The following is a 42,459-nucleotide window of genomic DNA, read 5'->3' as shown; positions in this document are numbered from 1 at the left end:
CTGCTCACGGTCCGACCGCGGGTCCACGCGGAAGCGGGGGAAAGAGGTGGCAACCCACTGCCTGGTTGTGTAGCGAGTTGTGCGGCCGTCAGGCATCCGCGTCTGTGTCTGCGTGTCCCATGTAAGGGTGGCAGTGCAGAAGTAGCGGACGGCGTCGGGAACGGAACCGGTCATGCTGCTTGCTCCTTTGTCATCGATGGCGTCAGCTTCCGAACCGGGGCTCGCTGCTGCACGGTGCTGAGCACCGCCTTACCGCAGCTCTGCGTACGGCGTCGGTGTGGCGGTCGGGTGGAATCGGTGTGGTCGGTAAGCCCCGCCAGCGCGGGTGGGGCAGGAGTCGCCCGGGACCAGGGGCAGGTCACCTGCGAGCTGGGCCTGCCGAATCTCGGAAGGGGTGAGCGGCACACCCCCGACGGCCGTGAACTCCCAAAGCCGGGGGGAGTGCTCACGCCAACCGTCAGGGTCGATCCGGTAGACGCGTCGGACTACTCCGTCCACGGCCACGATGGCGAACTCAGCCTGCGCCCGTACACCGGCGCCGATGGGCCAGACCCCTCGGTCGCTCGCGTACTGCTCGTACCCGCCGACCTCGCCGAAACTCCCTCGGGGATCGCTCTCGTCGTGCCGCACCCGATCGCGCCGTGAGATGACGACGGCAACTCGCTCGCCCTGGCGAACGGAGCCAAACCGCTTGCGCACGGCAGGGACGCCCACGCCGAGGGCCTGGGCGACGTCCTCCAGGTCGGTTCCGCGGTCGATGAGTCCGAGGGCGGTTTGGTCGGTGCGGTTGGAGAGGTGCCCGGCGGCGTGCTTGAGGACCCGTAGGTAGGCGAGGCGTTCGGGTTCGTCCGCGCTGCTGTCATCCTCCGGGTCGATCGGCCCGTCCACTCTCGGCCCGCCTACAACCCCGGCCAGTTCGCGTGCAAAGGCGGATGTCAGTTCGTCAATGGCCAGCTCAAGGCGCCCCTGTTCGCTCGCACCCAAGGGCGTGCGCGCTTCATCGTCAGACATGGGATAACCGTAGTGATCCCCTCACCTCTCTGGCAACGGGTTTACCCCGGTTATCCCCTCTGACCGAAGGGGCCGTCCTGCACCGCAGGCCAATCACCAGCCCGTCCGGCCTGTCAAGGGATTCCCGTTCCGGCCCGGATTGTCGGTCCCGCCCGACAGTCTGGGCCAGCGTGCTTTCGCGATCCGCAGACAGAGGGGTTCGGGTGCCACGGCAGGTGAGCGAGGCGGCCGCCGTCGCCATGATGCTGACAGCGAGTCTGCAACCGCTGGAGCCCCGGCCAGCCAGCGGGGCGAAGCGTGGCGATGCCACTGCCAGGCCTGCGGCAAGGAGGTGGCCCCGCACCTCAGCACGGTCCGGCCGGGGTCGCCTCACGCGGAGCGCAGTACACAGGATGCCGCTTCTGCGCAGCGGTCAAGCGCGGCCGCCGCCAGAGGGAGGGCACGGCCCAGAAGGCCGACGTGATCCTCGGCCACCTGTCGGTCGGCGATCCCTGGGCCAACGCCGGTCTCGATGTCCTGCTGCTCGGTGAGCTGCTGGCCCGGATCGGCGGCTCCGCGGTCGTGGCGACCGCACCGTCGTTCATGCGCGGCGGCCGGAGTCACCAGTCGCTGATGACCGCGCTGCACGCCGCCGGGTTCGTGCCGATGGCGGGGCACACCGTCGTGGCCGACGCCGCGCTTGTACCCGCGCTCTCCGGTCCGGCCGGCCAGGACCTGATCCGGCGCTACGAGGCGGAAGCGGCCCGCTGACCGTAGCGTGCGCAGCAGCAGTGAAACGGTCCGGCGCCCGAGGGGCCGGACCGTCGTCGTGGTGCGAGGGTCAGACCCCTGCGTTCTCCAGCTGGAGCTGCTCCTGGTCCTCCTGGATGGGGAGCGGGAAGAGGTCCTTGAGGTCGTTGTAGTAGCGCTCGACGCTGCGCAGGCTCACCGGCTGGTCGCCCTTGCCCCGCGCCCGGAGGTTGTAGGGGCTCTTGAAGAGGTGGCGGCGGAGTTCTTCGGGCCCTGGGTGGCGCCCGTGCTCAGCGACCAACACGGCGAAGCCGATGGCCCACTTCAAGGGGATGTTCTTGGCGAGCGCTTGGTCCGCCAGTGTGGGGTCGATGGTCGGCAGGTCGTCCTCGCCCGGGTCGGCAGCGGGGGCGGCCCCTTCGGTGCGGGTGGTCTCTGCAAGGACTGCAGAGGTCTCCTGCACCAGCCGCTCGGACTGTCCCGCACCCGCAAGAGCTGTGCGGGAATCGGGGGCGTTCGGCTGCTCGTACGTGACCATCAGGTCCGGTCCCGACTCGGCCCGCACCGCGTGCACCGGGGCCGGTGCCGGGCCCGCAAGGCCTTCCGCAAGTGCGCTGACCTGCAAAGACTCGGGATATGCCTGCGCAGGAACCGGGGTTTGCCGACCGAGGCTGCCCGCAACCGCAAAGGCCTCGGCGCCCGGTCCCGCACCCGCAACGGCCTGTCCCGCCGACTCCCGCAAAGCGGCTGGCCGACCGGACGGCGCGCCCGCAACACTCTCGGACTGTGCCCGCATCGGCTCCGTCCGTTCCCCGGCAGTGGTGGACGGTATCTCGCCGTCCGCTGAAGTCAGCTCCTTGCGCGGACCAGCGACCGTCGGCAGCTGGGCCGCGCTCTCCGGAGCCTGCGGCTTCGGCCGGCCGTCGGCGGCTGCGCGTGCGGCGAAGATCCGGTCCATCGGGCGGGTGGCGACGCCGGCGGCCGCGAGGCCGTCTTCGTAGGTGATCTCCATCGGCACACCCAGCTCAAGCAGATCCACCGGCAAGCGCGCGGCCGCAGGCAGCTTCTTGTTCGGACCAACCGGAGCGTCCTTCAACAGGGTGAGGTAGGTGAGGCGGGCCTGCTCCAGCCGGACCGCATCGTCCACGCTCCGGATCTCCCACAGCTGCATCCGGCGCCACATCGCCCAAGTCTGACGGGGAGCGAGCAGCCAGCGCATCAGCCGGATCTTCTCGATGGTCCGGTCCGAGCTGAGCTCCGCAAGCCGGGCGATCGCGTGCCGCGTCGCCTCAGAAATGATGATGAACAGCACCGGGATGACGGCGTGCATCCCCGTACCCAGCGGGTCGGGCCAGGACGCCGCTGCGTTGAAGGCGATGGTCGCCGCCGTCAGGGCCCAGGCGGTAGGGCGCAGCAGCGGGAAGGGGATGCGGAGCCAGGTGAGGACGAGGTCCAGCGCGAGGAGGACGAGGATGCCGACGTCCACGCCGATCGGGAAGGCGTAGGAAAACGTGCCCATCCCGACGCCGAAGGCCACGTGGCGGACGGCCAGGTACGAGCCGGCCAGGCCGATCAGGGCGACAAACGCGGCACCCAACGCGACGAGCAAAATCAGCGCCCGGTGGACCCTGGTCAGGACCGGTCGTGTCACAACTCTTCCCCTCTTGTCTTGCTTGGGTGCTCAAGGGGTGCAGTTTTTCATGCGGGTCGGACGTGGCGCACCGGGCAGACCTGGTCAGCCGCCTTGAAGCCCCAGAAAAACGCCCGCTGAGACGCGGGCTGGGACAGCCCCGTCCCAGCCCGGCTGCGGCGGTCCCGCACAGGTCGAAACAGACTGTTTCTCCACCACGCCACGATCCCGGCGAGTGTGACCACTCACCGTGACGAGGTTGGGATCCGCCCGCAGAATACGCGACACCTGAACATGCGGGCCTACCAGTCAACCGTCGCAGGTCAGGGGCCTACGGTGGGGATGGTCGGGCCGGTCAGATCTGCCGGTCCGGGTCGGAGAAGGTCAGGCCGCCGGCCGCAAGCGGACGCCGGGCCGGTGCTGGCGCGGCCGCGGTCTCGCCAGGCGGCTGGCGGAAGTCGGCGCCCTGCTCGACCGGCAGCAGCCGGCGCCCGCCGGACTGGGCAGGCACGGCGGCTTCGACGGCGGACTCGGAGAAGCGCAGGGAGAGCCTGCGACGGTCAGTCATGATCACCAGTCTCGCAGCTCGGACAGGCCGGTGGGCCACACCGCTATCACCGGTGCTAGCGATCGGGCCCTGGGGGCCGCAGCCAGGCTTGTTTCAGATCTCCAGAACAGAGTGGTCAAGCCGTAGCTACCTCGGGGCCCGAGCCGAGTAGCCGCCTCGCGGTCTGGCTCTACAGGTAGGGCCAGACCGCTATCACCAGTGCTAGTGCTTTGGCCCTGGCCAGCAGGGCCAGAACGAGGGCCGACTGCCTCACCTGGTGAAACATTCGGTTTGGCCCCACCTGCGGGGCCAAACCGCTATCACGGGTGGTAGTGCTTTGGCCCTGCTGGCAGGGCCAACGAAGACGGCCCGGGCGGTTGCCCGGGCCGTCGCAGGTCGTGCTGACTATGCGCTGATGCCGAGGTTGGCGAGCTGGCCTTCGTAGCGCTGCCGCAGTCGCTCGCCGAACCGCTCGGGGTCGAGGGAGTCGATCCGGGGCACCGAGGCCAGGCTGGCCCGCATCTTGCCGCCGGTCAGCAGCGGGTGAATCTGGTAGACACCCGGCTCCAGCAGCCAGGCCAGGCCCTTGTCCGCCAGTTGCTTCACGGACCGGTTGACGCTCGGCGCGCTCAGCCCCAGCAGGGTGCCCATCTCGGCCTGGGAGAGGCCGGCGCACCCCGTCTCCGGATCCTGGTAGGCCAGCAGCGTGTTCACCAGGCGGAAGCTGTTCGCGGTCAGCTCGACCAGGCTGAGGACGGCCAGCGCCTCACGGCTGATCGTCACGTACTCGGTGGTCGGGATCGGCGGGACGTACCGGGTGGTCGTCATCTGGAGTCCTCGGTCAGGGGCGCGGAGCGCCCGCCGGCTGCTGATACGTTGAGCATCCAATGTCAGGTTAGGCCCGCTCCGGTGCAACGGAGCGGGCCTCGCCGTCTCTCAGGCGCTCCGGACGGCCCGAACCTTCGGGGCCGCCGCCGGCATCTCGTTCTTCTCCGCCTTCGAGCCGAGCAGCACGACGTTCGCGGCCTTGGCCACCGACCGCTGCTCCTCGCGGCGCTCCTTGCGCCAGGCCGTGGCGTACTCCGGGCCCGGCATGAGGAACTCGGGCACCTCCGCGACCCAGATTTCCTGGGCCAGCTCCTGGTCGGCGCTGGACCCGGCGAAGGTGAGGAACGGGTTCAGCTGGTAGACCGAGCGGCGTGCGGTCCGCAGCCAGCCGATCTCGTTGAAGAACAGCAGCGACTCGCCCACGTAGGTCCGCGAGACGCCGGAGGCGGCGCTGATGTCGCGGTGGGTGGTCTTCACCATGCCCAGCGGCGCCCGGCGCGGGGCCTTTCCGCTCATCTGCTGGAATCCGACCAGGGTGCACCATGTCCGCATCCAGGTCTGCGGGATGTCCATCTGGGCGAGGGTGAGCATCATCAGCGGGGCGTCGGTCGTGTAGCCCTTGGTGGTGTCGGACTCCGCGAAGGTGCGGCCCGAGATCTTCTGCACCGAGTAGACGACGTTCCCCCGGCTGTCGAGCCGGGTTACCAGCTGCTCCCCGTAGCCCAGCTTGGGCTTGTCAGCCATCGGCGCTCTCCAGGTTCCTTGATCCAATGTCACCGGGACACTATCACCGGTGATAGTGCTTTGGCCCTACCCTTAGGGCCAAACCGTCTCGGCGAGTCGCCCGGCTGCGCCTGACGGTAGGCCCGGGAAGCTGTGGATAACGCCCGCCGGTTTGGCCTGGCCAGCAGGGCCAAAGTCGCGGGCGTTTGGCCCTGCTGGCCAGGGCCAAACAATGCCTGACGCAAAGTGGTCATTTTCGCAGGTCAGAGCACGTTTTTGGCCGGTTCTTGCGGGCGGGGCTCTCTCATACACCCGCTGCGCGGGAGAACCGGGCGCTCCCGTACCTGCGGGCCCTGCGGCACCTTGTGTCACAGCGGCTACTGCAAGGGTTCTGACCTGCAGGTTTGTTCCTGGGGTGGCCTCCGGCGGGCTGGCTGCCCGTGCCGCTGCCGCCGCCCGGGCCGGGCTCGGTTTGGCCCTGATGGCCGGGGCCGACGGGTGTCACTGCGCCAGTCATGGAAGTCCGGCTGCCGCCGGACCCGGGCCTTGACGGCCCTTTCCATGCCTACGAGTTCAGTGGCTGGTGCCCGTGCCCTGCCGCTGCTGGCGCTGCGGTCCTGTGGTGGGTGCGGGCTGCTGGGTGGTCCCGGCCAGCGCTCCCAGGTCGTGAAGGTGGGAAACAAGGTCTTCGTCAGGTGGGTGGTGACATCGGCAACCGCTTGGTGGTGGGCAGGCCGAAGTACTCGATGCAGGCCGGACCGGCAGGTGGCTCCGCCCAGCACGGGCGTCGGCCGCCTGCTCGATGGCAACTGCCCAGGTCCCGATACGGTCGCCGTGTTGAAGGGGCCACCACGGTCGTTGGTACAGCGACGACGAACGAAGCCGGCGCACCAGCCCAGCACGACCATCAGCCACTGGAACTCATGGGCGCGGAAAGGGCCCCCTGGGGCCCGGTTGCGGCGGCAGCCGCAATTCCGTGACCGGCGCAGGAGGGCCAGCCACCTTCAGGTCTTCAGGCTCGCGGCGGTGACCGGCCCGGGCGGCGGCAGCGGCACGGACCGGCGCCCCCGGAGGCGGATGCTGCGGGAGGGCAGGTGGTGCACCGGTACAGAGAGGAGCGGCAGTGCCTGACTGGTGAGTGTTCTGGGTTCGCCCCGGTTGGCTGGCCCCGTCGAAGTCGGCCGAGAGCATCTGGTCGGAGTCGGGGATGAGGCTCGGGGACGCGGTGTTCGTCGGGCCAGACCACCGGATCGATCCGTTACTGTGCCGGTTCGGTCAGTCCTCGCGGTTTCGCGGGTTCGAGCCGGAAACCCGGCGAAACTACGCCACGGACATCTGCCTGCTGCTGAACTTCCTGTCTGCCCGGGGACGGCACTGGACGCAGGCAGGGGAGCGGGATCTGGCGGACTTCCGAGGTTGGCGGTTGAGCGCGTCCGAGAATCCGTCCCGGGTGGGGACATCGAAGTGGAACCGGGAGCTGGCGGCGTTCACCGCGCTGTACGCCTGGGCCCGGCGGGAGCGGTACGTGTCGATGAGCCCAGTGACGATGCGCCAGGTCACCGACGTGTACGGCGTTGCGCGGGAGGTCTCGAGCGGGCTGGTTAAACCGGCGGCGTCGGAGATGCACTGGCTGACGCCGCGCGCACCTGGCGATTGTGGACGGATATCGGTCTGCGCGGCCGCACTGCGAACGGCACCGTGGAGCCGGGGTGGGTGGGACGGCTGGAGGACCGCAACACCGCGTTCGTCGAGCTGGTGCTCTCCTCTGGTCTGCGGCGTCAGGAGGGCGGGTCGCTGCTGACAGTCGAGTTGCCGGTGGCGCGCCTGGCCGGCAGCCGGTACTACCGGGGGCGTGTCGCGGGGGCGGTGACCCGGTCGAAGGCCTCGCGCACCTATTACGCCTCGGCGAAGGCGGTGCGCGACATCGAGTCGTACGTGGAGTCCTCGTGGGCCTGGGCGGTACGCAAGGCGCAGGCGAAGGGCCGCTACGAACGGCTCACCGACGTACGGCTGGTCACCGAGGTCACCCGCGGGCCCAGGCGGAAGGTCCGTTGGAGGGACCAGTACGGGGTCGTCTTCGAGCGGGGGCTGGACACCCTGGCCTGGTGGGAGCGGATGTGGCTGTTCACCGAGGGGCCCGACGGTCCGGAGCCGCTGTGGCTGTGGCTGAACGAGGCCGGCCTGCCCTTTCACCCGCACTCCTGGGAGGCCGTCTTCCGGACCGCGAACCAGCGCTGTCGATTGATCCTGGAGCCGCCTGTGCACCGACGGGTGGATCCGCACCGGATCTATGCCCCGTTCGCCACCGTGCACAGCGCCCGGCACAGCATGGCGCTGATCATGCTGGTGGTGCTGAACTCGCTGCTGGACCGGCGCTTCGGGCTCAGCCCGCGCGAGCGCCGTGACTTCGCCCTGCTGTATGGCGACCCGTGGCACCTGGTCCAGGGCCTGCTCGGCCATGCCACCCGCCAGGTCACCATCGACACCTACCTGGCGCCGGTGCGCAACCTGCGCCTGGAGTCGCTGCTGGCCGAAGCGGAAGTTATCCACACCAGGGAAGGACGTGCAGCATGAACTGGGCAGCTGCTCCGTCGGCGGGCATCAGGCTGGCTGTAGACGGCCCATCCGACCCTGGTCGCCCTCCGCGGCGGACTCCCTGCAGCTGCTCGTCGCCTCCCTCAGGTCCGCCAGGGATGGGATGCCTGCCATGAGGGCGTCGACGCACGTTGCCTTAGCCGTCAGTTCCGGGCCTCTCGGCGTCCTGGTCCGCTTCCGAGGGGCTGGACGGCTTGTCGGACCCATGCCCGAAGTGCTGCCTCAGCGGCTCGTGGCACTCGTGGACGATGACGCCGGTCTCCTGGTCAACTACAAGCTCATCATATTGGTCAGCGTCGTGGTCGATGCGACGGTATTTGTCCATCCATCGCCCTGAACTTCGTGCTGGCTCGTCCCCCTGCCGAAGATCCAGAAAGGGCTTCTTACGCCCAGGCCGCTTCCCTGTCGCCACTACGAACTCGCGCAAACCGGCATCTGCGGAAGCATCGACCTCATAGAGTCGGCCCGCTTTCGCCCCGCACGCCGGGCAAGGGGTTCCAGCCGCTGCGGCCGCTGCAGCCGCAGGGTCGGGGAAGACGTACTCGCATTCGCGACAGCTCGCCGCCACCACAGTCGCGTCAGCCATGGTTGCCTCCAGAATTCAACACCCCCCTACGAGCCTAGTCAGGGCCGCCACAGGGTCTGAAAGATCTCAACATGCTGACTTGACAGGGAAGCCCAGTGTCACGCCGTCTTCGGCGTGACCGGTGCGGCGACGGGCCGACGGCGGGGCCGGCCACGGCCCTGGCGACGGAGCACGCCGCGCCCAGCCACCCGCACGGCCGCAGTCCGCATTGGTTCGCAGTTGCCGCCCGGTCCCGGCCTGGTCGGCAGGGCAGGCGGCGGGCGTTGCGGAGGTGGGGAAGAGCGAAGGGGCGGGGATGGACTCATGGTCCATCTTGGGGGACACCAGGATCACCAAAATGAACCATGAGTCCATCCCCGCTGGGCAGTGCAACCTGCCTTCAAGTACATGTGACGTGATCCCAGGGTCACGTCACATGTACTTGAAGCTCATCAGTGCCTGGGACTACGGCGCAGCATCGCGGGGTCCAGATCGAGCGGGAACGGGTCGGTGAGCTGGGTGGTCTCGTCGGCCTGGACGAGCCGGTCGACGTAGACGCCGTCCTCCAGGTGGCCGAGGTGGAGGCGGGGGGCCGCATGGTTGACGGTAGCGGTCGCGGCTACGGGGCGGTGCCGGCACTCGTCTCGTTCGCGGGTTGGACGTCGTCTTCGTCGGCCTGGTGGGGGATGTAGCCGCGGTCGCCCGGGTCGGTGAAGGCCGAGATCGTGGGGTGGAAGGCGACGGTGATCGTGGCGGTGGGGCCGTTGCGGTGCTTGGCGACGATGAGGTCGGCTTCGCCGGGCCGGTTGTCGGGTGCGTAGGCGTCGTCGCGGTGGAGGAGGACGACCAGGTCCGCGTCGTCCTCGAGGGTGCCGGAGTCGCGCAGGTCGTAGATGTGGGGCCGCTTGTCGGCGCGCTGCTCGGGCGCGCGGTTGAGCTGGGAGAGGGCGATGACGGGGAGCTGCAGTTCCTTGGCGAGGAGCTTGAGGCGGCGGCTGACCTCGTTGACGTCCTCGTAGCGGCTGCCGTACTTGTGCCTGCCGTGGTCGAGGAGCTGGACGTAGTCGACGACGATGAGCTTGATGCCGTGCTGGGCCTTGAGGCGCTGGCTCTTGGAGCGGATCTCGGCGAGGGTGAGGTTCGGAGCGTCGTCGATGAGCAGCGGGGCGGAGGTGATCTCGGGCATGCGGGTGGCGGCGCGGGTCCAGTCCCGGTCGGTCATGTTGCCCGAGCGCATGTGGTGCAGCGGGACGCGGCTCTCGGCGGAGAGCAGGCGCATGCCGATCTCGTTGCGGCCCATCTCGAGGCTGTAGATCACTGCGGGTAGGCCGTTGCGGAAGGAGCAGGCTCGCAGGATGGTCAGCGCGAGGGTGCTCTTGCCGTGGGCGGGCCGGCTGCCCAGGACGATCAGCTGCCCGGGGTGCAGGCCGTTGGTCAGCGCGTCCAGGTCCGAGAGGCCGGTGGGCACGCCGGCCGGGGCGCCGATGTACGAGCCGATGCCCTCGACCTCGTCGAGGACGCCTTCCATGACGTCGGCCATCGGGCGCGCCTCGACCCAGCTCGGGCTGTGGCCGGTGGTCACGGCGTGCACCTCGGCCTGGATCGCGTCGACCAGGTCGGTAGTGGGGGCGTCGGTGTAGGCGAGGCGGTCGATGCGCGTTGCCGTCTCGATCAGCCGGCGGCGCAGCGCCTTGTCCTCAACCAGGGTGGCGAGGGTCTCGGCTTCGGCGGTGCTGCGGACCATGTTGACGAGCTTGTGCAGGTAGTCCCGGCCGCCAGCCCTCGCGAGCAGGCCCTGCTCGGTCAGCTTTGCGGCGACCTTGATCGGGTCGGTGGACTCTCCGGCCGCGTAGAGCTCCAACACCGCGTTGTAGATGAGCTCGTGGCCTACCCGGTAGAAGCTGGCCGGGTACAGGATCTCGACGACGTCGGCCACCGCGTCCTTGGAGCGCATCGTCGTGCCGAGGAGCAGCTGCTCGGCACGCAGGTCGTGGGGCACCTCGAAGGCCGGACCGCCGTCCGGGTCCTGCTCGCTCACGCGCGTCCACCTCTCTGCTGATCGCCTGGTGTGGCCCGGGCCGGGGCCGGCGAACGGGTCGTCGCGGCCACCCTGTCGCACCGCCGCACGGCTGTCCCGGCTTTCCCCGAACGAGCGAGGCCGGCTGCGGCTCACGCCGCTCCGGTCTGCGGCGGGGCCGGGCGGGCGGTGCGCAGCGGGATCGCCCCGGCCCGGGTGGCGCGGGCGACGGCGAGAGCGGCACGGTGGCGTTCGCGCTGCTGGCGGACGTGGTCGTCGGCAGCGGTGGCCGGGGTGTCCTCGATCGCGCGGCGGTGGGCCTCCTCGGGCTCGCGCAGCCGGTTGTAGTGCTGACGCAGGATCGCTTCCCGTTCGGCGGCGGCCTCGTCGAGCGCCGCCTGGCGGGCGGCGGCGTCCTCGCACATCCGGCGGCGCAGCTCCTGGTAGGCGTGGTGGTCGGCCAGCGGGGGCCGGGCCGGCTGCGCGGCGGCCCGATCGTCACGGCGGGCAGGTCGGTCGTCGGGGTCCTGGTCGTGCTGCACCACGGGGGCGGGGCCGACGCGGACGTCGATGGCCCGGACGGTGCCGGGGCGCAGCTGCTCGAGGTCGGCAAGGATGCGGCGGGTCTGGTAGCGGAGTTGGGCGGCCCAGGCCGAGGAGTCGGCGACCACGCGCAGCCGGCGGGTGGTCGGGTCGTAGCCGGCGAGGTGCCAGTGGGCGGCCGCCTCGGGGCCGACGATCGAGGGCCAGCGGTCGCGCAGGCCTCCGCCAGCGGTGCCGAGGGTCCAGCCGTGGGCGGCGACCAGGGCGAGGAACACGTCCGCGATCGGCTCGGGTTCGCGCGCGCCGCGCCGCGGCGCGGCCGTGGTCTGCCGGGTGGTGCGCTGGGCGGGGACGTCCCCGTTGATACGGGCGGCCTGACGGGCGGCGCGCAGCGCGGTGCGGGCCAGGTCGGCACCGGTGGTCACGGTCATCAGCGGCTCCCGACGAGTCCGCGCTCACGACGGCGGGCAGCCAGCTGCTCGCGGAAGGCGATGCCCTCAGAGCGGTCCACGGTCATCCAGGCCGGGACCGTGACCAGAGGCAGCTCGGCGCCGTCGATTGCCCGGGGGACTTCGGGCCGGGCGGGCTGGTCCAGCACCGGCACGCACAGGCCGCACGGCAGCTCGATCCGCACGTGCCGGTCGCAGTAGGCCGGGCGCTGTTCCTCGGCCTGGTCGGCGTGGCCGAGGGTGTCCGCCGGCATCGGTGCCGGTGCGGTGCCGGACTCGGCGCGGGCCTGCTCTCGCTCGGCCTGGCGGCGCATCGCGTGCCGGTGCTGGGCACCCTCGACGTGGTACGCGCAGGTCTGGCACTCGCCGCCGAGCTCAACGTCCGTGCCGGACTCGCAGCTGGGCAGGTGGCAGCCGCGCCGGACCAGGCCGCGATTGCGCCCCGGGGCCGCGAGCCAGGCGTACGGGTCACGGATCTCGTCGCGCTCCAGGACGTACCGGCGCTCCAGCCGCTGGGCGACCCGCTCAACGTCGCCGCCCACCTCGCGGATCGCCTGACCGATCGCCCGGGCCACCTCCCGCTGCTGCCAGCGGTTCATCCGGTCCACCAGCTCCGGCACCAGGCGCAGAACCTGGTGAACCTCGGCGCTGACCGTCATCGGAGGCAACGCCCCGATCTTCGGTTTGGTCATGGTCGCGCTGGGGGTCTTCGGCAGTTCCGGCGAAGCCGCGATCCGGGCAGCCACGACGTTGGGCTGCCCGGCGACGGCGGGCACCAACTCGACCGCCGGGGTGGCCACGGCCTCGCATACGCGCGTGTCGCGCGGTACGGACGTTGCGGCTTCGCCGGACCCGACACCACGAACGGCGCGCAGGGGCTTGTTCAGGAGAGCTTGATCAAGAGAGCTTGATTGTGGAGCCGAAACGAGGGGGGAGGGTGGAGTCAGATCGAGGGGGGAGGGTGGAGCCGAAACGAGGGGGGTCTCGATCGGCTCCACCAGGGAGAACAGGTCGAGCTGCCCGACGCAGACAGCCGCCCCCTCGACCTCCTCAACGTCGGTCGGCTCCGCCAGCAGGCGGGCCTGCTGGGGCTGCGAGAACAGCGCCTCCTGCGTCACCACGCCGACCAGCGGGACGGGGTGCACGGTGTAGCGGAACGCCCCGCCGCTCTCCCCCTCCCGGCTCACCCAGCCCTCCGCCACCAGCTGCGCCGCGACCACGCGGGCGGTCTCAGTGCGCAGGCCGCAGAGCGCGGCGAGCTGCTTCGCCGAGGTCGTCGTCTCCAGGTGCTCCCGGTAGGCCAGGGCCGAGTACACCTTGAACCTGGTGCCGGACAGCACGTTCCGGGCGACCGCGGAGATCCAGACCGCGCGCACCTCCCGGCCGGCCTGCTCGACCCGGCGGGCGATCGTGCCGCCCTGGCGGTGCTCGCACTCCACCAGAACGCCCTCGACCCCGCGCAGCAGCGCGGCCACCGTCTTCTCGTGCAGACCGAGCCCGTGGGCGATCGTCGCATTCGACGCCCAGCAGTACCCGGCCTTGCTCCGGCAGTAGTCGCCCACCACGGTCACGGCCCGGATCTGATCCCCCGTGAACTGGGCGAGCCAGCCGACTGGGAAGCGGGTGCCGAACGCGGCCTCCCCGGCGTCGGCTTCGCCGGTACGCGAGGGCACCGGGGCCTCCGCCGGTCCGCCGGACCGCTGGCCGGGAACGACCGGCACGGCCGGAACCACCCGGTTCGGACCCGACCGTGTGACACTCGAAGCCTCACCCAGACGAGTGATGTGCGTCACATTGTCGACAGTGAGCGCGGCGGATCCGACAACCGGTCCGCCAACCGGTCCCTGGACAGAACCCAAGGCAGGAACGGGGGAGGAGAGATCGCCCCCCTCCCCGGGGACATCGCCCGAGCTCAAACCGGGGACACCACGCCCTTCGGTGACGACTCCGGGTGACTGGAAAGGGCTACTGACCTGCTGCAAAATGGCGTTGCTCCCTACAGCTACATGGGGACGCAGCGGCGCCCCCTCGGGGGTGTTCGTGAAAAGCGCCCCTCGTGGGTGTTGGTAAGACCCCCTCCGGGGGGTGCCGAACTGCCTCCTTTCGGGTCTCGCTCGCGTTCGTCTCGTGCGGGTCGGTCTTGGTGGTGGTGCGGGTGCAGCCGAGGCCCCTGCAAGGGCCCCGACTGCGGGTACTGCGGCCGGCCTTGGATGACCGGTGGTGGTGCTTGGTTCTGGCGAACCGGTAGTACGGCTGGTGGTCGGTTGGCGCCGATCCCCCAGCAAGCCCGCTCAACGGTTGGGAAGCCCGAGAGCAGGTGAAGCAGGAAGGCCGCGTTGATCCGGGGTGGAAAACCCGGGGGAGCGGCCAGCGGAGCTAGACCCCTGGAAAGGTCCGGCACCGCAGACGAGGGCTAGGTCACGGAACACCCCCGCCTCGGGGGCCGCCGTGGCCGGCCACACATACAGAGACGGCACCCCGCCGGAGCGAGACCCGAGAACCCTCGGTCGACTCCACGGCGGGGTGCCGCGCGTATGAGGGGGCGCCACTGCGGGTACCCTGCATCACGTCACCACCCCTTACGTGGCTGACCGGGACGGGCCCCTGGCCGGGCGCCGCTCCACTTGAACGCCGTCCGGACTCTCGGGTCCGGGCGGCGAAGTCGTTTTGGATCACTGTCGGCGCAAGCCTACCCCTGTGGACAACACTCGGAGTAACGGCATAGGCACCGTGTCGATCTGACGTTCCGACGAGCTGAATGTCCAACAAGTTCGCCCCCCTGCCTAGCTGGCGGTCTGGTCGTCAAACCCGTGGTCGGCGACAACGGCCTTGCGCTGGGCTACCCAGCCCGAGCCGCCGACTTCGGGGTTGAGAACCGTCCTGACGTGCTGAAATCCGTGTTCCAAGTAGTACTGGTGGAGCCGGCGGTTACTGGTCCAGGCGTCCAGGCGGAGCAGCTTGGCCCCGCGCCGTGCTGCGCGGTCGCCGGCCCAGTCCAGCAGCCGGGTGCCGAGCTTCTGGCCGGCGTACGCCCGGTCCACCGTGAGCTTGTGGATGTACATGGCGGCGACCTCGCGCTCGTCGGCCGTCCAGAGGAGCGGGTCGGTCTCGGTGTCGAGGGTGATGGTGGCCGCGAGTTCGGCCCCTGCGGACTCCCGGACGACGAACACGTCCCCGGCCTGGATGCTTCGAGCTATGTGGTCGCTGGGGAAGTCCGTGGACCACTGGTCGCTGCCGGCCTTGGCAAGCCAGGCTGCGGCGTCGGTCCGGAACCGGGCCAGCCGCGGCAGGTCGGCGAGTTCAGCGCGCGCGATGATCACTCTGCGACCGCCTCTTCGGTCTCGGGCTCGGTTTCCTTGGCGCGCCGATTCCGCTCGTAGACGATCACGTGGCGGTCCCCGGGCAGCAGACAGATGGTGACCTGGACCGGCTGCCCTTCGCAGTCGTGTCCAGTGCTGATCAGCTCGGCCATCGGGGTGCCGGGCGGGAGAGCAAGCCGCTCCAGTTCCGAGGCTCGCGGGAGCCGCGGGTAGATCTCATCGAGCGACTCCACCAGTTCATGGCCGAGCTCGGCCAGCACCTGATTGGTGCCGCGTTCGACGCTGCCCGGTGTCATCCACTCCGAGCCCTCGACGATTCGAAGGGGAACATACGAGTCGTCAGTGGCGAAGGGCACGCCGTCGACGAAGCTGGTCCGCCGTCGGTAGCCGACGGGCACGCCTTGGGCGAGCTGCAACCGCTGCCGCACTGCGTCGTCCGGCAGTTCCACACCCACTTCAATGGTCTGGGTACCATCGCGCCCCTCGTCCTGGAGCAGCTGGGTGTAGATGTCGACCGTCGGCGGCTTCCGCCGAAATTCCGACTGCGGCCGGTAGACCAGCGGGCGCCACTCGCGAACAGTGCGCCCCAACCTGCCTTTGCCCTCGTTGATCAGCCCCTCGTGTTGGAGCCGCTGCAGCGCGGTCCGAACGGTCTGACGGCTGACCTTGTGTTTGTCGGCGAGCTGGAGTTCACCGGGGACCTGGTCGCCAGCAGACAGCTCGTGCTGTTCGATCTGCCGCTTGAGGTCGTCGTAGACCCACTCCCAGCGTGCCCTGCTGTCGGCTGGCACCCGTCACTCCCTCATCGTGTCCGTTCTGTACGTACAGAAGATAGCGCGTTTTGGTCGCCCCGTCGCCCCCGAGCCCGCCGGCCGGGCGTGGCGGAGGCCGCGACGGAACGTGCCGACACGCGTACTGCGCGTCGCTGACCTGCGCGTTCGGCTATTTGTCAAGTCTGTACGTACAGAAGACTTGCGGCGCCAATCTTCTGTACGTACAGTTCAGACATAAGCCAACCGGCTCTGGTCGGGGCGGTCCTGTTGGACCGTCAGGCGTGCAGGCCCAATCGCTTCGGCAGTGATCAAGTCGAGCCCATCCGCTCCTAATCACTGCAGCTGCTGGGCTGAACATATGGCTCCACCACAGCGCTGCTGCGCTGTCTGTCCGCCAGGACGCCGGCCTTCGGGCCGGGCCTGGCGGGCGGAGAGAGCAGCACTCCGCTCCCCGGACTCTCCATCTCCCTGCCAGGAGGCCCAGATGCCCGCTCGCACCCGCACCAAGCGCCGCTCCGCTCTCCCCCCGCTCAAGCTCTCGACCCTGCTCCCCAGCCGCTACAACCTCCGCCCGGGCGAGGTGAATACCGTGGTCTGCCCCGACTGCCAGACATGGCAGCGGATCATGGGCGACAAGACGCGCACCATCCGCGACCACTACTCCACCGACCTGTCCGGCGCCGAGCTGGAAGCCGGCCAGCGGGACACCCGCTGCCCGTCCGCACGCCGGATCGTCGAGATCGACGTCAAGGTCGCGCACTGGGCGAAGCAGGTCGAAGAGGGGAGCACCCAGGTCGCCGCCCGTCGGCCGACCACGGTGTTGAAGAAGGTCAAGGCCCCGCAGCCTCCGGCTGTCCTCCACATCGCGCAGGGTCGCCCGGCCGAGCCCATCGTCTCCGCCAAGCGGGCCGCGCGGAAGCGAGCCAAGGGCTGGGAAGTCGTCCGCGTCGGCGTGCTCGTCACGGACGTCCTGCGGCAGCAGCCCCTGTACGGCGCGCGGGGCCCCCTCTTCTCGCTGCCCCTGCCCGATGGCGTGGCCACCGAGCCGCCCCGGAAGCACCGGAAGCGGAAGGGCCTCGCCGCCTGACCACCGCCAGCTGCACGAACCACCACGGCCGCCCACCCCCGACATGCGGGGTGGGCGGCCGTGGCTGCTCGTACAGCAGCCAGACACAGATGACGGCCCCGGGATTGCGCCCCGAGGCCGTCGCCGGTCGCACCACCCAACGACGAGAGGACTACGACCGTGGACACCATCATGGCACTCTCCAGCACCACCCCGGTGAGCAGCGGCACCATCGACGACCTGTACGCCCGATACTCCTGCCGCCTCCTCGCGGCCGCGGGCGAGCGCCTCGCCGCCATCGGCCCGGCCGCCGTCGAGCTGGACGAGGACGTCACCCAGGACGTGTGGACCCACGTCCTCGAGCACGGCCTGCCCGATGGACTCCGCGGCCTCGAGGCCCTGCTGGCGCTCCTCGACAACGCAGTGGCCCAGGTCCGCCGCCAGCGCGGCCGCGAGTACGCGGCTGGCATCGCACTTCCTGCCCGGCGCACCGCCGACCCGGTCGGCCTGGACGCCCTCGCCGACACCATCAACGCGGCTGCCGCTCGTCCGCTCCGCCCGGCCGCCACCAGCCAGGCGTTCGACGGCCTCCTCCGCGACCTCCCGATGGCCGGGTGACCGCGATGGACCCGATCCAGGCCGCCGCCGACCTCCAGCGCCAGATCGCCGCCCAACAGGCCGCCCTCGAGGCGCAGCGCGCCGCCGAGCGGCTGCTCGCCGAGCAGCTGCGCCAGCAGCAGACCGGAGGCCCCCAGTGACCTGTACCGATCTCGCCGCCTGCCGCGCGTACGCCAACGGCAACGGCGGCACCCCACCCGCGCCCCCGGCCCCGCCCGCCCCCACCCCCGGCGGTGGTGGCCGGTGAGCAGCCCCGAGGACCAGGCCTGGACCGGCCAGCAGATGGACGAGCTGCTGCGCCGGGCCCGCGAGATGCACGCCCGGGCGCAGGCCGCGAAGGCCGGCGGCCAGCAGCAGTAGTACCAGCTACGACACGAGAAGGGACCGCCCGTGAGGACGACCGAGGAGTACGACGCCTGGCAGGCCGGGCTGGAGCAGATGCACCGCGACTACGAGGAGGCCGACCAGGCCGAGTACGTGGCCTTCATGGACGAGCTCGACGCCCGCGACGTCGCGGCCTGGGCCGACCCGGTCCTGGAGCAGCCGGCCACCGGCGGTGCGCTCCTGGAGCAGCGGCACGTCCTGCACGAGGCCGCCCACCCCGACCAGGTCGAGGCGCTGCGGCGCCTTGCCGCCCTGGCCTGACCGTCGGTTGCTGTCGTTCGCCGCCGCGCCCACCCCCCTCGGAGGCCGGGCACGGCGGTGTTCGTCGGTGCCCGACCCACCGGCCGCGCCCTACCCCTGACGAAGGAGCAGCAGATGGCCTATGTGCCGCCCCCGTACATCGATCTGCACCCGCTGATGAGCCTGGAGAACCCGCTGCCGCCTGGCAACGAGGACCTTCAGACGCGGATCACCGTGCAGCTGGCGCAGGCTCGCCTGGCCGCTGCTGCGTTCACCACCGCCGAATACATCGACGACGCGCTGACCCGCGACGAGCTGTGGTCCCGCTTCATGGCGATGCGCGGCGAGGCCTGCGCCCTGGCCGCGATGCTCAATGAGGCGCTGCTGCTGATCCCCTACGAGCAGGTGCCCGGCGTGTGGTGCGTGAGTACTCAGTCCGTCGTCGAGTACCTCACGGTCCCCCGCTACCCCACCGTCCAGCGGGAGCTGCACTCCTGACCCGCCCGGTTGCTGTCGTTCGCCGCCGCGTCCCGCCCTGCCAGCACGGGGAGCGGGGTGCGGCGGTGTTCGACGGTGCCCGACGCACCGGCTTCACCACTTCAACGGAGGACACCATGTTCGTGATCAGCCTCGGCGATTTCGACAAGATCGCCCAGCAGCTTGAAGGCCGTCACCACCAGAACTACCAGGGCACCGCGAAGACCGAGTTCAACAACCTCGTCTTCACCTTCAAGCCGTTCACGGGTACCGAGAATGAACCGGTGATGCCGGCGGAGGCATGGCGGGACGAGTCCCTCACCCATGCCGCCCGCGAGGCCCTGGCCGCCGAGTACGAGGACGCCCGCAGGCTGTGGCTCGACGCCAGGTACGTCCGCGAGCTGAAGGCCGCGGTCGTCGGCGCCGATGAGCTGTGGACCGCCTACGCCCAGGCCCGCCAGGAGATGGACCGGCTCTTCGCCTCCCTGGACTCCACCGCCGACACCCACTGGCGCTCGACCGTCTTCCAGCTGGTCACCGCCCAGGAGAAGGCGCTGGCGGAGGCCGCGGCCTGGGACTGCAAGGCCCGGACCATCGTCGACGTCCACAACGCCCACAACTACAGCAACCTGTCCCAGCGCGAGGCCTGCGAGAAGGCCGGCGTTGACACCGCCTGGGAGTTCGGCGCCCGCAGCGACTACGACAGCTGGGGCCGCAACCCGCTCAACCGGGAGGTCTTCAACGCCGTCGAGCGCCAGCGCGAGCACCTGCGCCAGGTCGCGGACCTGACTGGCGACCACCAGGCCTGACCGCCGCGTCGGTCGGGGTCCGTGTTTCGGGCCCGGCGGCCTCTTCTTCGCCCCAGCGGCGGCCGGTTTCGGAAGCGCGTGATCGCGTTTCGGGAGCGCCGGCCGCCGTTTCGGACCCACCTGAACCGAGCCTTCCGGAGGCCCCTGTGACGATCACCGACATGCCGCCGACGGCGGCCCCGACCGGCCCGACGCGCCCCGCGCCAGGCCCCGTTTCGGCACCGCCCGCGCCGCTTTCGGGAGCGCCTGAGAGTGTTTCGCCCGCGCGCCGGGCGGTTTCGGAGACGGCCGAACCTGCTTCGCCCGCGCGCCCGACCGGGGCGCTGACCACTCCGCAGAAGCTGGCGGCCGGCGGGATCGTGGCGGCCGCGCTCGCCCTGGCCGGCATCGGCCTCTACCTGTCCTTCGGGCACGTCGCCGCGTTCGCCTTCGGGCGCCTGCACTTCTCCACCCTGGACCAGGGTCGGCTGTTCGCGGTCGGCGTCGACACCGGGATCATGGTGATGATCGCGGTCGACCTGCTGATGGCCTGGCTCAAGCGCCCCATCAACTGGATCCGCTACCCCGTGTGGCTGCTCACGGCCGCCACCGTCGTCCTCAACGCCGCCTCGGCCGCCCCGCAGGGCAGGCCCTGGCAGCTGCTCGACTACGTCGCCGCGTTCGCGCACGGCGTCGTCCCGGTGCTGTTCATCATGGTGGTCGAGGTCGGCCGCGACTCCATCGACCGCGTCGTGCGCCCCGACCAGGCGGAACGCGACTCCATCCCGCTCATCCGCTGGATCCTCGCACCCATCGCGACGTCCCGGATCTACCGGCGGATGCGGCTGTACGACGTGCACTCCTACCCGGAGATGGTCCGCCGTGACCAGGAGCTCATCGCCTACGAGCTGTGGCTCAAGCGCAAGTACGACGGTGACCTGTCCAAGGCCACTGAGGACGAGCAGCTGCCGATGACGATGGCCCCACACGGCTACACCGTCGCCAAGGCCCTCGCGATGCCGGACGAGCAGGACCAGGCCGCCGAGGCCCGCCAGGAGGAGGCCGAGCGCCGCCGCCTGGAGGCCGACACCCGCCGCAAGCAGGCCACGGCGAGGGCCGAGGCGGAGGCCCTGCGTGCGGCTGGCCAGGTGGAGACGGTCCGGGCCCAGGTGGAAGGGGAGACCGGGCAGGCCCGGGCGCAGGCCAAGGCTCAGGTCACGGCCGCCGAGCGGGCCGCCGCTCTGGAGGAGAAGGCGCTGGAGACCGCGGCGACGGCCGAGGCCCGCGCCCGCACCGCCACCGCCGAGCTCCTGGAGGCGCAGGAGCGCAAGGCGAAGGCCGAGACCGACCTCCAGGCGGCCGAGCTCGAACAGCAGGCTGCCGACAAGCGGCGGGCGATCGAGGAGGCCGACCGGGTCGCCGCGGCCGAGGCCGCAGCGATCGACACGCAGACCATCGCGATCGCCCGCAAGGCCGCTGCCGAAGCCGACGAGGCCGCCGCCGAAAAGGAGCTCGCCGCCGCCGAAACGCGGCTGGCCGCCGCCGAAAAGGACCGCCTCGCGGCCGAGGAGTGCGAGCGCGAGCAAGCCGCTCTCGCCAACGCCGAGCGGGCCAAGCTGGCCGCCGCCGAAGCCGAGAAGTCCGCTGCCGAAACGCGCCGGGCTGCTGCCGAAATCGAGAAGCGCGCGGTCGAAGCGGAGGACGCCGCCAAGTTGACGCCGCGCCAGCGGGCGGTGCGCAAGGTCGCCCGGATGCTCCTGCAGAGGGCCGACCCCGAAACGGGTCAGGTCCAGATCGCGGACCTGCCGCTGGCGGAGATCCATCAGGCGCTGGAGGTCTCCTCACCCGCCACGGCCTCCGAGTACCGCATCGAAGCCGCCGAGCTGCTCAACCAGGGCTACCGGCCCTGACCCGCACCGCCGAGCACCGGCCTCTCCGGTGGCCACCAGGACGCTCACATCGTCCTGGTGACCGCCGAAGGCGCCGAAGCGCCGAGCACCACCGTACCGAGCACGGCCCCAGTGAAGGAGCCCCCGATGAACACCCTCGAGTACCTGGTCGGCCTCGCGCTGGTCGTCCTGGTCGTCGTCCTGGCCGTGGCCACCCCGCTGTTGCTGGTTCACGCCCGCGAGCGCGACCACGGCCCCGATTGCTGGTGGTGCCACCCGCGGCTGCGCCGCTGACCGACCGCCCCACAACCCACCGAGATCCGGGCCTCTCGGCCGGTCGCCGGCGCGCCCCACCAGGGCGTCTTCGGCGGCTGGCGAAGGCGTCCGGCCCCGGCGCCGAGCACCACCGAACAGACAAAGGAGCACGCACCATGGCCGACCGCGATTCGGTCTACAACGACCCCGCCTACGACATCAGCAGCATCCCGTCGTGGAAGCAGACGCCGCCGCTGCACGGCGCCTACGCCCCCAACGCCCGCTTGTCCCCCCGCGCGAAGGCCGGTGTGGCCGTCGCGGGTGTCGTCCTGGTCGCCACCGGGATGGTCGCCTGGTCGCAGTACGCCTCCGCTGAGGCCGACGCCGAGGTCAAGAAGGCGCAGATCGCCCTCGACAGCTCCCGCCTGGAGCTGGAGAAGCAGAAGCAGGAGGCGTCGCTGGCGGCCGAGATGGCCAAGACCAGCGGCGTGGAATCCGACGCGCAGAAGGCGCGCCGTGAGGCGGTCCAGGCGTGCGTCGCCAAGGCCTCCGGCGCCTACGGGGCCGTCGCCGACTGCGCCAAGGCGTACCCGGCGGTCGACTCCCCGGGCATGGTCAACACCGCCCAGAAGGTGGCCACGAGCGAGGGCGACGACACCTCGAACTCCGGTGTCGGCCTGGCCGTCCTCGGGGTCGCCGGCGTCGCCGTGGCCGCTGGCTACCTGAAGAAGCACTTCGCCCGCAAGTAACCGTCCGTGACTCCCTCCCACTCCCTCCCATCCATGAAACAGGCCTTCCCCTCTCCCAAGTACCGGTCATGGGCGTGAAGGAGGCTTTCAGAGAGTGGGAGGGAGTGGGAGGGAGGCTACCGAGAGTAAGGACAATGTGATGGCGACTCCCGCTGCCGCGGCCGTTCCACCTCCGCCCGACCACCCGCCCACGGTGCCGTCCGCGCCCGCCCCGAGCACCCCCACCGACCCCGCGCCCCCGACTCCGGACCCCGGTCCCGCCGCCTCGGCGGCGCCCGCGGAACCGGCCCCGGCGTCCGGCGCGGGCGCCGCGCCGAGCGGTCTCGCCGACCTCCTCGCCCCGGTCCAGCCCGCCCGCTCCGTCCTCGGCACCACCGCCGACCTCGACCCCAAGGACGCCGCCGCCGACCCCGCCAGCGCCGAGACCGGCAAGACCACCGGGAAGAACGCCGCCGGAGCCGACAGCAAGGACGACGGCCGCGACGGCCCGATCGGCGCCCTGGTGCGCGCCCTCGCTCAGCGGCTGGGCCGCACCGGCACGGCCACCACCATCAAAAAGTCCCACGACGTCAAGGAGACCCGGGTCTCCGGGAGTTCGACCAACACCACCAACGCCAACAAGTCCGACCTGCTCGCCAAGAACGAGCACGCCGCCCAGCACCGCTCCCAGCGCGACGCCAAGACGGCCGACCTGAACAACAAGACCCACCAGCACCAGGGCAAGGACAACCGGGACGTCCGCAAGGCGGACAGCACGGACGCGAAGACCGCAGCCAGCAAGGCCTCCAAGGCCGACACCGCGTCGAAGACCGGCAAGGACAGCCGGGACAGCAACAGCAACGACACCAAGTCCGCCGACACCAAGGCCTCGAAGAACGACACCGCGTCGAAGACCGGCAAGGACAGCCGGGACAGCAACAGCAACGACACCAAGTCCGCCGACACCAAGAGCTCGAAGAACGACACCGCGTCGAAGACCGGCAAGGACGACAAGCACCACAGTGACGAGAAGACCTCCAAGGGGACGGACTCGAAGACGGCCGACCCCACGGCGCCGAAGGGCGGCAAGGACGACGGCGGGGCGAGGACGTCGAAGCCCGACGGCTCCGCCGGGGACGGCGGAGCCGCGAAGGACGACCCGGGCGGCGCGAAACCAGGAGGCGGGCCGAAGCCCGGCGACAACGGCCCGGCACCGGGCGGTGCCGCACCGGGGCGCGGCAGCACGCCGGGCGGCCCCGTGGGCCCCGGCGGAGCGCGGGACGCGAACCCCGCCGACGCGAAGGGTGCGGACACCAAGTTCAAGGGAGCGAAGGTCTCCGGCCTCGTGGGCGCCACGCCGGAGCCGGCCTCCCCGCAAACGCCGCCGGACCGCAAAGGCCCGGACGACAAGTTCCGCAAGCCCAAGACCGCACCGGCCGGGCCGGTGAAGCCCGGCGCGGCGGGACCGAAGCGTGCCTCGGCGGGCTGCGCGCCGGCGAAGGCCGACACGAAGACAACCCCTACCTCTGCGACCGGTCCCGCCACGTGGGACGGAAGGACGACGATGCACGACCCGAACAATGCCGCCGCCGGGATGGTCCCGGTCAGCGGATCGACCGCTGACCGGGCGAACAAGCCCCCCACAGCCCCGGCCACCGGGGCCGTCTCCGCACCCGGCCCGACCAGGATTCCCGCCCAGGCCGGCCCCACCGCACCGGCCCCGGCGGCCGAGGCGGAGCCCGCGCGGAACGTGGCGGTCCTCCAGGACGGGGTCACCTTCGTCGCCGACGGCGAGCAGCGCGGCATGACCCGCGGCGAGGTCCGCACCCTGCGCCAGTTCGAGCGCCGCATGGCCGCCAAGGGCCAGGTGCTGGCGAAGGTCGCCGAGGGCAGCAAGGACATCCGGGCCACGGCCGTCGACCAGGCGACCCGCGCGCAGCGCCTGGCCGAGGACGCCAAGCAGGTCAAGGGCGGCGACCGGCTGGTCGCCATGGCGCAGCGTCTGGCCGAGCGCGTCCAGTCGCTGCGGGCCAAGGCGGAGCAGACCGAGAAGGGCGCCGAGCGTGGCACGGAGGCCGTCAAGGTGCTGGCGTCGAACGCGGAGAAGCGGCACGGCGTGGTCTACAAGGCCGTCGTCGACTCGCCGCTCACCAGCCCCGCGGAACGCGAGTTCTACCAGGACAAGGAAGGGAGCTGACGGTGGCGAAGTCGCTGACCTACCGCGCGCTGCGCAGGGAGCTGAGGGCACTGGCCAAGGAAGTCCGGAAGGGGACCGAGGAGCACAAGAAGCTGGCGAGGGAGATCGAGGCGCAGGCGCGGGACACCGGCCGCATCGCCGAGCAGATCGCCGCCCTCAAGGTCGACACGGCCACGGTCTCCGAGACCCGCGAGGTGTCGCGGATCATGCGGGGCCTGTCGGTTACGGCCCTCGCCTACGCGACGGCCGCCGACGCGGCCTCCCGCGCCGCCGTTGCCGCCGACAACGAGGCCGCCCGCCTGCACAACGGCATCCAGGAAGCCGTCGACCGCTCGTCCGTCCCCATGGCCAACAGCAGCTGGTACACCCAGGAATAGGAGAGATGCCGTGACCACCGACCACGCCACCCCCGCCCCGGAGGCGGTGCGCAGCGCGTCTGTCGAGAAGGCCTTCGCCGTGGCGGAGGTGGCCGCCCCGGTGGTCACCGCCGCGGTGATGCCGCTGCTGCAGGCGCAGGCCGCCACCACCATGTGCACGTTCCTCGCCGCGCCGGTGCTGGTCGCCGGGGCGAACTACGCGGGTCTGATCGCCGACCGGACGCTGGAGGCGGTGCCGGGCGGCGACATCGTGCGGGCGCACCGCCGGCCGATGTTCGTCTCCGCCGTCGCCACGGCGACGGCGTCCGCGACCGCCACGGTCAGCGGTCTGCCCGGAATCGATGCCCTGGCCGCCGGATGGATGGAGCTGCCGTCCGTCTCCGGCCTGGTCTCCATCGCCTGGTGGGGCAGTATCGCCTTCGTCGGCTTCTCCCTGCGCCGGGTCCTGGGCGGCAGCCGCCGCCCGCGGCGCAAGGTGGCCCCGGCGCAGCAGAGCGCCGAGCCGGACCAGCCCTCGCCCGCCGTCCGGAAGGTGCTGCAGCTGTGGGAAGCCCACATCTCCGGCGAGTACGGCGTGCACACCGGCGAGGACCTCTACCTCACCGCCCTCGGGCCGGCCGGGTGGGAGGGCATCGTCCAGGCCCCGCCCGGGCGGCCGGTCAACGTCACCCGCGAGAGCGTCTCCGGCGTCTACCGCATCCCCGCCGCCTGGGTGCGCATCACCGACGGGCCCCACACCAGCTCCAAGTACATCCACGTCGACCTCGTCGCCCCGCCCGCCGAGCAGGCGCAGCGCGGCGAGCTGGAGGACCGGTGGCTGCGGCGCGTGGCGCGTAAGGGAGGCTGCGTGCCGGGCACGCACCTCGAAGGGCTGATCGACGACCCGGCCACCGGCGGTGTCGCGGCGTGGGTCGTCGCGGACGAGGACACCGACACCGTCACGGTCCCCGACATCCACCAGCTCGCCGGCGCGCTGCACACCACGCCCCTGCTCGTCTCCTTCGAGCCGACGCAGGACCCGCGCCGCGCCAAGTTCCGCAAGATGGAACGCTCGCCGTTGGAGGACGGCAGGCCCCTGCCCGGGCCGGAGGCGCTGCGCGCGAATCCCAACGGGTTCGTCTCGTTGGGCACCGGCATCTCGGGGCGCCCCTCCCGGATCCAGCTGTTCGACCTCAAGGGCGGCGCCCGGCACGTCCTGGTCGCCGGGGTCACCGGCTCCGGCAAGGGCGGCGTCCTCCAGCTGGTGTGCCTCTCGTACCACGTCAACAAGGTCGCGATCATCTACGCCGACCCCAAGGGCAGCTCGAACCCGGACGTGGAGGACATGGCGTCCTACGCCGGCTGCGGGCGCGAGAAGGCGATGGGCGCCCTGCGTCTGGCGTACGCGATCCTGCTGCACCGCGTCGCCCAGTCCCAGCGGCTGCGGATGAAGAACTTTGTCGCCACCGACGAGATGCCGTTCATCGCGTTGGTCCTGGATGAGTTCGCGCAGCTGCTCGGCGAGAACTCGCCCTTCCTGGCCGAGGCCGCGATGATCGTCGCCGCCGTCGCCGAGACAGGCCGCTCGCTTGGTATGTGCGTCGTGCTGTGCGGGCAGATCCTCAACCTCGACAAGATGGGCTCCGACACCAGCATCCGCGACAACGTCTTCTACGGCGGGGCGCTCATCCTGCTCAGGAGCGACGGGGCGCAGAAGAACCGCGTCGACCTCCCCGACAGCTTCGACGGCGTGGACCCGTCGAAGATCCCGGCGTTCTGGCAGAGCAGCAACGACTCGCTCATCTACGACCCGACGGTCCCCGAGGACGATCCGCGCAGGACGTTCGGCGTTGGCTACGTCGTCGGCCCGGACGAGCGTGCCGAGATGATGCGCGCCTGGATCCTCGAATCCGCCGCCGGTCTGTTCGACCCGGCGAACATCGCGATCCCGCACGACTTCCCGGGCTGGGACGACCGCGACCTGATCGCCGCCACCCCCGTTGACCCCACCGCACGCCCTGCCACCGGCACCGACGGCGAAGGCGACGGCACCGCCTGGGAGCCCGGCCCCGCGCCGACCGTCCTGACCAAGGAACCCACCGCGGAGGAGAAGATCCTTCGAATCCTCGACGACTACCGCGACCCCATGAACGAGGAGGTGGGTTTCCTGAGCCTGGACGCGATCGCTGAGATCACCGGAGTCGCCCGCAAGACCGTCCTGAACAGATGCTCCATGCTCGCCGGCAACGGCACGCTGGTACGCCGCAACGCCGGCGAATACGGCCTGCCGCTGCTCAAGAACACCGATCAGGGCAGCCTGCCGGAGCCCGCCGACAGCCTCTGACCCTGGCGGGCCGTCCCGCCCCACACCGCGTCCGCCCGCCCCGCCACTGCGGCCGGGCGGCGGACCGCTTCCCGCACCCAGTCACCCGGCCGTCCCGGCGGTCACCACCGAGAGGAACCCCGCATGACCACCCACCTGATCGTCGGCCCCACCGGCTCCGGCAAGTCCTACCGCCTCCAGCAGCTGATCGCCCAGGCCGCCAGCGAAGAGGCCACCACCACCTGGGCCATCCACTTCCACGACGAGCTGACCACCGCCGACCGCCACACCACCGATGCCGAGCAGATGCTCACCGACGCCCTCGCCATCGTTGACCAGCGCAACGCGGCCTTGCGCGACGCCCGCCAGCGCACCCACCAACCCACCGAGGCCGAGCCGCGCATCCGCCTGCTCATCGACGAGACCGAGCGCATCCTGCGCCGCGAGCCGCTCGCCGGGCAGCTGTACCGCCTGGTCACCACCGGCCGCCCCGCCGCCGTCGAGACCGTCATCGCCGTGAGCGACCTGCGCCTCAGCACGTGGCCGCTCGACCTGCGCGACCACTACCTCGCCGGCACCGTCACCCAGCTCCAGCGAGGACGTCGCACCGTACCCGGCCACCAGGCGCTGACCGACACCCAGAACTGACCGGTCGACCGGCCTCGCCCCCGGCAGCACTCCGCCCGCCCCGCCACCCAGGCCGGGGCGGGCGGGCCCGTATCAACTGGAAGGAAACAATCCCAGTGACCACCAACCGGTCCGACTCCGCGGCGCAGGCTCCCTGCCCGGACTGCCAGGTCGCCCCCGGCGACATCCACCAGGACGGCTGCGACATCGCGCTCTGCGCCCAAACCGGCCGCCAGCACCTGATGTGCGGCCACGACGAGGACGACGAACGCTGCCGCAGCACCTGGACCGGGCAGTGGCCCGGAACGGCCGAGTGCCGTGAGTGGGGCTGGTACGTGCGCGACATCCCCGGCCTGGGCCTGGTGCCCTGCCCCGCCGACGCCCCCGACGCCGAAGAGGACCTCAACCGCCTGATCACCGACGCCCGCTGGAACCCCGACACCCAGCGCTTCCAGCGCACCTGACCGGCCTACCAGCCTCGCCCCTGGCAGCACCCCGCCCGCCTCGCCACCCAAGCCGGGGCGGGCGGGCCGCTTTCCGGGGACGGGGCCGGCCGACCGGCCGACACCGCGATCCGCCTGGAGGACGTCGTGAGCATCACCGTCACCGCCGACCCGGCCAGCCCCGAGGAGATGGGCGCCGCCGCGGTCACTGCCATCTCGGAGGCTCTCAAGGCCGCCGCCCACCGCCGCCCGGTCGACCGCCAGGCGCCCTGGCGGATCACCGGCACCCCTTACAGCGCTGCCCGCCTCACCGTCGGCGACCTCACCGCCCGCATCACCGAGCTGCCCGACCACCTGATGGTCGTCTCCGGCATCCCGCAGTGGGACCGGCGTGCCGCCTGGCCGGTGCGCTCCACCACCTGGGACGGCGCCTTGGTCCTGCACACCACTGCGCCCGAACCCGACCCGAACGCACAGGCCCTCGACCTTCACCTGCCCGCCCCCACCGACGGCGACGGTGAAGTGCCGGGCCTGCAGCCCTCTGTTCCCCGCCGCACGGCCCTGGCCGGAGTGCTGACGGTCTGCGAGCTCGCCACCGTCCTGGCCGGTCTGCCCGACCACGCCCCGGTGATGGCCGTCGTCCCCGGCTGGGCCGGCACCGCCGAACTCGTCCTGGAAAGCGCCGACGACTACGGCGACTGCCTCCTGCTGGACACCGGCTACTCCAACTGCGAGTTCTCCGGCCCCGACGACGAGGACGACGACGAGGCCTGACCGGCCCCGCCTCCACCACCAGATCCGACACCAGCCCAGCCCCCTGAAAGGCGTCCGAACCGTGAAGCTGCGCCTGCCCGTCTCCGCCCTCGCCGACGCCGTCTCCTACACCGCCAAGGCCCTCCCGTCCCGCGCGCCGGTCCCCGTCATGCTCGGCATGCTCCTGGCCACCGGCGACGGCGGCCTGCGCCTGTCCGCCTGCGACGGCGAGGTCTACACGTCCGCCACCGTCTCCGCCGAGATCGCCGACGACGGCACCGCCCTGGTGCCCGGCCGGCTCCTGAACGACATCTGCTCCCGACTGCCCAAGACCGCCGACGTGGACCTCGAACTCGTCGACGGCGGCGCCCGCCTGGTCGTCGGCTGCGGCGCGGCCCGCTTCACCCTCCCGGTGCTCCCCGTCGACGAGTACCCGGCCACCGTCGCCCTGCCGGACGCGGTCGCCACCGTGCAGGCCGACGTCCTCGCCGAGGCCGTCGCCCAGGTCGCCGTCGCCGCCTCCGCCGACACTGCCCTGCCCGCGCTGACTGGCATCAAGGTGCGACTGGACGGCGACGCCCTGCACCTGGACGCCACCGACCGCTACCGCATGGCCCACAAGGAACTGACCGTCCGCCCGACCGTCCGCCCGACCGGCACTCTCCCGACGCCCGCGAAGCGCGGCAAGAAGAAGGACGGCGACGACCAGGCCGCGGCGCTGGTGCCCGCGAAGAACCTCGCTGAGGCCGCGAAGGCGCTGGAGGGCGAGCACACCCTCACGCTGCACTGGTCGGAGGGCCTGCTAGGGCTGTCCATCCCGGGCGGGCGCACCTACATGACCCGCCTGCTGGACGGCTACGAGTTCCCGAAGATGGGCGCCTTCTTCGACGGCGAGTGGCCGATGACCATCGCCGTCCCGGTCTCCGAGGCGGTCGCAGCGCTCCAGCGCGTCGCCCTGGTCGCCACCCGCAACACCCCCGTGCGCCTGGTCGTCGAGCCCGGCGGCGAGCAGCTGCGCATCGAGGCCGGCTCCGGCGACGACGCGCAGGCCAGCGACCGCATCCCCGTCCACACCGCCGGCACCGACACCGACGGCACCTGCGACGGCCTGGTCCTCGCCTTCAACCCGCAGTTCCTCGCCGACGGCCTCAAGGCGCTCGGAACGAGCGAGGCCGAGCTGCACGTCCGCCACCCGCACAAGCCCGCGTACCTGGCCGGCCGCCTCGGCGACGGCAACGACGCCACCTACCAGCACCTGGTCATGCCCGTGCGCCTGACCGGCTGACCCCGCACCACCCGGCTGACCCCGCACCACCCGGCCCGCCCCGCACCGCCGGGCGGCCCCGGCACCAACACCAGGACACCGATCCGAACGGGAGCAGCACCCCGTGAACCAGCACACCGAGCCCACCATGGTGCGCGGCGCGGCCGCCCGGCCGGGACCGCCCCAACAGCCGTCAGGAAGGGTTGAAATGACCGAGACCGTCGAGTCCATTCGCTACACCGCCGACGTGGTCGCCACCACCCCGGACGGCCGCGTCCTGCTGATCGAGCGGGGCTGGCCCCCGTACGAGGGCGCCTGGGCGCTGCCCGGCGGCCATGTCGACGCCGGCGAGACGAGCCGCCAGGCGGCAGCCCGGGAGCTGGCGGAGGAGACCGGCGTGCGGGTGGACGCCGCGGACCTGCTCCAGCTCGGCGCCTGGGACACCCCCGGCCGCGACCCCCGCGGCCGGTACGTCACCGTCGCCTACCTCGCCGTCGTCCCCGAAGACACCGCGACCACCGCCGGAGACGACGCCCGCACCGCCCGCTGGTGGCCGTCCGACCAGCTCCCGGAGCAGCTGGCGTTCGACCACGCCGCGATCCTCGCCACCGCCCTGCGCGGAGAACCGGCCCCCGGACCCGCCGCCGGGCGCTGACGCTGCCCACCACCGCGCCCGCCGCCGGGCGCTGACGCTGCCCACCACCGCGCCCGCCGCCCCCGCCACCCAGGCCGGGACGGCGGGCAGCGGTGGTGCGCGGCGCGGCCGTCCGGCCGGCACTGACCACCAGATCGGAGAACACGTTGAGCACGATCCCCACGGCGGACCAGCTCGCCGCCGCCACCTTCGAGATCACTACCTTCGGCACCCTCCACCAGGACCCGCCGCTCGGCGACGCCCTCACCGTCGATCTGACGACCGCTCTGAGGAACCCGCCGGAGGACCCCGCCGTGCGCGAGCAGATGATCCGCTCCACCGGCCTCGACCAGCACGTCCTCGACTACGTCCTGGCCACCCCCGGCGCCCGCGAGATCGCCGACCGCACGGTGCGCCGGGCCTTGGCCCAGCACGCCGCGCTGTCCGGCGAGACGGTCCGCATCCATGTCTATTGCCGCGGTGGCAGGCACCGCAGTGTCTCCTTGGGCCGGGAGGTCGGCCGGCTCCTCCAGGGCCTCGGCGCCGCCGTGACCGTGACGCACCGCCACGTCCACCTGCCCGTCGTGGAGACGAGCCGGTGACCGCGCCCACCGCGCAGAAGGCCGGTGGCGGGTGCGTGTTCTGCGCTATCGCCGCCGGCCTCGCGCCCGCCCAGGTCGTGGCCCGCTGGCCCGAGGCGCTCGCCATCGTCCCGCTGAACCCGGTCACCGACGGGCACCTGCTCGTCCTGCCGACCTGCCACGTCCCCGACGCCGCCTTCGACCCGGCCGTCACCGCCGTGACGATGCGCCGCGCCGCCGAGCTCGCCCAGGGCGCCGGCCCGGCGAACCTCATCACCAGCATCGGCCCCGAGGCGACCCAGTCCGTGGAGCACCTGCACATCCACCTGGTCCCCCGCCGGTCCTACGACGGCCTCCACCTTCCCTGGACCCTCCCCGCAGCCGTCGTCGCCGAGGCGCAGACCATCAGCGACGACCCCACCGGCGCCTGGACCTGACCCGCCTCCGGGCACTGACGCTGCCCACCACCGCGCCCGCCGCTCCGCCATCCAGGCCGGGACGGCGGGGGCGGTGGTGCGCGGCGCGGCCGTCCGGCCGGACCCCGACAGGAGGACCCCCGTGACCACCACGTCCACCCTGGCCGCCACCGCCTACGAGCCGTTCAACCAGCCCGGGAGAACCTTCCGCCAGGACAGCATCCTGGGCGAGGGCACCGACTGGGAGCTGGCCCGCCTCGCGCTCTCCGAGCGCAGCTTCGCCACCTACAAGGACGACCCGCGCGCCGACGAAGCCCAACGGATCGGCGAGCAGGTCACCGCCGAGGAAGCGCAGCGCGTCGACGCCTTCCTCGCGGCCGCCATCCAGGACACCGGCCACCTCGAGGCCGTCGCCGCCGCCGAGGAGCTCACCGGCGAGGACCGGGACTGGCTCATCGGCCAGCTGCGGCTGGCCTGGGACCGCCTGGACCGCCTGCACGACTGCCTCGACCGCTCCGGCAGCCTCCTGACCAACACCTACGCGGCGAGCAGCGTCGACTACGTCCGCTGGTCCCGCAAGCCGCAGGCCTTCTCGCCCCTGCTCGGTGGGCGCACCGGCCGCCCGACCACCGCCGGCTGACCAGAGACACGAACCCCAAGCAGGAAGAAGGAGAAGGATGAACAGCACCCTGTCCCCGGAGGAGCAGCTGGCGCTGGCCGTGGAGTTCCGCGTGCCGATCCCCCAGGGCCCGGTCGGCGGCTACGGCGAGATCGTCGTGCGCCGCGACGAGACCGGTACCGGCTGGGCGGTGACCGACGGCGCCCTGGTCGGCCTGCGGGCCTGGGCCGAAGGCGAGGACGGCGGCTGGCAGCCCGTCAGGGACATCGGCCGCGCCGCCGCCTACAAGCACACCCGGGAGCAGGCCCTGAGCCTGGCGCACCGGGTCGCCGAGTACGAGGCCATCAACCACCAGGTGCTGCTCGGTGTGATCGCCGACCCCCTCGGCCACGCCATCCGCACCCGGCAGTACACGATCACCTGCCCGCGCTGCCAGACACCCGGCGCCGAGGAGTACGGCGAGCCGGCCTGGAACAGCGACGACTACGCGGACTGCGCCCGCTGCCGCACCTGCGGTCTCGAATGGGCCCTCGACCCCGGGGCCGACGCCTCCTGCACCACCTGCGGCGGCAGCGGCATCCCGGGCGCCGGCCCCACCCGCACGCGCACCCCCAGCGGTTGGCAGTCCGTCCCGAACTGCGAGTGCCACGAGTCCGGGCTCTGACCCTGCCCACCACCGCGCCCCGCCCCCGGTGCCGGCCAGGCCCGGCGGCCGGGGCGCCGTGGTGAGCGGAGCCGGCGCCCGGCCGGACCCCGACAGGGAGGGAAGAAACCCCGATGGACACCACCACGCCGCTGACCGCGCTCGACCAGGCCCTCGACCGCGAACTGGCCGCCGTGAGCGCGGACATCGCGCGAACGGACAGCAAGGCATCGCTGCTGCTCGGCCTCACCGGCGTCCTCATCGCCGGCGTGGCCGCGCTCAGCAAGGCGCCCACGTCCGCGCTCGCCCTGGCCGCCGTCGGCATCGCCACCGCCGTCGCCTCCGCGCTGCTCTCGGTCCTGGTCGTCATGCCCAAGCTCGACCCGACCAGGTCCAACGGCTTCTCCCGCTGGGCCCGCTGCACCGACCCGGACGCACTTCGCGAGGCCCTGGCCGACGACGTCCGCCCCGCCCGCCTGCACGCCCTCAGCGTGCTGTGCGAGCGCAAGATGCGCCTCCTCCAGTGGGCGGCCCGCCTCGCGCTCGTCGCCGTCCTCACCGTCTCCGCTGCGGCACTCCTGTCCGCCGCCGTCTGACCACCCACCACCCCACCCCGGAGGCAACCCCCGTGACCACCACCCTCCCCACCGCCGAAGCCCGCACCCTCGACCCCGTCGAACCCGGCGACGTCGTCGTCATGATCGGCGCCAGCGCCTCGGGCAAGTCCACGGCGCTGCTCACCTTGCCAGCGCACCAGATCGTCAGCCTCGACCAGCTGCGCGCCGTCGCCTCCGAGCCCGGCGACCAGGCCGCGACGGCCGACGCCCTCCTCCTCCAGCACCAGATCCTGAGCATGCGGCTGCGCAGGGGGCTCACGACGTACATCGACAACGTGAGCTGCGAGAGTCACCACCGGCTCCAGCTGGTCGACCTCGCCCACGCCCACGGGCGCCGCACAGTCGCGGTCCTCACCGACGCCCCACTCGGCCTGTGCCTCGCACGGAACTCGGGCAGGCCCGACCACCAGCGGGTGCCGGAAGACGTCCTGCGCTACCAGCACCGCATGGCCCGCTCCGCCCGCGCCCTCCTTCTCCACGAAGGATTCGACGAGGTCCGCCACCACCGCACCGGGCACTGACGCTGCCCACCACCGCGCCCCGCTCACCCGGCCACCCAGGCCCGGCACGCGGGGCGCCGTGGTGAGCGGCGCGGCCGCCCGGCCGAACCCCGCCACACGCGCCCGGAGGACCGATGACCACCAACCCCGACCCCGCCGCCCCGCAGTACCGGGTGGACCTGTCCGACATCGAGGCCCTCGCCGCCCGATGGGCCGCCAGGCGCGACGGCCGCCCCATGCCGCCCCTGGACCAGGCCACCCGCCAGTCCCTCATCCGCGTCTACACCAGGGCCGCCGCCCTGGGCGCGGGCGCCAACCCGGCGGCCGCCCACGCAGCCCAGGAGCAGGCAGACCGGCTGCGCGCCGGACTGGACTGACCGTCGTCCCGGACGCTGACGCTGCCCACCGGACCCCCACCGCCACCCGGCCACCAGCCGGGCACGGGCCGGGTTCCGGTGAGCGGCGCGGCCGCCCGGCCGAGAACGAAGACTGCCTTGGAGAACACGTGATCATCGATCAGGCCCTCTGCACGACCCCGGCCCCGGCCCGCCTGACCGTCGCCGCCCTACGCGCCTCGGGCCGCACCGAGGGCGAGGTCCGGCTCGTCGGCACCATCACCCAGGCCCGCCAGCACACCAACCGGGCCGGCAACCAGTGGGCCACCCTCACGCTCACCGACACCACCGGGCAGATCGACCTCCGCGTCTTCCCGCGGACCTGGATGCCGCTGCGCGAGCGGCTCTTCGTCGAGGTCGGGCAGCCGGTTACGGCCACCGGCCGGATCAACGCCTCTGGCCGTGACCTGGTGGAGGTCTACTGCCACGACCTCAGCCCGGCCCCCGAGCAGGAGCTGACCGAGCCCACCGCCCCGGTGACCGTCCAGATGCTGATCGGCCGCCACGCCACGGCGCTGGCCGACCTGGCCGCGACCGACGAGCGCACCCCGCTCACCCTGGCGTCGTTCACCGCGCCGGTCCGCGACACCGCCCACCTTCTCCTGGACACCCGGCTCCACGAAACCGGCCGGCATCTCCTCGCGGCGGGCCAGTACCTGCGGGCCATCCCCGGGCATGACGGCGAGCGCCACCAGCTGCTCGAGTTCGCGGCCGCCCACCTCGCCCAGGCCCAGGACCTCGCCGACGACCCCACCACCCGCCCCTAACCCGCCGATTCACCGGGCATCGACGCTGCCCACCACCGCGCCCCGCCCACCGGCCACCCAGGTCCGGCGAGCGGGGCGCCGTGGTGAGCGGCGCTGGCCGGTACCCACCCGCTCCCCTGGAGGCACCTGATGACCGAGCAGACCACCCGCGCCCGCCTGCTGAGCACCGCCCTCGACACCGCCGACAACATCGCCATCGCCGCCGCCGCGGCCGCCGCCGGCCTCACCACCTACCGCACCCTCACCGGCCGCCCAGCCGAGACCCGCTTCACCCTCGCCGCGGCCGCCGCCGGCCTCGCCGCCTGCCTCGCCGACCAGACCACCACCGAGCTCCGCCGCCCGCTGCGCCACCGCCTCGGCGTCCCCGCCTACGGCTACGCCCCTGCCGCCGCTGCTCCCGCCCCGGCGCCGTCGAGGGAGCAGCTTGCCGCAGAGGTCGCCGCCGACGCCGCACACCGCGCGGCCACCGCAGCCCACCGCCTCGACCACAGCGGCGGCAGCCTGACCGAAGCCGCCAACTGGCTGGGCGCGGAGGACGGCACCGCGACGTGCGAGCTGCCCGGCGGCGCGCACCTGCTGTGCGTCCCCTCCCCCGCCGACCACGGGTACTGCAGCCGCTCCTACCTGTTCGTCCAGGGCGAGGAGAAGCCGCTCGAGGTCCGCAGCATCGGCGACCTGGTCGCGCTCCTGGACGGCCCGGCCACCGACACGGCGCAGCCCGCCGACAGCGAGGACGAGGATGGCGACCCGTGGACCACCCTCGGCCAAGGCCTCGCCATCGCCGAGCTGTGCCCCACCGCGGCCGCCGACGGCGAGGACCAGGCCGACGAGGACGACGACGTCGACCAGGAGGCCGAGGCCCACGCCGCCGGCCTGCTGTAGCAACCGCCCCGAGGCGGGCCGGCACTCCTCGAGGACCGACCCGCCGCCCACCGCACCTGACCGCTTGCCGCCAATCCGGCCCGGCCCGTACCCAAGCGGGCCGGGCCGACCCGTCGAAGGAGACACCGCAGATGACCACCACCCCCGCCCAGGCCGGCCGCCGCGGACTCTTCACCGCCGACCCCGACCAGCAGCTGCGCCCTGGCAACCCGGATAAGGCCTGGGAGCTGTGGCTCACCGGCCCCGGCACTCTGCTGGAGATGCCCGACCTCGTCACCGCGCTGATGGCCGCTGCCGAGCACAACGCCCTGGCCGCCGACCTGGACGACGGCTCCCCGATCCAGCCTGCCACCCACGCCCTGGTCCTCCACCACGGCGACGCTTGGCGCCGCGAGGGCGCGGCCCGCTCGGACGCCGGCATCGCCGTGTCCTCGCTTTGCTGGACCGCCCGCTGCTCGGTCTGCGGCGACCTGGTCGAGGACGAGTTCATCCCCCACCACGACACCCCCCCAGGCCGCCGCCGACGACGCCGTCGGCAGCCGCGAGTGGGGCGAGCTGCCCGACGACCGGCTCGTCTGCGACCGCACCGACGACGCCCACGACGACGCCCGCGCCCAGGCCCGCACCGAAGACACCCCCGAGCCGGACGACAACCAGCTCGCCCTCCTGTAGACCCCAGCCCACCCAGCGGAGGACCACATGCACCGACCTGTCATCGCCCCCCGCCCCGACAGCCCCGCCAGCCAGGCCGTCGGCTTCGACCTCGACGGCACCCTCACTGTCGATCAGGGCTGGCAGGGCGGCCGCATCGGCCTGCCCCAGCCCGGCGCCATCGAGGCGCTGCGCACCGTCGCGCAGCAGCGTGCCGTCTTCGTGTTCACGGCCCGGCCGAGTCGCTGGCTGCCTGAGATCGCGGACTGGGTCGCCTGGTACTCCGGCCTGCCGGCGTTTGTCGACCCTGACCCCGAGCGGGCCTATTACACCGCGGTCGGCGGCCCGATTCTGGTCACCAACACGAAGTTGGGTGCGGCCGCGTATGTTGACGACCGGGCCGTGCACCATGCCGGGGACTGGACCGACACCCTCGCCACCGTCAGCCGCGCGATCGGCCTGGACCGCGCAGGCGCTCTAGTCCCGGCCTGATCCCAGCGCAGCAAAGGGCCCGCCTTCCTCGGTTTGACGCCGAGAGAGGCGGGCCTTCTTGCGTTCTGGGCGAGGATGCGACTGCCCTCGGATCAGTCGACGATCTCCGCATCCACCGGCGCGGACGCGACTGCCGCCGCGGCCGTCTTCTTGGCGGCCGCCAGGCGCTTCGCGAAGCGCTGCAGTTCGGCGTCGAGGTCCTCCAGGTGTTGATGGGCTGCGGCCGGGTCGGCCTCCACTGCGGACTTCAGCGCGCGAGGAGCGATGAGCGAAGCCACGCGCTCCCGCAACACGGATGCCGACCGGCTCAGGTCACGCAGCTGTGCGACGCCCGGCTGCCCTCCGGTGTCGGGGTCAGAAATTTCTGACCTCTGTTCGTGGGGGGCGGGGTCAGAAATTTCTGACCCCGACTTCTGGCCGGGAATGGAAGGCGCCGTCAGCTCTTCGGCGAGTTCGACAAGCCTGGCGGCGGTTGGGCGCTTCTTGCCCTGTTCGGCCGCTTCGGCGATACCCAGTTCGACCACGGTGCGGGCCGTCTTCAGGTCGTGCGAGGAAATGACCGCCGCCACTGCCTTGCGGGCCGAGGCGCGGCTCAGGTGCTGGGAGAGTTCAGGCCCGAGCTCCGCGACAGCCCGCGTCCGGGCGGCGTCCTGCATCAGCTCGAAGACGTACTTCTCGTCGACGTCCAGGACTCCGCCAGCCCACACTGCGAAGTTCGTGTGGCCGGCGACCACGTGCAGTTCCCGGTGCTGCGCGATCTCCAGCAGGATGCCCTTGTTGAGTATCACGAAGTCCTCGGCGCGCCGCCCGAGGCCGTCGATCTCGACCAGTCGGTCGGTGACGTAGGCGAGCTGCTCCTCTGGAGTGCCCGTGATGTCCTCTGCGGTGAGCACCCGGCCGCCCGCGAATACGCTCGGCGAGTCCTGGGTGCCCACAATCGCAGGGAGCGCCGAGGGGGCGGTTTGCTGTGCCGCCTGCTGGAGCTTGGCCGGCACCGCCGGATCCACGGCGGAGTCCGGCGCCTTCTTCAGTCGGTTCGTGCCGGCTGCGATCAACTTGTTGCCCATCAGGGTGTCACTCCCGCCGCGGTGAGGATTCGGTCATAGGCATCCGCAAGGGACTGAGCCTCCTTGCCGGAGGTCGCGGTGATCGGCACGCAGGCGAATCGCGTCTGCTGGCGCACCGCGTGCCGGGGGATTGCAAGATCGTCGCGGTACAGCTCCCCATACGTTTCCGCCAGATACTCCCCTATGGCGTCCTTCAGGGTGCTCCGCCCGCCGGGGACGATAGAGGGGACGATGCCCACCACCTCAAGGTCCGGGTTCATGCCGAGATCCTTGACCAGCTTGATGGTCGCCAGGGCCTCCTTGGCGCCGATCCGTCCGTCCTCGTCAAGGGTCGCCGGGATGACAACCTTCTTTGCCGCTACGAGGGCCGAGGTGACGAGCTTGCCGCCCGCGCGTGGCGGCAGGTCGAGAATGCCGATCGATCCGGGCTTTATGGCCCCCTTCAGGGCGAGCCGCAGGCGGAACTCGAGCCCCACGGCCATGTTGTCCGTCTCGCGGTTCGCCAGGGCGCGCTCCGCCGCAATCACCTGGACTCCCGGCCATGCGTCGGACGCCGGGGCGAACGCCTCGGCCGCCAGCCCGGTCTCACCTTGCGGGTCGAGTGCGAGCAGGTCGTTCATCGTGAAGGCCGGCGCCTCCTCCTCGGAGATGCCCAGCTCGGCGGTGAATGTTCCCCGGGGATCAAGGTCCCCGGCGACAACGTCCAGCCCTCGCCTGCGGGCCGCAGCCGTCAGCCCGGCCGCCAGGGCGCTCTTGCCGACGCCGCCCTTCTCGCTGTAGACCGCGATCACTTCGCTCATGCCCGGCCCCTCTGACCGTCAAAAATCCGATACACGGAAGGCAGGCTATCCGGAGCAGCAGGCCGCAGAGGACGCGGCATGCGGGCCACGGCGACCGCGCAGGGCACCAACGCCTCGTGCCGACCTTCGCCGCCCGCCCCTGTTTATGCCCGGGGGACCGGGCGCCGGTCCGCCAGTCCCCGCCGCTCTCATGATGGCGTCGGTGCGTAGATCAAGCGCAGAGAGACATCTCAGGGTGTCTCATTGCGATACTCCTCATGTCTGCGTGCCGGCCCAAGGAAGCGGCGGCAGGAGCCTGGGATGCAAGGGCCAGAACCCGCTGCGGCCGTTCCAGCCCACCACCGCACCGTCTTCACGGAATGTGTGCCTGATCCCACGGCACCAGTCGCCGGCCCCAGAGCGGGTCTTCCCGTACCTGCTGCCCGACGGGGAGTTCGTCCCGTTCATCCGGCTCGCACAGCGGGGCCTGGAGCAGCAGACTGCCGTCCCCGCCGCGTAGGTGCTGTGACCTGACCGACCAACGGGCCCGGGGTAAGAAATTTCTTACCCTGGGCCTTGTTGTCAACGTTTGTGGCCCCGGCCGTACCTGGTTCAGCGCATGCGCGACCCGGCGATGGGGCTAAGCCGCGCGGCTGTGGGGCCTGTTCCGCTTCATGCAGGGGTCGGCATGTGGTTGAGTACCTGGCTGACTGCGAGGGCTGCCTCTCGGAGGTTGTCAGGCAAGTAGTTGAGCGCGTCCGGGTCTTCGGGGTTGTGGTAGAGCGCTGCGAGGGCTACCTCGAACCGATCACGGGCCAGGGAGCATTCCCCCGAAGCCGTGTCGCGGCCGGCCTCGCACCAGGTGCTGTCTTCGAGGTAGGGGTCAGGCGAGTCTACGAGCCCGGCGAACATCTCCCTGGCGGACTCGGTCATCAGGGCGGGCAGTGCGCTCTGCGGGGTCTGGAGGTATCGGGCGATCGCTGCGGAACTGAGACCCGTGCTCTGCATGTGGGCCGCGAGTACACCCAGCGCCAATCGCTGGTATTCGGTCGCATCGGACAGGGCGTAGCCGACCAGGCGGTACCACTCCATGATGGACGGGGCTTCGGAGCAGTCGCGGCTTGCTTCGAGAGCGCGGTGCAGGTGCTTCATCGTGTTGAGTGCGACGAAGTCCAAGAGGTTGGTCAGGGCATCAGGAACGGGGCGTCCGTTCGGCGAGGGGATCACGCCAGCGAACGCTATGTGCGCAGGCCGGGCGACTCGGGACGGCGCGGCGCGCGGTGGTCCGATCGAGCGGTTCCTCTCCGCTGGATTGACCCCAGGGAGCCGCCCGGTCGACGCGACACCGGATCCGTAGCTAGGGCCTTGCAGGGCCTGCCGAAGACCACCTTCGTGCTCCTGCCCGGACCTGCAGGCCGGGCAGGAGCACTCGCCGTCCACCGGCAAGAACTACGTCTCTTTCTATGTCGAGCTCGACGGCGAGAGCCGGCACGGCGCGTACTTCGAGCGCGGCCACTTGGTGTTGCGGGATGGTGACGCGGACGTCTGGGCAGATACGGCGGCCTGGTTCCTCGGCCTCCTGCCCGCTGATGCAAGAACGGTGGCCATGATCGAATCGGATCCGGACAGCCTGCGAACCATCCCGCCTGGCGCTGACGCCTCAGACCACCGCGAGCTCCCAGTCGCTCGTTCGACGTCGAGTAACCGCATACTCGAGGTCCATCCGTACGACACACGCCCGCACGACGCCGTCCCACGTTGTCCGTTCCGCGACCGTTTCGCGCCGCTGCCGGGCTGTCTGCTGTTCGTCCGCGCTGTCCCTGGGCCCGGTCTACAGCGGGCGCCGCTGATGTTCTGTCACCGCCCCAGCATTCCGGGGGCCCGGCCCGCGCCGTCGCCTCCGGCGGACCGCCTGCCCCGGCCGGGCCGGTTGTGGTAGGCAGGGCAGTCGAGCAGCGAGGAGGCCTTCATGACGACCACCACGGCCGAGGGGCCGCCCACCGGAGACGCCGCCCAGCTATGGCGGGTGGGCATCGACACGGTGTACGTCCCCCACACGACGTGGACCTACGACGACACCAACGAGCCCTGGGCGCTCCACGGCGAGCGGGTGTTCCCTGCGACTGCCGGAACCAGCGTCTGCTCGCGCACGGACGCTGGACGGACGAGCTGGAGCTGCTGTGCGGCGCCTGTGGGAGCCGGCACCGGCCGTGGACGGGCGACGCCGGCATCGACGCCATGCGGACAGTGATCAGGACGGCCGCCGCGTCCGAGGAGGAGCCGTCCCGCTCGGGCCTGGCCGACGACGTCGCCTCGCGCGCGCTGGCGGCGCTCAGCAGCGGGGCGTGGACTCCCACCCGGTGGGCCGACCACGACGCCGCCCGCCTCATCGTCCGCGACGCTGGCGCCGCCGACGGTCAGCTCACCGCCGAGGTCCTGCGCATCGCCGCCGGCTACGCGGGCCCCAACCGGCGCAGCCACACCCGGACCTGGGTCGACACGGTCGCGTACACCTACGCGGCGCTCCTCAGGCCCGCCACCGAGGCCGAGGCGGCCACCGCCGGGCCCGCTCTGCTCGACGTCGCGCGCGCCGTCAGCGCGTTCGAGCAGGAGTGGTTGCCGACTGAGCCAGCGGACAGGGAGGAGCTCCCTCCCCTTCCCCGGTGAGGGCGCGCCGGTCACCGTGCGCGAGAGCGCGTTCCTGGCCACCGGCTCGTTCCGGCTCCGGCTGGTCATCGTTGCGGGCGAACTGCTCGCCGACGTGGCCCTGCACACGGGCCCTGCCCGGCTGCAGGCTCGGCTGCTGCTGGAGCCGGACGGGCACCGATGGCCAGGGCTGCCGCGGCCGCGAGCGGTGGGATCCGTACAGGCCGCTGCTCGCTGACCCGAACCGGTCGACCTGCGTTACGGGATGCGCGATCAGGACGCAGAGCGCAGCCGCCTTCCCGGAGTGGCCTTCTCCACGGCCTTCTGGAGTTCGTCGCGGCTCATCGTCGAGCGGTGGGCGATGTCGAGGTCGGTGGCGCGCTGGTAGAGCTCGGCCTTGGTGAGTTGGGACAGCTGCCGCTTCCCTGTGGCGCTGCTGCGCTTGGCCGTGGACTTGGCGGCGGTCTTGGTGGAGGTGCTCTTCTTGCCGCCGGTCTGCTTGGGGGATCCGCTGGCACGGGCGGCCTGGGCCCGGCCGGTGGACTTCTTCGGGCCCTCGGTCGTCTCGCCCTTGCGGGCGGTCTCGAGGCTGCGGCGCAGCATGTCCATGAGGTCGACGACGTTGGTGGCCT

General features: G+C 71.7%; 47 protein-coding genes and 1 pseudogene. 33 read left to right on the top strand and 15 right to left on the bottom strand.

The genetic code is table 11. The annotated features are described in order from the left end of the window. Positions 1–249: 249 nt before the first annotated feature. The gene (locus ACZ51D_RS34165) at positions 250–1,011 is read right to left on the bottom strand and encodes a hypothetical protein (RefSeq protein WP_465664455.1); all 762 of its coding nucleotides are present in this window, start codon (positions 1,009–1,011) and stop codon (positions 250–252) included. Positions 1,012–1,470: 459 nt separating this feature from the next. Between ACZ51D_RS34165 and ACZ51D_RS34160 the strand changes: the two genes are divergently transcribed. Next, the gene (locus ACZ51D_RS34160; RefSeq protein ID WP_465664454.1) at positions 1,471–1,761 is read left to right on the top strand and encodes a hypothetical protein; all 291 of its coding nucleotides are present in this window, start codon (positions 1,471–1,473) and stop codon (positions 1,759–1,761) included. Between the two features lie 70 nt (positions 1,762–1,831). Here ACZ51D_RS34160 and ACZ51D_RS34155 read toward each other — a convergent pair whose 3' ends face one another. From ACZ51D_RS34155 to ACZ51D_RS34140, 4 genes are all read right to left on the bottom strand, one after another. Beyond that, on the bottom strand, positions 1,832–3,391 hold the full coding sequence (locus ACZ51D_RS34155; RefSeq protein ID WP_465664453.1) for a DUF2637 domain-containing protein: 1,560 nt from the start codon (positions 3,389–3,391) through the stop codon (positions 1,832–1,834). Between the two features lie 334 nt (positions 3,392–3,725). Further along, positions 3,726–3,938, bottom strand: a complete 213-nt coding sequence (locus ACZ51D_RS34150; RefSeq protein WP_465664452.1) for a hypothetical protein — start codon at positions 3,936–3,938, stop codon at positions 3,726–3,728. A gap of 384 nt (positions 3,939–4,322) precedes the next feature. Further along, the gene (locus ACZ51D_RS34145; RefSeq protein WP_465664451.1) at positions 4,323–4,745 is read right to left on the bottom strand and encodes a helix-turn-helix domain-containing protein; all 423 of its coding nucleotides are present in this window, start codon (positions 4,743–4,745) and stop codon (positions 4,323–4,325) included. 108 nt (positions 4,746–4,853) lie between these two features. Beyond that, on the bottom strand, positions 4,854–5,489 hold the full coding sequence (locus ACZ51D_RS34140) for a hypothetical protein (protein WP_465664450.1): 636 nt from the start codon (positions 5,487–5,489) through the stop codon (positions 4,854–4,856). A 1,186-nt stretch (positions 5,490–6,675) separates the two neighbouring features. Between ACZ51D_RS34140 and ACZ51D_RS34135 the strand changes: the two genes are divergently transcribed. Further along, entirely contained in the window at positions 6,676–7,269 is a 594-nt protein-coding gene (locus tag ACZ51D_RS34135) for a site-specific integrase (protein ID WP_465664449.1), read from the top strand. Then, positions 7,182–8,042, top strand: coding sequence for a hypothetical protein (locus tag ACZ51D_RS34130; protein WP_465664448.1), 861 nt, complete (start codon positions 7,182–7,184; stop codon positions 8,040–8,042). Before ACZ51D_RS34135 ends, ACZ51D_RS34130 begins: the two co-directional genes overlap by 88 nt. Before the next feature lie 1,205 nt (positions 8,043–9,247). Here the strand turns inward: ACZ51D_RS34130 and dnaB are convergent. The 5 genes from dnaB to ACZ51D_RS34105 form a co-directional block, all read right to left on the bottom strand. Further along, positions 9,248–10,666, bottom strand: a complete 1,419-nt coding sequence (dnaB, locus tag ACZ51D_RS34125; RefSeq protein WP_465664447.1) for a replicative DNA helicase — start codon at positions 10,664–10,666, stop codon at positions 9,248–9,250. 131 nt (positions 10,667–10,797) lie between these two features. Then, on the bottom strand, positions 10,798–11,619 hold the full coding sequence (locus tag ACZ51D_RS34120) for a DciA family protein (protein WP_465664446.1): 822 nt from the start codon (positions 11,617–11,619) through the stop codon (positions 10,798–10,800). Continuing rightward, positions 11,619–13,310, bottom strand: a complete 1,692-nt coding sequence (locus tag ACZ51D_RS34115; RefSeq protein ID WP_465664445.1) for a hypothetical protein — start codon at positions 13,308–13,310, stop codon at positions 11,619–11,621. The genes ACZ51D_RS34120 and ACZ51D_RS34115 overlap by 1 nt, the downstream gene beginning before the upstream one ends. Positions 13,311–14,420: 1,110 nt before the next feature. Continuing rightward, entirely contained in the window at positions 14,421–14,957 is a 537-nt protein-coding gene (locus ACZ51D_RS34110; RefSeq protein ID WP_465664444.1) for a GNAT family N-acetyltransferase, read from the bottom strand. After that, positions 14,954–15,748: a GntR family transcriptional regulator gene (locus ACZ51D_RS34105; RefSeq protein ID WP_465664443.1), complete on the bottom strand. Its 795-nt coding sequence runs from the start codon at positions 15,746–15,748 to the stop codon at positions 14,954–14,956. Before ACZ51D_RS34105 ends, ACZ51D_RS34110 begins: the two co-directional genes overlap by 4 nt. Before the next feature lie 466 nt (positions 15,749–16,214). On the opposite strand from ACZ51D_RS34105, the gene ACZ51D_RS34100 reads away from it, so the two are divergent. The 27 genes from ACZ51D_RS34100 (at position 16,215) to ACZ51D_RS33970 (ending at position 37,335) form a co-directional block, all read left to right on the top strand. Next, complete coding sequence (locus ACZ51D_RS34100; protein ID WP_465664442.1) at positions 16,215–16,817, top strand: hypothetical protein; 603 nt, start codon at positions 16,215–16,217, stop codon at positions 16,815–16,817. Positions 16,818–16,976: 159 nt separating this feature from the next. Next, positions 16,977–17,414, top strand: a complete 438-nt coding sequence (locus tag ACZ51D_RS34095; RefSeq protein ID WP_465664441.1) for a hypothetical protein — start codon at positions 16,977–16,979, stop codon at positions 17,412–17,414. A gap of 5 nt (positions 17,415–17,419) precedes the next feature. Beyond that, the gene (locus ACZ51D_RS34090; RefSeq protein ID WP_465664440.1) at positions 17,420–17,554 is read left to right on the top strand and encodes a hypothetical protein; all 135 of its coding nucleotides are present in this window, start codon (positions 17,420–17,422) and stop codon (positions 17,552–17,554) included. Between the two features lie 250 nt (positions 17,555–17,804). Continuing rightward, positions 17,805–18,059 (top strand): hypothetical protein, encoded by a 255-nt coding sequence (locus ACZ51D_RS34085; RefSeq protein WP_465664439.1) that lies wholly within the window; start codon positions 17,805–17,807, stop codon positions 18,057–18,059. Positions 18,060–18,173: 114 nt separating this feature from the next. Continuing rightward, a complete protein-coding gene (locus ACZ51D_RS34080) occupies positions 18,174–18,536 on the top strand; it encodes a hypothetical protein (protein ID WP_465664438.1) in 363 nt (120 codons plus the stop codon). A 116-nt stretch (positions 18,537–18,652) separates the two neighbouring features. Beyond that, positions 18,653–19,324: a hypothetical protein gene (locus ACZ51D_RS34075; protein WP_465664437.1), complete on the top strand. Its 672-nt coding sequence runs from the start codon at positions 18,653–18,655 to the stop codon at positions 19,322–19,324. 359 nt (positions 19,325–19,683) lie between these two features. After that, positions 19,684–21,213, top strand: a complete 1,530-nt coding sequence (locus ACZ51D_RS34070) for a DUF2637 domain-containing protein (RefSeq protein WP_465664436.1) — start codon at positions 19,684–19,686, stop codon at positions 21,211–21,213. A gap of 126 nt (positions 21,214–21,339) precedes the next feature. Beyond that, a complete protein-coding gene (locus tag ACZ51D_RS34065; RefSeq protein ID WP_465664435.1) occupies positions 21,340–21,486 on the top strand; it encodes a hypothetical protein in 147 nt (48 codons plus the stop codon). 137 nt (positions 21,487–21,623) lie between these two features. After that, the gene (locus ACZ51D_RS34060) at positions 21,624–22,196 is read left to right on the top strand and encodes a hypothetical protein (RefSeq protein ID WP_465664434.1); all 573 of its coding nucleotides are present in this window, start codon (positions 21,624–21,626) and stop codon (positions 22,194–22,196) included. Positions 22,197–22,335: 139 nt separating this feature from the next. After that, on the top strand, positions 22,336–24,372 hold the full coding sequence (locus tag ACZ51D_RS34055; RefSeq protein WP_465664433.1) for a hypothetical protein: 2,037 nt from the start codon (positions 22,336–22,338) through the stop codon (positions 24,370–24,372). Positions 24,373–24,374: 2 nt separating this feature from the next. After that, on the top strand, positions 24,375–24,749 hold the full coding sequence (locus ACZ51D_RS34050) for a hypothetical protein (protein WP_465664432.1): 375 nt from the start codon (positions 24,375–24,377) through the stop codon (positions 24,747–24,749). Positions 24,750–24,759: 10 nt separating this feature from the next. Next, positions 24,760–27,072 (top strand): type IV secretory system conjugative DNA transfer family protein, encoded by a 2,313-nt coding sequence (locus tag ACZ51D_RS34045; RefSeq protein WP_465664431.1) that lies wholly within the window; start codon positions 24,760–24,762, stop codon positions 27,070–27,072. Between the two features lie 123 nt (positions 27,073–27,195). Continuing rightward, the gene (locus tag ACZ51D_RS34040) at positions 27,196–27,699 is read left to right on the top strand and encodes an ATP-binding protein (protein WP_465664430.1); all 504 of its coding nucleotides are present in this window, start codon (positions 27,196–27,198) and stop codon (positions 27,697–27,699) included. 95 nt (positions 27,700–27,794) lie between these two features. Then, positions 27,795–28,142: a hypothetical protein gene (locus ACZ51D_RS34035; RefSeq protein WP_465664429.1), complete on the top strand. Its 348-nt coding sequence runs from the start codon at positions 27,795–27,797 to the stop codon at positions 28,140–28,142. Positions 28,143–28,268: 126 nt separating this feature from the next. After that, positions 28,269–28,895 carry a hypothetical protein gene (locus ACZ51D_RS34030; RefSeq protein WP_465664428.1) on the top strand — a complete coding sequence of 209 codons (627 nt, stop codon included), beginning with the start codon at positions 28,269–28,271 and terminating at the stop codon, positions 28,893–28,895. A gap of 61 nt (positions 28,896–28,956) precedes the next feature. Then, the gene (gene dnaN / locus ACZ51D_RS34025) at positions 28,957–30,159 is read left to right on the top strand and encodes a DNA polymerase III subunit beta (protein ID WP_465664427.1); all 1,203 of its coding nucleotides are present in this window, start codon (positions 28,957–28,959) and stop codon (positions 30,157–30,159) included. Positions 30,160–30,346: 187 nt separating this feature from the next. Continuing rightward, on the top strand, positions 30,347–30,793 hold the full coding sequence (locus ACZ51D_RS34020; RefSeq protein WP_465664426.1) for an NUDIX domain-containing protein: 447 nt from the start codon (positions 30,347–30,349) through the stop codon (positions 30,791–30,793). A gap of 146 nt (positions 30,794–30,939) precedes the next feature. Then, on the top strand, positions 30,940–31,374 hold the full coding sequence (locus ACZ51D_RS34015) for a RapZ C-terminal domain-containing protein (protein WP_465664425.1): 435 nt from the start codon (positions 30,940–30,942) through the stop codon (positions 31,372–31,374). Then, complete coding sequence (locus ACZ51D_RS34010; RefSeq protein WP_465664424.1) at positions 31,371–31,790, top strand: HIT family protein; 420 nt, start codon at positions 31,371–31,373, stop codon at positions 31,788–31,790. Before ACZ51D_RS34015 ends, ACZ51D_RS34010 begins: the two co-directional genes overlap by 4 nt. Positions 31,791–31,911: 121 nt before the next feature. Further along, positions 31,912–32,409: a hypothetical protein gene (locus tag ACZ51D_RS34005; RefSeq protein ID WP_465664423.1), complete on the top strand. Its 498-nt coding sequence runs from the start codon at positions 31,912–31,914 to the stop codon at positions 32,407–32,409. A gap of 37 nt (positions 32,410–32,446) precedes the next feature. After that, on the top strand, positions 32,447–33,052 hold the full coding sequence (locus ACZ51D_RS34000; protein WP_465664422.1) for a hypothetical protein: 606 nt from the start codon (positions 32,447–32,449) through the stop codon (positions 33,050–33,052). Positions 33,053–33,165: 113 nt separating this feature from the next. Beyond that, positions 33,166–33,627, top strand: a complete 462-nt coding sequence (locus tag ACZ51D_RS33995) for a Pycsar system effector family protein (protein WP_465664421.1) — start codon at positions 33,166–33,168, stop codon at positions 33,625–33,627. A gap of 32 nt (positions 33,628–33,659) precedes the next feature. Continuing rightward, a complete protein-coding gene (locus ACZ51D_RS33990) occupies positions 33,660–34,169 on the top strand; it encodes an AAA family ATPase (RefSeq protein ID WP_465664420.1) in 510 nt (169 codons plus the stop codon). Between the two features lie 113 nt (positions 34,170–34,282). After that, on the top strand, positions 34,283–34,525 hold the full coding sequence (locus ACZ51D_RS33985; RefSeq protein WP_465664419.1) for a hypothetical protein: 243 nt from the start codon (positions 34,283–34,285) through the stop codon (positions 34,523–34,525). Between the two features lie 128 nt (positions 34,526–34,653). Beyond that, the gene (locus tag ACZ51D_RS33980) at positions 34,654–35,310 is read left to right on the top strand and encodes an OB-fold nucleic acid binding domain-containing protein (RefSeq protein WP_465664418.1); all 657 of its coding nucleotides are present in this window, start codon (positions 34,654–34,656) and stop codon (positions 35,308–35,310) included. A gap of 129 nt (positions 35,311–35,439) precedes the next feature. Next, complete coding sequence (locus ACZ51D_RS33975; RefSeq protein WP_465664417.1) at positions 35,440–36,192, top strand: hypothetical protein; 753 nt, start codon at positions 35,440–35,442, stop codon at positions 36,190–36,192. A 699-nt stretch (positions 36,193–36,891) separates the two neighbouring features. Then, on the top strand, positions 36,892–37,335 hold the full coding sequence (locus ACZ51D_RS33970; protein WP_465664416.1) for a hypothetical protein: 444 nt from the start codon (positions 36,892–36,894) through the stop codon (positions 37,333–37,335). Between the two features lie 92 nt (positions 37,336–37,427). Here ACZ51D_RS33970 and ACZ51D_RS33965 read toward each other — a convergent pair whose 3' ends face one another. Next, on the bottom strand, positions 37,428–38,402 hold the full coding sequence (locus tag ACZ51D_RS33965; RefSeq protein ID WP_465664415.1) for a hypothetical protein: 975 nt from the start codon (positions 38,400–38,402) through the stop codon (positions 37,428–37,430). After that, entirely contained in the window at positions 38,402–39,202 is an 801-nt protein-coding gene (locus ACZ51D_RS33960; RefSeq protein WP_465664414.1) for a ParA family protein, read from the bottom strand. Before ACZ51D_RS33960 ends, ACZ51D_RS33965 begins: the two co-directional genes overlap by 1 nt. 361 nt (positions 39,203–39,563) lie before the next feature. On the opposite strand from ACZ51D_RS33960, the gene ACZ51D_RS33955 reads away from it, so the two are divergent. Continuing rightward, positions 39,564–39,701 (top strand): hypothetical protein, encoded by a 138-nt coding sequence (locus tag ACZ51D_RS33955; RefSeq protein WP_465664413.1) that lies wholly within the window; start codon positions 39,564–39,566, stop codon positions 39,699–39,701. 152 nt (positions 39,702–39,853) lie between these two features. Here the strand turns inward: ACZ51D_RS33955 and ACZ51D_RS33950 are convergent, their stop codons facing one another. Beyond that, positions 39,854–40,408, bottom strand: coding sequence for a hypothetical protein (locus tag ACZ51D_RS33950; RefSeq protein WP_465664412.1), 555 nt, complete (start codon positions 40,406–40,408; stop codon positions 39,854–39,856). 630 nt (positions 40,409–41,038) lie between these two features. Continuing rightward, complete coding sequence (locus tag ACZ51D_RS33945; protein ID WP_465664411.1) at positions 41,039–41,215, bottom strand: hypothetical protein; 177 nt, start codon at positions 41,213–41,215, stop codon at positions 41,039–41,041. 204 nt (positions 41,216–41,419) lie between these two features. Here ACZ51D_RS33945 and ACZ51D_RS33940 point away from each other — a divergent pair, with 204 nt between their 5' ends. Together ACZ51D_RS33940 and ACZ51D_RS33935 are read left to right on the top strand one after the other, a co-directional pair. Beyond that, positions 41,420–41,848, top strand: coding sequence for a hypothetical protein (locus tag ACZ51D_RS33940; protein ID WP_465664410.1), 429 nt, complete (start codon positions 41,420–41,422; stop codon positions 41,846–41,848). Between the two features lie 16 nt (positions 41,849–41,864). Beyond that, positions 41,865–42,065, top strand: a complete 201-nt coding sequence (locus ACZ51D_RS33935; RefSeq protein ID WP_465664409.1) for a hypothetical protein — start codon at positions 41,865–41,867, stop codon at positions 42,063–42,065. 35 nt (positions 42,066–42,100) lie between these two features. Here ACZ51D_RS33935 and ACZ51D_RS33930 read toward each other — a convergent pair. Further along, positions 42,101–42,459, bottom strand: a pseudogene (locus ACZ51D_RS33930) (non-homologous end joining protein Ku); the annotation flags it as partial.

It is taken from the genome of Kitasatospora sp. NPDC033851, assembly GCF_055576085.1.
This window is presented reverse-complemented; position numbering and strand designations above follow the sequence as displayed.

Bases quoted from the DNA above. Each gene is read 5' to 3' on its own strand.
- ACZ51D_RS34165 (WP_465664455.1), bottom strand. From the start codon at position 1,011: ATGTCTGACGATGAAGCGCGCACGCCCTTGGGTGCGAGCGAACAGGGG.
- ACZ51D_RS34150 (WP_465664452.1), bottom strand. From the start codon at position 3,938: ATGACTGACCGTCGCAGGCTCTCCCTGCGCTTCTCCGAGTCCGCCGTC.
- ACZ51D_RS34145 (WP_465664451.1), bottom strand. From the start codon at position 4,745: ATGACGACCACCCGGTACGTCCCGCCGATCCCGACCACCGAGTACGTG.
- ACZ51D_RS34140 (WP_465664450.1), bottom strand. From the start codon at position 5,489: ATGGCTGACAAGCCCAAGCTGGGCTACGGGGAGCAGCTGGTAACCCGG.
- ACZ51D_RS34135 (WP_465664449.1), top strand. From the start codon at position 6,676: ATGAGGCTCGGGGACGCGGTGTTCGTCGGGCCAGACCACCGGATCGAT.
- ACZ51D_RS34120 (WP_465664446.1), bottom strand. From the start codon at position 11,619: ATGACCGTGACCACCGGTGCCGACCTGGCCCGCACCGCGCTGCGCGCC.
- ACZ51D_RS34100 (WP_465664442.1), top strand. From the start codon at position 16,215: ATGCCCGCTCGCACCCGCACCAAGCGCCGCTCCGCTCTCCCCCCGCTC.
- ACZ51D_RS34090 (WP_465664440.1), top strand. From the start codon at position 17,420: ATGGACCCGATCCAGGCCGCCGCCGACCTCCAGCGCCAGATCGCCGCC.
- ACZ51D_RS34080 (WP_465664438.1), top strand. From the start codon at position 18,174: ATGGCCTATGTGCCGCCCCCGTACATCGATCTGCACCCGCTGATGAGC.
- ACZ51D_RS34075 (WP_465664437.1), top strand. From the start codon at position 18,653: ATGTTCGTGATCAGCCTCGGCGATTTCGACAAGATCGCCCAGCAGCTT.
- ACZ51D_RS34065 (WP_465664435.1), top strand. From the start codon at position 21,340: ATGAACACCCTCGAGTACCTGGTCGGCCTCGCGCTGGTCGTCCTGGTC.
- ACZ51D_RS34060 (WP_465664434.1), top strand. From the start codon at position 21,624: ATGGCCGACCGCGATTCGGTCTACAACGACCCCGCCTACGACATCAGC.
- ACZ51D_RS34055 (WP_465664433.1), top strand. From the start codon at position 22,336: ATGGCGACTCCCGCTGCCGCGGCCGTTCCACCTCCGCCCGACCACCCG.
- ACZ51D_RS34040 (WP_465664430.1), top strand. From the start codon at position 27,196: ATGACCACCCACCTGATCGTCGGCCCCACCGGCTCCGGCAAGTCCTAC.
- ACZ51D_RS34020 (WP_465664426.1), top strand. From the start codon at position 30,347: ATGACCGAGACCGTCGAGTCCATTCGCTACACCGCCGACGTGGTCGCC.
- ACZ51D_RS34000 (WP_465664422.1), top strand. From the start codon at position 32,447: ATGAACAGCACCCTGTCCCCGGAGGAGCAGCTGGCGCTGGCCGTGGAG.
- ACZ51D_RS33995 (WP_465664421.1), top strand. From the start codon at position 33,166: ATGGACACCACCACGCCGCTGACCGCGCTCGACCAGGCCCTCGACCGC.
- ACZ51D_RS33985 (WP_465664419.1), top strand. From the start codon at position 34,283: ATGACCACCAACCCCGACCCCGCCGCCCCGCAGTACCGGGTGGACCTG.
- ACZ51D_RS33975 (WP_465664417.1), top strand. From the start codon at position 35,440: ATGACCGAGCAGACCACCCGCGCCCGCCTGCTGAGCACCGCCCTCGAC.
- ACZ51D_RS33970 (WP_465664416.1), top strand. From the start codon at position 36,892: ATGCACCGACCTGTCATCGCCCCCCGCCCCGACAGCCCCGCCAGCCAG.
- ACZ51D_RS33965 (WP_465664415.1), bottom strand. From the start codon at position 38,402: ATGGGCAACAAGTTGATCGCAGCCGGCACGAACCGACTGAAGAAGGCG.
- ACZ51D_RS33960 (WP_465664414.1), bottom strand. From the start codon at position 39,202: ATGAGCGAAGTGATCGCGGTCTACAGCGAGAAGGGCGGCGTCGGCAAG.
- ACZ51D_RS33945 (WP_465664411.1), bottom strand. From the start codon at position 41,215: ATGCCCACCCGCCATAGCTGGGCGGCGTCTCCGGTGGGCGGCCCCTCG.
- ACZ51D_RS33940 (WP_465664410.1), top strand. From the start codon at position 41,420: ATGCGGACAGTGATCAGGACGGCCGCCGCGTCCGAGGAGGAGCCGTCC.